At 65.0% G+C, this 55,482-nt stretch carries 53 protein-coding genes (2 of these 53 cut by a window edge); 31 read left to right on the top strand and 22 right to left on the bottom strand.

Translation table 11 applies throughout. The features are described from left to right. From ACNJX9_RS24440 to ACNJX9_RS24390, 11 genes are all read left to right on the top strand, one after another. A protein-coding gene (locus tag ACNJX9_RS24440; protein ID WP_439404573.1) for a carbohydrate ABC transporter permease crosses the window boundary here: on the top strand, positions 1–156 show its end. 720 nt of this gene lie to the left of the window's left edge; the window shows 156 of its 876 coding nt (coding positions 721–876); its start codon lies off the left edge, out of view; it ends in the stop codon at positions 154–156. A 77-nt stretch (positions 157–233) separates the two neighbouring features. After that, a complete protein-coding gene (gene denD, locus ACNJX9_RS24435) occupies positions 234–1,220 on the top strand; it encodes a D-erythronate dehydrogenase (protein ID WP_439404571.1) in 987 nt (328 codons plus the stop codon). Between the two features lie 29 nt (positions 1,221–1,249). After that, complete coding sequence (locus ACNJX9_RS24430; RefSeq protein WP_271603145.1) at positions 1,250–2,215, top strand: sugar kinase; 966 nt, start codon at positions 1,250–1,252, stop codon at positions 2,213–2,215. A 43-nt stretch (positions 2,216–2,258) separates the two neighbouring features. Continuing rightward, on the top strand, positions 2,259–2,909 hold the full coding sequence (eda, locus tag ACNJX9_RS24425; RefSeq protein ID WP_057758195.1) for a bifunctional 4-hydroxy-2-oxoglutarate aldolase/2-dehydro-3-deoxy-phosphogluconate aldolase: 651 nt from the start codon (positions 2,259–2,261) through the stop codon (positions 2,907–2,909). 60 nt (positions 2,910–2,969) lie between these two features. Then, positions 2,970–4,139, top strand: a complete 1,170-nt coding sequence (locus ACNJX9_RS24420; protein ID WP_439404569.1) for an acetyl-CoA acetyltransferase — start codon at positions 2,970–2,972, stop codon at positions 4,137–4,139. Between the two features lie 128 nt (positions 4,140–4,267). Then, the gene (locus ACNJX9_RS24415; protein WP_057758191.1) at positions 4,268–4,474 is read left to right on the top strand and encodes a hypothetical protein; all 207 of its coding nucleotides are present in this window, start codon (positions 4,268–4,270) and stop codon (positions 4,472–4,474) included. Positions 4,475–4,586: 112 nt separating this feature from the next. Further along, entirely contained in the window at positions 4,587–5,786 is a 1,200-nt protein-coding gene (locus ACNJX9_RS24410; RefSeq protein ID WP_439404568.1) for a CaiB/BaiF CoA transferase family protein, read from the top strand. Positions 5,787–5,909: 123 nt separating this feature from the next. Then, the gene (locus ACNJX9_RS24405) at positions 5,910–7,046 is read left to right on the top strand and encodes a thiolase family protein (protein ID WP_439404567.1); all 1,137 of its coding nucleotides are present in this window, start codon (positions 5,910–5,912) and stop codon (positions 7,044–7,046) included. Continuing rightward, positions 7,043–7,402: a Zn-ribbon domain-containing OB-fold protein gene (locus tag ACNJX9_RS24400; RefSeq protein ID WP_439404566.1), complete on the top strand. Its 360-nt coding sequence runs from the start codon at positions 7,043–7,045 to the stop codon at positions 7,400–7,402. The genes ACNJX9_RS24405 and ACNJX9_RS24400 overlap by 4 nt, the downstream gene beginning before the upstream one ends. 654 nt (positions 7,403–8,056) lie before the next feature. Next, positions 8,057–8,584 carry a carboxymuconolactone decarboxylase family protein gene (locus ACNJX9_RS24395; RefSeq protein WP_439404564.1) on the top strand — a complete coding sequence of 176 codons (528 nt, stop codon included), beginning with the start codon at positions 8,057–8,059 and terminating at the stop codon, positions 8,582–8,584. Positions 8,585–8,610: 26 nt separating this feature from the next. Then, entirely contained in the window at positions 8,611–8,913 is a 303-nt protein-coding gene (locus ACNJX9_RS24390) for a nucleoside triphosphate pyrophosphohydrolase family protein (RefSeq protein ID WP_057759035.1), read from the top strand. Between the two features lie 39 nt (positions 8,914–8,952). On the opposite strand, the gene glsA is transcribed toward ACNJX9_RS24390, so the two are convergent. Both glsA and ACNJX9_RS24380 read right to left on the bottom strand, forming a co-directional pair. Next, positions 8,953–10,800, bottom strand: coding sequence for a glutaminase A (glsA, locus tag ACNJX9_RS24385; protein ID WP_057758181.1), 1,848 nt, complete (start codon positions 10,798–10,800; stop codon positions 8,953–8,955). 138 nt (positions 10,801–10,938) lie between these two features. Next, complete coding sequence (locus ACNJX9_RS24380) at positions 10,939–11,160, bottom strand: acetyl-CoA carboxylase biotin carboxyl carrier protein subunit (RefSeq protein WP_439404563.1); 222 nt, start codon at positions 11,158–11,160, stop codon at positions 10,939–10,941. A 95-nt stretch (positions 11,161–11,255) separates the two neighbouring features. Here ACNJX9_RS24380 and ACNJX9_RS24375 point away from each other — a divergent pair, with 95 nt between their 5' ends. The 3 genes from ACNJX9_RS24375 to ACNJX9_RS24365 all read left to right on the top strand — a co-directional run bounded on the left by ACNJX9_RS24375 (position 11,256) and on the right by ACNJX9_RS24365 (position 14,391). Then, the gene (locus tag ACNJX9_RS24375) at positions 11,256–12,230 is read left to right on the top strand and encodes an IclR family transcriptional regulator (protein ID WP_057758177.1); all 975 of its coding nucleotides are present in this window, start codon (positions 11,256–11,258) and stop codon (positions 12,228–12,230) included. After that, positions 12,160–13,719 carry an acyl-CoA carboxylase subunit beta gene (locus ACNJX9_RS24370; protein WP_439404562.1) on the top strand — a complete coding sequence of 520 codons (1,560 nt, stop codon included), beginning with the start codon at positions 12,160–12,162 and terminating at the stop codon, positions 13,717–13,719. The genes ACNJX9_RS24375 and ACNJX9_RS24370 overlap by 71 nt, the downstream gene beginning before the upstream one ends. A gap of 321 nt (positions 13,720–14,040) precedes the next feature. Further along, positions 14,041–14,391 carry a hypothetical protein gene (locus tag ACNJX9_RS24365; RefSeq protein WP_439404561.1) on the top strand — a complete coding sequence of 117 codons (351 nt, stop codon included), beginning with the start codon at positions 14,041–14,043 and terminating at the stop codon, positions 14,389–14,391. Between the two features lie 24 nt (positions 14,392–14,415). On the opposite strand, the gene ACNJX9_RS24360 is transcribed toward ACNJX9_RS24365, so the two are convergent. Both ACNJX9_RS24360 and ACNJX9_RS24355 read right to left on the bottom strand, forming a co-directional pair. After that, positions 14,416–15,891: an FAD-binding oxidoreductase gene (locus tag ACNJX9_RS24360; RefSeq protein WP_439404559.1), complete on the bottom strand. Its 1,476-nt coding sequence runs from the start codon at positions 15,889–15,891 to the stop codon at positions 14,416–14,418. Positions 15,892–16,071: 180 nt separating this feature from the next. After that, complete coding sequence (locus tag ACNJX9_RS24355) at positions 16,072–16,521, bottom strand: c-type cytochrome (RefSeq protein ID WP_439404558.1); 450 nt, start codon at positions 16,519–16,521, stop codon at positions 16,072–16,074. A gap of 348 nt (positions 16,522–16,869) precedes the next feature. On the opposite strand from ACNJX9_RS24355, the gene ACNJX9_RS24350 reads away from it, so the two are divergent. Further along, positions 16,870–17,916 (top strand): alpha/beta hydrolase, encoded by a 1,047-nt coding sequence (locus ACNJX9_RS24350; protein ID WP_439404556.1) that lies wholly within the window; start codon positions 16,870–16,872, stop codon positions 17,914–17,916. A gap of 428 nt (positions 17,917–18,344) precedes the next feature. On the opposite strand, the gene ACNJX9_RS24345 is transcribed toward ACNJX9_RS24350, so the two are convergent. From ACNJX9_RS24345 to ACNJX9_RS24335, 3 genes are all read right to left on the bottom strand, one after another. After that, entirely contained in the window at positions 18,345–19,640 is a 1,296-nt protein-coding gene (locus ACNJX9_RS24345) for an MFS transporter (RefSeq protein WP_439404555.1), read from the bottom strand. Between the two features lie 115 nt (positions 19,641–19,755). After that, the gene (locus ACNJX9_RS24340) at positions 19,756–20,952 is read right to left on the bottom strand and encodes an acetyl-CoA C-acyltransferase (RefSeq protein ID WP_439404554.1); all 1,197 of its coding nucleotides are present in this window, start codon (positions 20,950–20,952) and stop codon (positions 19,756–19,758) included. Between the two features lie 233 nt (positions 20,953–21,185). Continuing rightward, the gene (locus ACNJX9_RS24335) at positions 21,186–21,956 is read right to left on the bottom strand and encodes an enoyl-CoA hydratase (RefSeq protein WP_439404553.1); all 771 of its coding nucleotides are present in this window, start codon (positions 21,954–21,956) and stop codon (positions 21,186–21,188) included. Positions 21,957–22,109: 153 nt separating this feature from the next. On the opposite strand from ACNJX9_RS24335, the gene ACNJX9_RS24330 reads away from it, so the two are divergent. Continuing rightward, on the top strand, positions 22,110–22,649 hold the full coding sequence (locus ACNJX9_RS24330) for a PaaI family thioesterase (protein ID WP_057758158.1): 540 nt from the start codon (positions 22,110–22,112) through the stop codon (positions 22,647–22,649). 59 nt (positions 22,650–22,708) lie between these two features. Next, the gene (locus ACNJX9_RS24325) at positions 22,709–23,329 is read left to right on the top strand and encodes a TetR/AcrR family transcriptional regulator (RefSeq protein WP_439404551.1); all 621 of its coding nucleotides are present in this window, start codon (positions 22,709–22,711) and stop codon (positions 23,327–23,329) included. Positions 23,330–23,442: 113 nt separating this feature from the next. Here ACNJX9_RS24325 and ACNJX9_RS24320 read toward each other — a convergent pair whose 3' ends face one another. Beyond that, a complete protein-coding gene (locus ACNJX9_RS24320) occupies positions 23,443–24,351 on the bottom strand; it encodes a LysR family transcriptional regulator (RefSeq protein WP_057758154.1) in 909 nt (302 codons plus the stop codon). Between the two features lie 102 nt (positions 24,352–24,453). Between ACNJX9_RS24320 and ACNJX9_RS24315 the strand changes: the two genes are divergently transcribed. From ACNJX9_RS24315 to ACNJX9_RS24280, 8 genes are all read left to right on the top strand, one after another. Continuing rightward, positions 24,454–25,950 (top strand): CoA-acylating methylmalonate-semialdehyde dehydrogenase, encoded by a 1,497-nt coding sequence (locus ACNJX9_RS24315; RefSeq protein WP_271603124.1) that lies wholly within the window; start codon positions 24,454–24,456, stop codon positions 25,948–25,950. A gap of 121 nt (positions 25,951–26,071) precedes the next feature. Then, positions 26,072–27,217: an isobutyryl-CoA dehydrogenase gene (locus tag ACNJX9_RS24310; RefSeq protein ID WP_439404549.1), complete on the top strand. Its 1,146-nt coding sequence runs from the start codon at positions 26,072–26,074 to the stop codon at positions 27,215–27,217. Next, positions 27,214–28,284 carry an enoyl-CoA hydratase/isomerase family protein gene (locus tag ACNJX9_RS24305; protein ID WP_439404548.1) on the top strand — a complete coding sequence of 357 codons (1,071 nt, stop codon included), beginning with the start codon at positions 27,214–27,216 and terminating at the stop codon, positions 28,282–28,284. The genes ACNJX9_RS24310 and ACNJX9_RS24305 overlap by 4 nt, the downstream gene beginning before the upstream one ends. A gap of 23 nt (positions 28,285–28,307) precedes the next feature. Next, positions 28,308–29,198, top strand: a complete 891-nt coding sequence (mmsB, locus tag ACNJX9_RS24300; protein WP_439404546.1) for a 3-hydroxyisobutyrate dehydrogenase — start codon at positions 28,308–28,310, stop codon at positions 29,196–29,198. Then, positions 29,198–30,916, top strand: coding sequence for an AMP-binding protein (locus ACNJX9_RS24295; RefSeq protein WP_439404544.1), 1,719 nt, complete (start codon positions 29,198–29,200; stop codon positions 30,914–30,916). The genes mmsB and ACNJX9_RS24295 overlap by 1 nt, the downstream gene beginning before the upstream one ends. 130 nt (positions 30,917–31,046) lie before the next feature. Next, the gene (locus ACNJX9_RS24290) at positions 31,047–31,526 is read left to right on the top strand and encodes a MaoC family dehydratase (RefSeq protein ID WP_057758142.1); all 480 of its coding nucleotides are present in this window, start codon (positions 31,047–31,049) and stop codon (positions 31,524–31,526) included. 119 nt (positions 31,527–31,645) lie between these two features. Beyond that, positions 31,646–32,563, top strand: a complete 918-nt coding sequence (locus ACNJX9_RS24285; protein WP_057758140.1) for an SDR family NAD(P)-dependent oxidoreductase — start codon at positions 31,646–31,648, stop codon at positions 32,561–32,563. Then, positions 32,560–33,798: an NAD(P)/FAD-dependent oxidoreductase gene (locus ACNJX9_RS24280; protein ID WP_439410118.1), complete on the top strand. Its 1,239-nt coding sequence runs from the start codon at positions 32,560–32,562 to the stop codon at positions 33,796–33,798. Before ACNJX9_RS24285 ends, ACNJX9_RS24280 begins: the two co-directional genes overlap by 4 nt. Before the next feature lie 90 nt (positions 33,799–33,888). On the opposite strand, the gene ACNJX9_RS24275 is transcribed toward ACNJX9_RS24280, so the two are convergent. Genes ACNJX9_RS24275 through ACNJX9_RS24265 form a run of 3 tightly spaced genes read right to left on the bottom strand, consistent with a single transcriptional unit; the run spans position 33,889 to position 37,277 of the window. Further along, positions 33,889–34,968 (bottom strand): D-TA family PLP-dependent enzyme, encoded by a 1,080-nt coding sequence (locus ACNJX9_RS24275; RefSeq protein WP_439404541.1) that lies wholly within the window; start codon positions 34,966–34,968, stop codon positions 33,889–33,891. 3 nt (positions 34,969–34,971) lie between these two features. After that, entirely contained in the window at positions 34,972–36,783 is a 1,812-nt protein-coding gene (locus ACNJX9_RS24270; protein ID WP_439404540.1) for an ABC-F family ATP-binding cassette domain-containing protein, read from the bottom strand. Positions 36,784–36,785: 2 nt separating this feature from the next. Then, positions 36,786–37,277 carry a YaiI/YqxD family protein gene (locus ACNJX9_RS24265; protein ID WP_439404538.1) on the bottom strand — a complete coding sequence of 164 codons (492 nt, stop codon included), beginning with the start codon at positions 37,275–37,277 and terminating at the stop codon, positions 36,786–36,788. 107 nt (positions 37,278–37,384) lie between these two features. On the opposite strand from ACNJX9_RS24265, the gene ACNJX9_RS24260 reads away from it, so the two are divergent. Then, positions 37,385–38,185: a hypothetical protein gene (locus ACNJX9_RS24260; protein WP_439404537.1), complete on the top strand. Its 801-nt coding sequence runs from the start codon at positions 37,385–37,387 to the stop codon at positions 38,183–38,185. A 122-nt stretch (positions 38,186–38,307) separates the two neighbouring features. Here ACNJX9_RS24260 and ACNJX9_RS24255 read toward each other — a convergent pair whose 3' ends face one another. Next, positions 38,308–40,680, bottom strand: coding sequence for a xanthine dehydrogenase family protein molybdopterin-binding subunit (locus ACNJX9_RS24255; protein WP_439404536.1), 2,373 nt, complete (start codon positions 40,678–40,680; stop codon positions 38,308–38,310). A gap of 214 nt (positions 40,681–40,894) precedes the next feature. On the opposite strand from ACNJX9_RS24255, the gene ACNJX9_RS24250 reads away from it, so the two are divergent. Beyond that, positions 40,895–41,980, top strand: a complete 1,086-nt coding sequence (locus ACNJX9_RS24250; protein ID WP_439404534.1) for a Ppx/GppA phosphatase family protein — start codon at positions 40,895–40,897, stop codon at positions 41,978–41,980. Position 41,981: 1 nt separating this feature from the next. Next, complete coding sequence (locus ACNJX9_RS24245) at positions 41,982–42,668, top strand: RlmE family RNA methyltransferase (protein ID WP_439404532.1); 687 nt, start codon at positions 41,982–41,984, stop codon at positions 42,666–42,668. A gap of 102 nt (positions 42,669–42,770) precedes the next feature. Here the strand turns inward: ACNJX9_RS24245 and ACNJX9_RS24240 are convergent, their stop codons facing one another. Continuing rightward, a complete protein-coding gene (locus ACNJX9_RS24240) occupies positions 42,771–44,261 on the bottom strand; it encodes an MFS transporter (RefSeq protein ID WP_057758124.1) in 1,491 nt (496 codons plus the stop codon). 369 nt (positions 44,262–44,630) lie between these two features. Between ACNJX9_RS24240 and guaB the strand changes: the two genes are divergently transcribed. From guaB to ACNJX9_RS24225, 3 genes are all read left to right on the top strand, one after another. Beyond that, positions 44,631–46,124 carry an IMP dehydrogenase gene (gene guaB, locus ACNJX9_RS24235; RefSeq protein ID WP_057758122.1) on the top strand — a complete coding sequence of 498 codons (1,494 nt, stop codon included), beginning with the start codon at positions 44,631–44,633 and terminating at the stop codon, positions 46,122–46,124. A gap of 154 nt (positions 46,125–46,278) precedes the next feature. Continuing rightward, complete coding sequence (locus tag ACNJX9_RS24230) at positions 46,279–47,313, top strand: NADP-dependent oxidoreductase (protein ID WP_057759034.1); 1,035 nt, start codon at positions 46,279–46,281, stop codon at positions 47,311–47,313. A gap of 194 nt (positions 47,314–47,507) precedes the next feature. Continuing rightward, on the top strand, positions 47,508–47,807 hold the full coding sequence (locus tag ACNJX9_RS24225; RefSeq protein WP_439404530.1) for a hypothetical protein: 300 nt from the start codon (positions 47,508–47,510) through the stop codon (positions 47,805–47,807). 9 nt (positions 47,808–47,816) lie between these two features. Here ACNJX9_RS24225 and ACNJX9_RS24220 read toward each other — a convergent pair whose 3' ends face one another. The 9 genes from ACNJX9_RS24220 to ACNJX9_RS24180 form a co-directional block, all read right to left on the bottom strand. Next, complete coding sequence (locus ACNJX9_RS24220) at positions 47,817–48,881, bottom strand: LacI family DNA-binding transcriptional regulator (protein WP_439404528.1); 1,065 nt, start codon at positions 48,879–48,881, stop codon at positions 47,817–47,819. Positions 48,882–48,922: 41 nt separating this feature from the next. Next, on the bottom strand, positions 48,923–49,948 hold the full coding sequence (locus ACNJX9_RS24215; RefSeq protein ID WP_439404526.1) for a succinylglutamate desuccinylase/aspartoacylase family protein: 1,026 nt from the start codon (positions 49,946–49,948) through the stop codon (positions 48,923–48,925). A 59-nt stretch (positions 49,949–50,007) separates the two neighbouring features. Further along, positions 50,008–50,352, bottom strand: coding sequence for a RidA family protein (locus ACNJX9_RS24210; RefSeq protein ID WP_057758116.1), 345 nt, complete (start codon positions 50,350–50,352; stop codon positions 50,008–50,010). Between the two features lie 52 nt (positions 50,353–50,404). After that, entirely contained in the window at positions 50,405–51,202 is a 798-nt protein-coding gene (locus tag ACNJX9_RS24205; RefSeq protein ID WP_057758114.1) for a transporter substrate-binding domain-containing protein, read from the bottom strand. Positions 51,203–51,249: 47 nt separating this feature from the next. Next, positions 51,250–51,978, bottom strand: a complete 729-nt coding sequence (locus ACNJX9_RS24200; RefSeq protein ID WP_439404525.1) for an amino acid ABC transporter ATP-binding protein — start codon at positions 51,976–51,978, stop codon at positions 51,250–51,252. Next, positions 51,965–52,615 carry an amino acid ABC transporter permease gene (locus ACNJX9_RS24195; RefSeq protein ID WP_057758109.1) on the bottom strand — a complete coding sequence of 217 codons (651 nt, stop codon included), beginning with the start codon at positions 52,613–52,615 and terminating at the stop codon, positions 51,965–51,967. The genes ACNJX9_RS24200 and ACNJX9_RS24195 overlap by 14 nt, the downstream gene beginning before the upstream one ends. A gap of 10 nt (positions 52,616–52,625) precedes the next feature. Further along, positions 52,626–53,285, bottom strand: coding sequence for an amino acid ABC transporter permease (locus tag ACNJX9_RS24190; RefSeq protein WP_439404523.1), 660 nt, complete (start codon positions 53,283–53,285; stop codon positions 52,626–52,628). A gap of 10 nt (positions 53,286–53,295) precedes the next feature. Then, the gene (locus ACNJX9_RS24185) at positions 53,296–54,591 is read right to left on the bottom strand and encodes an amino acid deaminase (RefSeq protein ID WP_439404522.1); all 1,296 of its coding nucleotides are present in this window, start codon (positions 54,589–54,591) and stop codon (positions 53,296–53,298) included. Between the two features lie 138 nt (positions 54,592–54,729). Further along, positions 54,730–55,482: the 3' portion of a metallophosphoesterase family protein gene (locus ACNJX9_RS24180; protein WP_057758103.1), read on the bottom strand. Its footprint extends 96 nt past the window's final position; 753 of the gene's 849 nt are visible here — the last part of the coding sequence; the start codon falls outside the window, past its right edge; it ends in the stop codon at positions 54,730–54,732.

Genomic DNA, 55,482 nt, shown 5'->3' with positions numbered 1-55,482 from the left:
CCGGTCGGCGCCATCACGGAGCTCGTCAACGGCGACGTCTACCATTGGGGCGCCCTGATGGCGGCGGCCCTGACCGGCTCGGTCCCCGTAGTTATCCTTTATTCCTTCTTCGTAGAGTATTATGTGTCGGCGATGACAGGCGCGGTGAAGGAATGACCAGCGGGGCCTGCCTGGGAACGCGCCAGCATCTTCCAAGAGCGGCGCGTTCCGGCCAATAAGAAGGAGTTAAGCTCTTGCACATTCTGGTTCTGGGCGCTGCCGGCATGGTCGGCCGCAAATTGTGTGAACGTCTCTTGCGCGACGGCCGGCTCGGCAAGAGCGACATCACCAAGATGACCATGCATGACGTGGTCGAGCCCAGGAAGCCGGAGAAGGCGGGTTTTGCCGTCGAGACTGTCTCGGGCGATTTTGCCGTGCCGGGCGCTGCCGAGAAGCTGATCGCCGGCCGTCCCGATGTGATCTTCCATCTTGCGGCCATCGTCTCGGGCGAGGCCGAGCTCGATTTCGACAAGGGCTACCGCATCAATCTCGATGGCACGCGGATGCTGCTCGACGCCATCCGCCTGGTCGGCGGCGGCTACAAGCCGCGCGTGGTGTTCACGTCGTCGATCGCGGTGTTCGGCGCCCCGTTCCCGGATGCGATCGGCGACGAGTTCTTCCAGACCCCGCTGCTCAGCTACGGGACCCAGAAGGCGATCGGCGAGCTCCTCCTCGCGGATTATTCGCGCCGCGGCTTCCTCGACGGCATCGGCATTCGCCTGCCGACCATCTGCATCCGGCCTGGCCTGCCCAACAAAGCGGCATCAGGCTTCTTCTCCAATATCCTCCGTGAGCCGCTCGCCGGCAAGGAAGCGGTGCTCCCGGTGTCGGAGGATGTCCGCCACTGGCACGCGACGCCGCGCTCGGCGGTCGGCTTCCTGCTCCACGCCGGCACCATGGACCTCGCCACGGTCGGCCCGCGCCGCAATCTGACGATGCCGGGCCTGTCGGCCACCGTCGGCGAGCAGATCGCCGCCTTGAAGCGCGTTGCCGGCGAGAAGGTCGTTGCCCGCATCAAGCGGGAGCCCGATCCTTTCATTGTCGGTATCGTCGGGGGCTGGCCGCGCAATTTCAACCCAAAGCGGGCGCTCAAGCTCGGCTTCACCACGGCCGAGAAGACCTTTGACGACATCATCCGCATTCACATCGAAGACGAGCTCGGCGGCAACTTCGTCGCCTGACGTAACTGATGAACAGCGTGGATATGACGATGGCGAGCGTGGCTTGCATCGGTGAATGCATGGTCGAGCTTCGACAGGCTCAGGGTGGGCAGGCAGGGCAGGGCGGTGGCCTGTTCTCGCGCGGCTTCGGCGGCGACACGCTCAACACAGCGGTGTATCTGGCGCGGCTCGACGTCAAGGTCGACTATTTCACCGCGCTCGGCGACGATGCGATGAGCGAGGAGATGATTGCGGCCTGGAACGCCGAGGGCGTCGGCACAAGGCGCGTGGTGCGGCTGCCGGGCAAGCTGCCCGGCCTCTACATGATCCAGCTCGATGCCAAGGGCGAGCGCCAGTTCTACCACTGGCGCGACAGCGCGGCGGCGCGGCAACTCATGAGCCTGCCGGAGACCGACGAGCTGCTCAACTCGCTGATGAGCTACGACATCGTCTATCTCTCCGCGATCACGCTCTCGATCTACGATCAGGCCGGGCGCGACCGCCTGTTTGCGGCGATCAAGCGCGCCCGCCTGCTCGGCACCCGCTTCGTGTTCGACACCAATTTCCGCGCACGCGGCTGGCCCGATCGCGACATTGCCCGCGAGGTGTTTTCTGCGGCCTTTGCCGCGGCCGACATCGTGCTGACGTCGGCCGAGGATCTGCTCGCGCTCTATCCCGGCGAAAGTCCTGAGCAATTGATGGCGCGCATCCCGACGCCGGAGCTGGTGTTCCGGCTCGCGGAGCCCGTCAGCCGGCTGCGCTACCCCGGTGGTACCAGCGAGGTCCGCGCTGAACCCATGACAAAGCCCGTCGTCGACACCACGGCGGCCGGTGACAGTTTTGCCGCAGCCTATATCGCGGCCCGCCTCGGTGGTTCCGATCCGGTCGAGGCGGCCCAATCGGGCCATCGCCTCGCCAGTCTCGTGATCTGCTATCCCGGCGCCATCATTCCGGGCTATGCCATGCCGCCGAAGAAGCGGCACCGGCCTGCGACCACACGCCAAGCCACGAAGTAGAGCCACGAAGTAACGCGACCTAGTCAACGAAAAGACCCAGAAGATGCCCACTGCTGCCCAACAGAACCACCTCGTCGCGCTGTTCAAGGCTGCGACCGTCATTCCCGTCCTCACCATCGACCGGATCCAGGATGCCGTGCCGCTGGCAAAAGCCCTGGTGGCCGGCGGCGTCCGCACGCTGGAGGTGACCATGCGCACCCCTGTCGCGATCGAGGCGGCGCGGGCGATGATGGCCGAGGTCCCCGACGCAGTGGTCGGCATCGGCACCATCCTCAATCCGGCCGACTTCACCCGGGTCGAGAAGCTCGGCGTCGCCTTCGGCATCAGCCCGGGCCTGACCCCCGACCTCCTCAAGGTCGCCGCCGACAGCTCCCTGCCGTTTGCACCGGGCATCGCGACCGCCTCCGAGCTGATGACGGCGCTATCCTACGGCTTCGACGTCGCAAAATTCTTCCCGGCCGAGCAGGCCGGCGGCATCAAGGGCTTGCGCTCGCTTGGCGGGCCCTTCCCTAACGTCCGGTTCTGCCCGACCGGCGGGGTCGGCGAGGCCAATGCGGCGACCTGGCTCGCCGAGCCCAATGTGGTCTGTGTCGGTGGTTCCTGGCTGTGCCCGACGGCGGAGATCAGGGCGGGGAACTGGGCCGGCATAACTGCCATCTGCCAGCGCACCCTCCATGCCCTTAAACCCGCGTGAAGTCTTGCCATCCCTGGGCTAAGACTTAGGTCAGCAAGAGACCGCCAGGGAGAGAAGACCATGACTGCCAGCATCGTCGGATGGGCGCATACGCCGTTCGGCAAGTTCGACACCGAAACCGTCGAAAGCCTCGTCACCCGGGTCGCCAATGAGGCGATGGCCGATGCCGGCATTTCGGCCTCCGATGTCGACGAGATCGTGCTTGGCCATTTCAATGCCGGCTTCTCGGCGCAGGATTTTACTGCCTCGCTGGTGCTGCAGGCCGACCCGAAGCTGCGCTTCAAGCCGGCGACCCGTGTGGAGAACGCCTGTGCGACGGGCTCGGCTGCCGTCCATCAGGGCCTGCGTGCGATCGCCGCAGGCGCAGCCAGAATCGTGCTGGTCGTCGGCGTCGAGCAGATGACCCGCACACCGGGGCCGGAGATCGGCAAGAACCTGCTCAAGGCCTCGTACCTGCCCGAGGACGGCGACACCGTCGGCGGCTTTGCCGGCGTGTTCGGCAAGATCGCCAGCTCCTACTTCCAGAAATACGGCGATCAGTCCGATGCGCTGGCGCTGATCGCGGCCAAGAACCACAAGAACGGCGTCGCCAATCCCTTCGCGCAGATGCGCAAGGATTTCGGCTTCGACTTCTGCCGCGCCGAGAGCGAGAAGAACCCGTACGTCGCCGGTCCCCTGAAGCGCACCGACTGCTCGCTGGTGTCCGACGGCGCCGCCGCGCTGGTGCTGGCCAACACCGAGACCGCCAGGACCATGAGCAAGTCGATCGGCTTCCGCGCCACCGCGCATGCCCAGGACTTCCTGCCGATGAGCAAGCGCGACATCCTCCAGTTCGAGGGCTGCACGGTCGCCTGGCAGCGCGCGCTGGAGAAGGCGGGCGTGACGCTGTCCGATCTCTCCTTCGTCGAGACCCATGACTGCTTCACCGTGGCCGAGCTGATCGAGTACGAAGCGATGGGACTGACGCCGAGGGGGCAGGGCGCCCGCGCCATCAAGGAAGGCTGGACGCTCAAGGACGGCAAGCTGCCGGTCAATCCGTCCGGCGGCCTGAAGGCCAAGGGCCACCCGATCGGTGCCACCGGCGTCTCCATGCATGTGATGACCGCGATGCAGCTCGCCGGGCAGGCGCCCGAGGGCATGCAGTTGAAGAATGCCAAGCTCGGCGGCATCTTCAACATGGGCGGCGCGGCCGTTGCCAACTACGTCTCGGTTCTCGAGCCATTGAAGTAAGGTTCGACTCTTGTAGGGTGGGCAAAGGCGCAAAAGCGCCGTGCCCACCATTTCCTTGCGGTAGATCATGGTGGGCACGCTTCGCTTCGCCCACCCTACGGCTCCTGATTGATTCGCGGAAAAGCATCATGAGTACTAACTACGAAGATTCACTCTCTATCGAAGCCCTCAACGATCGCATCGCGATTCTCGAGGATAATATCCGCCAGCTGATCGAGCAGGCCGCCGCCGCCTCCGGCGAGCAGAACGAGTCGCGCATCGCCGACCGCATCAACCAGCAGAACGACGAGCTCGAGCGTCTCATGAAGATCCGCGAATCCCGCCAGAAGAAATAGCGGCCGCGTCCGCGCGCATGCGGCTATTCGCCGGCCGCCCTTGCGCATGCGCCACCACTCCCCTTAGCTGGACCGAAATCGCGGGAGAGCCCGCGCAATCGGGAGCGAACCAATGGGGCCGCTGAAGGGCATCAAGGTCGTCGACATGACCACCGTGCTGATGGGACCTTATGCGACCCAGATGCTCGGCGACTACGGGGCCGACGTCATCAAGGTGGAATCGCTCGACGGCGACGTCACCCGCCTGATCGGCCCGATGCGGCATGCCGGCATGGGCCCGGTGTTTCTCAACACCAACCGCAGCAAGCGTTCGATCTGCCTCGACCTGAAGAAGCCCGCTGGCCGCGAGGCCGTGCTGCGGTTGCTGAAGGATGCCGACGTTCTCGTCTACAACGTCCGACCGCAGGCAATGGCGCGGCTGCAGCTCGGCTATGACGTCGTCTCCGCGATCAATCCGCGGCTCGTCTATGCCGGTGTGTTCGGCTTCGGCCAGGACGGGCCATACGCGGCAAAACCCGCCTATGACGATCTGATCCAGGGCGCAACCGCGTTGCCGGCCTTGATGGCGCAGACCGGCGACGGCGTGCCGCGCTACGTGCCGAACGCGCTGGTCGATCGCATCGTCGGCCTCACCGCCGTCGGCGCGATCTGTGCGAGCCTCGTGCATCGCGACCGTACCGGCCACGGCCAGCGTCTGGACATCCCGATGTTCGAGACCATGGCCGGCTTCGTCATGGGCGATCACATGGGCGGGCTGACTTACGAGCCGCCGCTCGACAAGGGCGGCTATGCCCGCCACCTCTCGCGCGACCGCAGGCCGTACAAGACCTCGGACGGTTATCTCAGCGTCATCGTCTACAACGACAAGCAGTGGGAGAATTTCTTCAAGGCGACCGGGCGCGATGACCTGCGCACTGATCCCAAATTCGCGACCTTCGCGGGGCGCGCCGCCAATATCGATGTCGTCTATGCCGAGCTCGCCCGCATCTTCGAGACGCGCACCACGGCTGAATGGATCGAGCTGCTGACCACGGCCGATGTGCCCGTCATGCCGATGCACGACCTCGCATCGATCCTGCACGACGAGCATCTCGAAGCGACCGGTTTCTTCCCCGTCGTCAACCATCCGACCGAAGGCCCGATCCGCAGCATGAAGGTGACGGCGAGCTGGTCGGAGACCGCGGCCGAGCCGGTGCGGCTGGCGCCACGCCTCAACGAGCATGGCGCGCAGATCCTGCGCGAGATCGGCTACTCCGAGGGAGAGATCGCCGCCATGGTCCGCGACGGCGTCACACGCGCGGCACCGGAGTAGGGGAGGGGATATGGCGAAAGCTCTCTCCGCCGTCATTCCGGGGCTCGCGAAGCGAGAACCCGGAATCTCGCGATTCCGGGTTCGGCCCTTCGGACCGCCCCGGAATGACGATGGGGGCGCGCCATGAGCTTCATCGCCGGCGTTGGCCTCACGTCTTTCGGCAAGCACGAAGGCTCGTCCTCGCTCGACCTGATGAGCGAGGCGGCGCGAGCCGCGCTCGACGACGCCGGCCTCAAGCGCGCCGAGATCGACGGCATCCTCTGCGGCTATTCCACCGTCTCGCCGCACATCATGCTGGCGACTGTTTTCGCCGAGCATTTTGGCATCCGGCCGTCTTACGCCCATGGCGTGCAGGTCGGCGGCGCGACGGGCCTTGCGATGACCATGCTAGCCCATCACCTCGTCGTATCTGGTGTCTGCCGCAATGTGCTCGTCGTCGCCGGCGAGAACCGCCTGACCGGGCAGAGCCGCGATGCCTCGATCCAGGCGCTGGCGCAGGTCGGCCACCCCGACTACGAGGTGCCGCTCGGTCCGACCATCCCCGCCTATTACGGCCTCGTTGCCAGCAGGTACATGCACGAATACGGCGTGACCGAAGAAGACCTTGCCGAATTCGCCGTGCTGATGCGTGCGCACGCCTGCACCCATCCTGGGGCGCAATTCCGCGATCCCATCACGATGGCCGATGTCATGGCCTCCAAGCCAGTGGCGATGCCGTTAAAGCTGCTGGATTGCTGCCCGGTGTCCGACGGCGGCGCTGCGTTTGTGATCAGCCGGGAGCGAACCGGCGAGGCGGGCGTGCGGATCCGCGGCTGCGCGCAGGCGCATACGCATCAGCACGTCACCGCCGCACCAGGCTTAAGCGAGCTCGGCGCCGAAATCTCCATCGCGCGCGCGAAGGAGGCTACGGGGCTGGCAATATCAGACGTGCGTTACGCCGCGATCTACGACAGTTTCACCATCACGCTGGCCATGCTGCTGGAAGACCTTGGCCTTGCCGGACGAGGCGAGGCGGCTGCGCGCGTGCGATCGGGGCATTTCTGCCGCGACGGCAAGATGCCGCTCAACACTCATGGTGGCCTGCTCAGCTACGGCCATTGCGGCGTCGGCGGCGCCATGGCGCATCTGGTCGAGGCGCATTTGCAGATGACGGGCCGGGCAGCGAATCGCCAGGTGCGTGACGCCTCGATTGCGCTGCTGCACGGCGACGGTGGCGTGCTGTCGTCCCATGTCAGCATGTTTCTGGAGCAAGTGCGATGAGCGAGCGCTTAGCTGATTGGACCGGGGGCGAAGAGGCCATTACCTACCAGGCCTGCGCCGCGTGCGGTCATGTCCAGTATTTCCACCGCGCTTTCTGCGCCGCGTGTGGAGCCGCAGGTCCGCGCGAGGCGCGCGCCAGCGGCAAGGGCAGGGTCTACGCAACCTCTCTGGTCTGCCGCGCCGCCACGCCCGAGACGCGCGCGCACGTACCCTACAACATCCTCCTCGTCGATTGCGCCGAAGGATTTCGGATGATGGCCCATGGCGATAACGGATTGGCCATCGGCGATACGGTCACGGCGAGCTTCAGGCCGTTTGCCGGTCAGCTCGTGCCGTACTTCGCCAAAGAGAAATAGTGGGATTGGGATGCTGTAGCCCGGATGGAGCGCAGCGAAATCCGGGAATCTCACCTCGCGGATAGATTTTCCCGGATTGCGCGGGGCCTGTCATCGGGCGGCGCTTGGCGCCGACCCGTTGGCTCCATCCGGGCTACGGCAGCCAACGAGGGAATTTCGTCATTCGGGGGCGGTCGTGGGACCGAGCCTGGAACGGGAATTCTGGGCCTGGCCTGCCGGGGCCGCGCTTTGCGCGGTCCCGACGGCCACTCCGGAATGACGAAAACTGTAGAACTCGAACTCAGCGCGCGTAGAACAAGATGCTGGCGACGACGAGCATCGCCATCACCGCCAGCATATGCGCGAGCGCTTCCGAGGCTGCCCCCTTGGAGGCTTCCTTCATGCCGTTTTCTCCCTAGACTTGGGCATGACTCATCATTGCGTGGTAAGCGCGCAGACGGCCAATTGCTTTTACTCGGAACACCCCACTCGAGTATTCACCGCGATTAAGTCCCCACGCAGCGAATATCGACTGTGCCAAGGTCGATCAGCAATGCGGCGGCAATTTGACTCGATAATGTTGCTCCTGCGTCGGGCTGCGAATAGAGTTTTTGGGAACTTGTTCCGGTAACGACAATAAGCCTCAAAGGCGTCAGGAAAAACCCAAGGTAAATCATGGCCCGTATCGACTACAGCGATCCGTCCAAGGCGTCCGACCGCACCCGAGAAATCCTCGACAAAAACCGCAACGCCAATATTTTCCGCATGATGGCGCATTCGCCGAGCTATTTTGAGCAGTATTGCCGGCTCGGCGGCGCCATCAGGCACAAGGGCGAACTCGATCCTGTTCTGCGCGAGCTTGCGATCACGCGCACCGGCATTCTGTGCGAGGCGCCGTACGAGATCATCGCGCACAAGCGCATCGGCAAGAATGTCGGCGTCACCGACGCGCAGAACGAGGCGCTGGAGAACTGGCAGGCCGCCGACTGTTTCGATGAGACGCAGCGCGCCGCGCTCGCCTTCACCGACGAGATCGTCAAGCTGAAGAAGCCGACCGATGCGACCTTCAGGGCAATCGCCGCGAAGCTGACGCCGGCCGCACTGGTCGAGTTGCAGCTCTCGGTCGGATTCTACATCATGACGTCAAAGTTTTTGGAGACGTTTGAGATCGATCTCCAGCCCGTCACCGAAGTGGTGGGCTGATCAGAGGCGAGATGCGGGGGATGGTCATGACGATCGATGAATATGCGGCCTGGGCTGCAACCATTGCGAAAGTCGACGAGCATCCCTCGAACGAGCGGCTGTCCTATCTCGGGTTGGGCCTTGCCGGCGAAGCGGGCGAAGTCGCCGAGCACATCAAGAAACTACTGCGTGACGACTGGCTCGACAAGGCGGGTCTCGTCGAAGAGCTCGGCGACGTTATCTACTACTGGGCCTGCCTGTGCGCCGCGACCGGCCAGCAGCCGTCCGAATTGCTCAAGGCCAGCGCCGCCAAGATCAAGCGACGCATCAGCGAGGCAGCGAGCCGCTGAACCCGACCTCTCCCCGACGGGGAGAGGTGAAGACTGTGCTCACGTCGACGTCAGAATATCCACCTTGGTGTTGGCGACGATCAGGCGATCGGCGAGCAGCTGCGCCAGGTTGCGCATGATGCGCTCCGAGGCACGCGGATGCTGCCTGCGAAAGCGCTCAAAGTCCTTCAGCGGCACTTCGAACGCAGTCGCTGCCATATCCGCGAACACGTCGGCGGTGCGGGCGGTCTCGATCAGGGCCATCTCGCCGAAGGCCATGCCGGCGGTCAGCGTCGCCAGGCGCACGCCGTCGGGCAGGGTGACATGCACCGCGCCGCTGCGCAGGAAGAACAGCGCATCGGCCGGATCGCCCGTCGTGACGATCTTTGCGCCGGACTGATAGGTCCTGATGGTGCAGATCGAGGCGAGATCGGTCAGCTCTTCCGCGCTGAGGCCGTCGAGCAGCGGCTGTTCGGACAGCTCGGTGGTCTCGTGAAAATCGATCGAGCCGCCGTAGCGATAGACGATCTGGTCTTCCGCCCATTCGATCGCCGTGTCGAGCAAATAGAAGTCGCGGACGTTCTTCAGCTCCGCGGTCCACTCCCGCAATGTGTCCCATTCCCTGGAGGCGCGACGAACGCCTGAAATCACCACGGTGACATCAAGCGCGGCCAGCTCCTCGAAAGCCTCGGCGATCAGCCGCGCGCCGGCGCGCGTCGTCGAGGTGACGCGGTGCAGGTCGAACACGACGATTTGCGGTCGCGGTCGCCCGGCGAGCCGCCGCGAGACATAGTCGACGGCCGACAGCGACAGCACGCCGACCAGCTCGATCACGCGCACGGCCTGCTCGTGCGCGGCAAGGATGTCGCGCTCCTGCTGGCGGCGGACGCGGCGTGACGGGCTCTTGCCGATATCGTAGTCGGCGATCACGGCGTTGCGGGCGTCATCGCTGCGGTTGAGCATGTGCAGGTCGTAATGCGAGGACAGCGCCTCGCAGACCTTGATGCCGCGCACGCTGTTGCCGTGCTTGTCGAGCTTTGGCGAATAGCTGCCGAGCCCGAGACGGGCCGGGAGCGCGGCCAGAATGCCGCCGCCGACGCCGCTCTTGGCGGGGATGCCGATCCGGTAGATCCACTCGCCGGCATAATCATACATGCCCGACGACGTCATCACCGACAGCGTGCGCGAAATCGCATACGGCGTCAGCACCTGTTCGCCCGTCACCGGATTGACGCCGCGATTGGCGAGCGTCGCCGCCATCACCGCGATGTCGCGCGCGGTGACCAGCACGGCGCATTGGCGGAAATAGACGTCGAGGACTTCAGCGACATTGTCCGAGATCACCGCATTGGTCTTGAGCAGATAGCCGATGGCGCGATTGCGGTCGCCGGTCTGGCTCTCCGAGGAGTAAACCGCCTCGTCGACGGCGAGCTCGCGCCCGGCAAAGCGGCTGAGCGCAAGCCGGATCTGCTCAAAGGCCTCAGATCCCTTACTGTCGTAGATCAGCCCCGTGCAGGCGATCGCGCCGGCATTCACCATCGGATTGAACGGATGGTTTTCCGCGTTGAGCCGGATCGAGTTGAAGGGATCGCCCGAGGGTTCGACGCCGATCGCCCCCTCGACCTTGCCCGCGCCCAAAAGATCCAGCGCCAAAGCGAACACGAACGGCTTGGACATCGACTGGATGGTGAAGGGCACCCGGGAGTCGCCCACCTCGTAGACATGGCCGTCAAGCGTGGCGAGGCTGATGCCAAAATAGGCAGGATCGGCTTTGCTCAGTTCGGGAATATAATCTGCGACATGACCTGCAGTCTCCGCGGAGAATTCATTGAGGCATGTGTCGAGAAACCGCAGCAGCGGCGGCTTCGAGCGGGTCCAGGCGGAGGCGTGCAACGGTTGCGCTATCATCGCTCCCTTGTGCAACGCATTAAGCATAGGCGCAACCCGTCCGGTCTCGTGGTGACGCCCGAACGCAAGACGCCACGCGCCCTTCCGATATCATCTGTTTCAGATTGTCGTGGCCGACAAGCCGCTGATGGCGCGCGCTCAGCTCACGACGATCGCGATCGCCTGTCCCTCGGCAACGAGGTCATCGATCTTAACGAGCAATGATGTCAGCGTGCCCGATGCAGGCGATTGAACCGGTATCTCCATCTTCATGGCTTCGACGACCACAACGTCCTCGCCATCGGCGACAGTTCCTCCAACTTGCACGGGAGTTGCGCAGATGCGGCCGGCGACCTCCGTGACGATCTTAATTTCTGGCATGCCATCGCCTTTTTGTTGTCGTGGCAAAATGCCTGAGGTAGCGTCGTTCACAAAGTGGAATTTAATTCCGCAGAGCGGAACAAACGGTAGGGATCATGGGACGACGTTCGGAGCGGTTAAGCAGGCAAGGTGCGCTCGCTGGCGATGCCGGTGAGGGGGATGTCATCCAGGTGGTGTCGCGCGCGTTCGACGTGTTGCGATGCTTCGAGGGCCACGAGGCGCGGCTCGGCAATCTCGAAATTTCGAATCGCTGCGGCCTGCCGCGCTCGACGGTGTCGCGGCTCACGCACACGCTGACGCGCATGGGGCAGCTCGTCTATCTGCCGCGCGATCAGAAATACCGAATCGGTCCGAGCGCCGTGGCGATGAGCGCCTCGATGATGAAGGGCGCGCAGCTGCGCAGCATGATCCGCCAGCGGCTTCAGGAAGTCGCCGAGCAGCTGCCCGGCACCGTCGGCTTCGTCGTGCCCGATCGCTTCCATCTGGTCTATCTCCAGTTTGCACGCTCGCCTTCTGCGCTCGGCCTGCACGAGGGCACCGGCAGCCGCATCTCGATGGCCTCGACCGCGGCGGGCGCGGCCTACACCGCGGCCCTGGCGCCGCAGGTCGGCGATGCCTTCATCAACGACATGGAGCGCGAAGCGCCGGAGGCTGCAAAGATCCTGCGGCCCCGCATCGAGGCCAACAGGCAGTCGCTGCGCGAGCGCGGCTATGTCACGGCCTGCGGGCTGTGGAGCCCGCACATCAACGGCCTGGCGGTACCGATCTGGTCGCCGCAGTACCAGACCTTCGTGGTCGTCACGATCGGGCTTCTGTCGGCGATGTATGACGAGCAGCGCCTGGATGCCGAGGTCGCGCCGCTGATGCTGGCGCTCGGCCGCTCGCTCGGCAGCCTGATGGAAGGCGCCGAAGGCGATGCCTTCAACAACCGCATCTCGCGCAAGCCGGTCGCAATATCAGTGCATAACAATAACAAGCCGATGAGTTCGGAGGGAGTGAATGAACTGGAAGCCGGAACTCGACGAGCTCGCCCGGCGCGAAGCTTTCGCGCGGGAGATGGGCGGCGTTGACAAGGTCAAGCGACAGCATGACCAGGGCCGGCTGACAGTTCGGGAACGCATCGACAGACTGATCGACAAGGGTAGCTTCCACGAGATCGGTGCCGTCTCCGGCATCGGTGAGTACGATCCCAAAGGCGAGCTGAAGACCGTGACGCCGGCGAACTGCGTGTTCGGCCGCGCGCGTGTCGACGGCCGCACCGTCGTGGTGGTCGGCGACGACTTCACCGTGCGCGGCGGCTCGGCGGATGCGTCGATCTCGGCAAAGCCCTTGATGGCGGAGGAGATGGCGCACGACTTCCGTCTGCCCATCATCCGCATCATCGAGGGCTCCGGCGGCGGCGGCTCGGTCAAGACCATCGAGACCAAGGGCGCGGCGAACTTGCCCGGCGGCATCGGCGGCACGCGCTGGTATCGCTTCACGACCGAGAATTTGTCGCGCGTGCCAGTCGTCGCGCTCGGCCTCGGCTCGGTCGCGGGCTTAGGTGCCGCGCGTCTTGCCGCCAGCCACTATTCGATCATGACCCGGAAGTCCGCGATGTTCGTGGCAGGGCCGCCGGTGGTGAAGGCGCTCGGTCAGAATCTTTCGAAGGAAGAGCTCGGCGGCGCTGATATTCAGACCAAGGCCGGTGCGGTCGATCATGCCGTCGATACCGAGGAGGAGGCCTTTGCCTGCGCCCGGCGCTTCCTGTCCTATCTGCCGTCGTCGGTCTACGAGCTGCCGCCGACCCTGCCTTGCATCGACAATCCGGAGCGCATGGAAGAAGCGCTCATGAAGGCGGTGCCGCGCAACCGCAAGCAGGTCTACAAGGTCAGGCCGATCATCGAGCAGGTCGTCGACAAGGGCTCGTTCTTCGAGGTCGCCAGTAATTTCGGCAAGCCCATCATCGTCGGCCTCGCGCGGCTCGAGGGCAGGGCGGTGATGCTGCTCGCCAGCGACAGTTTTCACTATGGCGGCTCCTGGACGGCCGATGCCTGCCAGAAGGTGGTGCGCTGGGTCGACTTCGCCGAAACCTTCCATCTGCCGATCGTGTATCTCATGGACTGCCCGGGCTTCATGATCGGTCTCGATGCCGAGAAGGCGGGGACCATCCGCCACGGCGTCCGCGCCATGGCCGCGGTCAACCAGACCACCGTGCCCTGGTGCACCGTGATCCTGCGCAACGCCTTCGGGGTCGCCGGCGTGGTGCACCAGCCCGCCGACCGCTTCTCGATCCGCTACGCGTGGCCGTCCGCCTATTGGGGCTCGCTGCCGCTCGAAGGCGGCATCGAAGCTGCCTACCGCGCCGACATCGATGCCGCCGAGGATAAGGCAGCCAAGCTGAAGGAGATCGAGGAGCGACTCAACAGACTTCGCTCGCCGTTCCGCTCGGCCGAGAAATTCTGGGTCGAGGAGATCATCGATCCCCGCAAGACACGCTCGCTGCTCTGCGAGTTCGCACGTCTCGCCGAGCCGCTGCGCAAAGCGGGGCCGCCGGAGAATTTCTCGATCAGGCCGTAGGGTTCGGCCGTCCAGCAGCGAGCAAGTTAACCCAAGTTAATTCCGCAGCGCCTTTCCGCCGCTCTTCAGGCTCATTTCAGCCAAACCAATATTGATCTTTTGCAGCGGGGCAGGACCCTCCAACTCAGAGTCCTGCAAATGATCAAGCCAGTTCTTTCTGCGTGCATTTTTGTTGTCGCCAGTTCTGCCGTTGCCGACGCGCGGCCTTATCGCGCTGTCCAAGCCTCTGAATGCAACGTCACCATGCCCTGTGACTTCTCCTATTCGCCCACGCGACGCGAGCGGGCTCCCAGGCCGTTGCAGGCCTATCGCTCAACGCAAATGACGGTGACCGATGCCGGCGCCACGGCCACCACGATCGGCGTCTCCGGCGAGCGCATCATCGGAGGCCGGCCCGCCGGTTGCCCATCGTCGTTCTGTGGCTGCGGCGCGGCGCTGCGCGTGTTCGGTCATGTCGTGCCGGAATTGAATCTTGCATCCAACTGGCTGCGCTTTCCGCGCGCGGCGCCGGCGCCGGGCATGGTCGCGGCGCGACGGGGGCATGTCTTCGTTCTCGAGCAGTCTCTCGGCGGCGACATGTGGATGGCGTACGACGCCAACTCGGGCGGTCACGCCACACGCATGCACGCGCGTTCGCTGCGGGGCTACACCATCGTCAATCCGCGCGGCTGAGGAAACGGCGAGGTGCTCGGCCCATCACACCCGCAGCACCTTGCCTGGATTCATGATGTTCTGCGGATCGAGCGCGCGCTTGATGGTGCGCATGATGTCGAGCTCGGTCTTCGAGCGGTAGTGGCTGAGCTCGTCGAGCTTTTCGATGCCGATGCCGTGCTCCGCCGAGATCGAGCCGCCCATGGAGGTGATGAGGTCGTTCACGGCCCGCGTGATGGCGGCGGTATACTGGTTCAGCGTCTGCTGATCCATGCCGATGGGCCCCATGAACGAGAAATGCAGATTGCCGTCGCCGATATGCCCGAGCGGATAGGGGCGAATGCTCGGGAGAATGTCGAGCACGGCCTTGAGCCCCTTGTCGATGAACTCGGGTATCCTGGAGATTGCTACCGACACGTCATAGCTGATCCCCGGCCCCTCGGCGCGGGCGGCCTCGGCCATGGCTTCCCGGATGCGCCACATGTTGCGTGACTGACTGACGGTCTGCGCGATCACCGCATCGAGTACGCGACCGGCTTCGAGCTGGTCGGCGAGAAACGCCTCCAGCTTCTCCGACATGCCGTCGGCCCCGTCCTGCCGCGGGCGCGAGGACGACCATTCCAGCAGCAGGTACCACGGCGTGTCCGCCTTCAGCGGATCCTGCACACCGGGAATGTGGCGCATCACGAGGTCGACGGCCGCGCGGCTCAAGAGCTCGCAAGAGCCGACATTGTCCTCGGACGCCGCGTGCGCTTCGGACAGGATCTCCAGCGCCGCGCGCGGATCGCGAACGGCCAGCCACGCCGTGCAGACGTCCTTCGGCGCCGGCCACAGCTTGAGCACGGCCTTGGTGATGATGCCGAGCGTTCCCTCGGCGCCCATGAAGAGGTGCTTGAGGTCGTAGCCGGTGTTGTCCTTCTTCAGCGCGCGCAATCCATTCCAGACGTCGCCATTGGGCAGCACGACCTCGAGCCCGAGCACGAGATTGCGGGCATTGCCATAGCGCAGCACCTGCACGCCGCCGGCATTGGTCGAGAGGTTGCCGCCGATCATGCAGGAGCCCTGGGCACCCAGGCTGAGCGGCAGGAACCTGTCGTGACGGCTAGCTGTCTCCTGAAGCGTTTCCAGCACACAGCCGGCTTCGACCGTCATGGCATAGCCGACGGGGTCGACGTCGAGCACGCGGTTCATCCGGCCCAGCGACAACACGATGCCGGTGTGCGCAGGCCAGGGCGTGGCCCCACCCATCAGCCCGGTGTTGCCGCCCTGGGGCACAATGGCGACGCCATGCGCGTGGCACAGCCGGACGACCTTTGAGACTTCCTCGGTACTTCCGGGACGAACGACGGCACCGGCGCGGCCAAACAGCAGCCCGCGCCAATCGGTGATGAACGGCTGCATGCCGTGTTCGTCCTCGATGAAACCCTTCTCGCCCACGATCGCGCGCATCGCGTCGCGGAGCTGGGCGGTCAGGGGAGTGGTCGGAATGGTGGGGACGGGCGACGGGAAGGCAGTCGGCATCTTGTTTCCTCTGGCGCATCTTGGTGTGCACTGCGCGCGCGAAGCGCTTGAGGTCGCATTGTCCACGTTTGGGCCGTCACGGCAATATGCCCCGAGCCAGGGGTGGGAGGCATTGGGCGGCGGGCCGCTCTGGAGGGCAGCCGAGCGCCGGGGGCCGGTCATCTCGATCCTTGCCGGCTGCTACTTTTGCTGAATCCGGCTGAGATAATCGACAACAGAGAGGATGCGCTTTCGCACGACGACCTCGGGGTTCTTTTCCGGCCCGGCCTTTTCCCAATATGACGGGTCGACATAGTGAGGCAGGTTGACGACGGGATTGAACCGCTCGCCCCAAATCGGCATTTCACGAGAGCCGTGAGCGGGAACTGTTTTCATTCCCTCTATTGTTTCGTAAATGGCGTCCGCGGGAAATACGCCATTGTTGTTCTTGGCCAGCATCGTCAAATCGGCAGGCGATGTCCTCAGCTGGTTGCTGACCGGCCCTTTGCCCCTCGCATCCGCACCATGACAGCTCGCGCAGGACGACTGAAACTCTGACTTGCCGACGTCGACGTCTTCAGCCTGGGCCACGGCGGTGAAACCAGCGGTAAGACCGGCAATTATCAAACACTTGACAGCATGTTTTCCCATGTCGCGCTCCGACGCCGGCGAGTTAGGCCTCACTTCCTAGCCGCTTCGTTCCCCGACCGTTTGATGCACATCAAGGCTGGTTTCCGGCATAGAAGCCTTTGGGCCGGAGTTCTGGCAAGGGATCATCGCGTCGTCGGGAGCCGGCTTGCCGGACCGGAGGGTTGATCTGGATCAATCGGAAGCGCGGGCAGCTGTCTTTCCTTGGCGGATGCGCCCGCTGGCGGCGCTAAAATCGGGGCCGGCGACAAGCGATTGTAAGACTGCTCCGGACCCCATTGTGTGCGCCGGAAGGAGAACCGGATGCATCCTCGGAGCCGTACCGTCGCTTCCCTGCACGTTGCTGCTGTCGTGCTGACCGTGCTGGCCTGCGTTTCCTGCACCATGCGCCCCCTGCAAGGAGTGCTGGTCCCGAGCAGTGAGGCCGTTGAAGCGACCTCCCAAATTCCTATTCTGATCGGAACGACACGGGCGCGTTCAAGCGGCGATCCCGGGGAGATGTTCAGCCGGGAGCCCTCGACCGAGATGGCATTTGCCCAGGTCACCGTGTCGATTCCACCGGATGGATTGCGCAAGGTCGGAGAGATCCAGTGGCCGCTCTCGCCTCCCGGCGATCCGCGCAAGGAGTTCGTCACGGCATCGGCTGCTAATCTGGATCGTGCCGAATTCAATGCTGCCATCACCCAAGCGGTGAAGGCCACGCATCGCAACAAGGCGATGGTCTTCGTGCACGGCTTCAACAACCGTTTTGACGATGCGGTGTATCGCTACGCGCAATTCGTCCATGACGGCCGGCTTCCCGTCATTCCCATCCTGTTTTCATGGCCGTCGCAGGGGGCAGGCAACCTTGGGTCATACGATCACGACCGCAAGGTCGCGGGCCAATCGGGCGCGGCACTGACCGAACTGCTGGTGGCCGTGAACGCCAATCCCGCCATCAAGGAGATCACGTTCGTCTGCCATTCCATGGGCTGCCTGGTCACACTCGATGCGCTGCGGAGCAGGGCCTCGCGGAGTGGATCGGTGTCGAAGCTGAAGAATGTGGCGCTGGTTGCGCCCGACATCGGCTTCGACGAGTTCATCAGCGCGGCCGAAACTCTGGGACCGCGGCGCCCCCGCATCGGCCTGTTCCTGTCGCAGGATGATGTCGCTCTCAAAATATCGACGTCGCTTGCTGGAGGGACGAGCCGCCTCGGCGCTATCGATCCGAAGGAAGAGCCGTACAGAAGTGCGTTGGCGCAGCAGAAGATCCTGGTATTCGACCTCACGCACCTTGGCGGAGACGATTCCCACTCCCGAGCCTTCGACGAAGTGAGCTCCGTCATGGGGATGGTCGAGCGCAGGCTCGCGCAGGGCCAGCAACTTGGCGAGGATGCTTCAAGAACGGCCTCGCGTTAGCCCGGCTTGCTCCCGGCTGCGTCCGGTTGATCAGCCAGTGGAGATCTGGTTCGGGAAAGCCTTCGCTCGCTCCTTGGATGTCCAATGGTAACCTGACGCCGGTATTCGGGGCTTCCGCGACCACTTCTCGATCCGTAACGACGTTCGCCCCGCGATCCCAGGAACGAAATTCGCCTCGCCGCATTCAACGCGTATGAAGAACCTATATTTCGGCATCGGCGCTCTCGCTGGTGCGCTGGTTCTCCTCACGATTTGGCTGGGCCAGCACGAACGGGAGGCGGCAATCGATCGCCTTGAGCAATGGGAAAGCCGGTCCCCGTCCGAGCGCTAGCGGCGATGCCATCACTGGCGAGCATGTCAACAGTTCCGGGTTCGGCGGCGAAGAGGCACATCGCATCCGACCAGCTGATTTCACCGCCGCGATCGCGCTAGGCCATCGCGGGTTTTGCCTGTGGCTTCGGCTGCCGCGACAGTGCCAGCACGATCAGCGAGGCAAATACGCAGAGCGCACCGGCGATGAAGAAGGCAGGCAGATAGCTCTGCAGCAGCGTCCGCGACAGGCCAGCGCCGAAAGCGGCAGCGCCGGCGCCGAGCTGATGGCCGGCGAAAATCCAGCCGAACACCAGATTGGCACGTTCGGGGCCGAACTTTTGCGCGGTGAGCCGCACCGTGGGCGGCACCGTCGCGATCCAGTCGAGGCCGTAGAACATCGCGAAGATCGACAGGCCATAGAACGAGAAATCGCTGAAGGGCAGGAAGATCAGCGACAGGCCGCGCAGGCCGTAATACCAGAACAGCAGGAAGCGATTGTCGTAGCGATCCGACAGCCAGCCCGACATGATGGTGCCGAAGAGGTCGAAGATGCCCATCGCCGCCAAGAGGCTCGCCGCCTGCACCTGCGGGATGCCGAAATCGAGGCACATTGGGATCAAATGCACCTGCACGAGGCCGTTGGTGGAGGCGCCGCAGACGAAGAAGGTCGCAAACAGGATCCAGAACGCGCTCGACTTCGAGGCGTCGCGCAGCGTGCCGAGCGCCACCGCCGTGATCGAGCCGTGGCTCACCGGAGGCGCGGGCAGGGGCTCGCTGCCCTCGTCGCCGAATGGGCGCAGGCCCACATCGCTTGGGCGGTCGCGCATGATGAGCATGACCGCGGTTGCGGAAACGCCAAGCATGATGCAGACGAAGCCGAGCGCGAGGCGCCAACCAAAACGTTCGGTCAGGCTCGCCAGCAGCGGCAGGAATACGAGCTGGCCGGTGGCGACGCTCGCAGTCATGATGCCGATGACAAGGCCGCGGCGCGCTGTGAACCAGCGCGTCGCGATGGTGGCGCCCAGCACCAGCGCGGTCATGCCGGTGCCGATGCCGATCACCACGCCCCACAGCATCACGAGCTGCCAGACCTGCGTCATGCCGAGCGAGAGCACCAGCGCCGAGACGACGATGAGCTGCGCCGTCAGCGTGACGTTGCGCAGGCCATAACGGTTGAGCAGGGCGGCCGCGAACGGCGCCATCAGCCCGAACAGGATGAAGCGGATCGACAGCGCGGAGGAGATCTCGGCCGTGCTCCAGCCGAACTCCTTCTGAAGCGGAACGATGAACACTCCGGGCGCGCCGACCGTGCCGGCGCTGATCAGTGCGGCGAAGAAGGTCACGCCGACCATCACCCAGCCGTAATGGATGTTGCGACGGCCGAGCGCGGCCGAGAGCCAGTTCGAGATCATTGCGCCTCAATCCAGGTTGGCGGGTTTTGGCAGGCCCGCGTCATTGTTGCAGTTCTGACACGAAAACGGGAAGTCTGAAATGACAGACTTCCCTCAATTTCGGACGCTGCGACGGCTAGGGTGTCATGCGCTCCACCGCGATTGCGGTGGCCTCGCCGCCGCCGATGCAGAGCGCCGCGACGCCGCGCTTGAGGTTGTTGGCTTCGAGCGCATGCAGCAACGTCACGATCAGCCGCGCGCCGGTCGCGCCGATCGGATGCCCGAGCGCGCAGGCGCCGCCATTGATGTTGAGTTTTTCGCGCGGGATGCCGAGATCGCGCTGCGCCGCCATCGCGACGACGGCGAAGGCCTCGTTGATCTCGAAGAGGTCGACATCACCCGCGCTCCAGCCGACCTTATCGAGCAGTTTTCTGATCGCCGGGATCGGCGCCGTGGTGAACCATTGCGGCTCCTGGCTGTGGGTGGCGTGGCCCTTGATCTCCGCGATGGCAGGAAGGTTGTTGCGATCGGCGAGCGAGCGCTTCGTCAGCACCAGCGCTGCGGCACCGTCGGCATTGGCGGAGGAGGCCGCCGGCGTGATGGTGCCGTTGGCACGGAACGCCGGCTTCAGTCCGGGGATCTTGTCGGGATCGACCTTCAGCGGATGCTCGTCATTGGCGATCACGCGCGGGCCAGCCTTCTCGGTCAGCGTAACAGGCGCGATCTCGGCCTTGAACGCACCGCCCTCGACCGCCTTGCGTGCGCGGCTCAACGTCTCCATCGCATAGGCGTCCTGGTCCTTGCGGGTGAATTGATAAGCCTCGGCCGTGGCCTCGCCGAAATCGCCCATCGAGCGGCCGGTCTCGTAGGCGTCTTCAAGGCCGTCCATCATCATATGGTCGATGATGCGGTCATGCCCGGCGCGATAGCCGCCACGCGCCTTCGCGAGCAGGTAGGGCGCGTTGCTCATGCTCTCCATGCCACCGGAGACGACGATCTCGGCCGAGCCGGCGCGGATGATGTCGTGTGCCAGCATGGTCGCCTTCATGCCGGAGCCGCAAACCTTGTTCACTGTGGTGGCCCCTGTGGCGTCGGGCAGACCAGCGCCACGCGCCGCCTGCCGCGCCGGCGCCTGGCCCTGGCCGGCCGGCAGCACGCAGCCCATGAAGACCTCGTCCACTTTCTCGGGCGCGAGCCTGGCGCGTTCCAACGCTGCATTGATCACGTGCGATCCGAGCTTGTGCGCGGCAAGCGGCGATAATTCGCCCATGAAGCGGCCGAGCGGGGTGCGGGCGGCGGAGACGATGACGACGGAATCGGCGGCTTCGGCCATGACAGAACTCCCTGGCGACGATCTGTTAAATTATGATCATCATATGATGCGCCGCAAAAAATGCAACCGCGACCGGCATGAGAAAATGTCGTGGTCCAGATGAGATTTGGTCGTGCGAGCGAAGTTGGTTGGCGCGACGAACGAGGGCGTCCCTCCAAAGATAGGGTCATGCCCCGGCTTGACCGGGGCATGACAGCGTCGTCCGGAGAGATCGCTGTGTCTTCGCCCAGAACCTACCGCTTCCTGTTCACGAACGCCTGCATCAGCCGCGTCGGCTCGTCGGTCAGGAACGACTCGCCGAACACCTTGACGCTGAGGTTGACCGACTCCGTGAGCGGCAATTCCTCCCATTGCCGCAGCAGCGCCTTCTGCGAGCGCAATGCCTCGGGACCACATTCGAGCAGCGTGCTCACCAAGTGCTCGATCTCGGCATCCAGCCCGCCCGCCGGCGCGACCTTGTCGATCAGTCCCCAGGACAGCGCCGTCGGCGCATCGATATTTTCTGCGGTCATCACCAGCCAACGCGCACGGGCCCAGCCGATCAGGCGCGGCAGCAGCGCGGCGTGGATCACCGAGGGGATGCCGACGCGCACCTCCGGCATGCCGAAATGCGCATCATACGCCGCGATCCGGAAGTCGCAGGCCGCTGCGACCTCGAGCCCCCCGCCGAGGCACCAGCCCGGCATGCGGGCGATCATCGGGGCAGGGAATTGCCGCACCGCCTCGCAGAGATCGCGCAGGCGGCTGATGAAGGCCTCCCCGGACGTCTGGTCGAGCTTGGCCATCTCCTTGATGTCGGCGCCGCCGATCATGCTCTTCTCGCTCTGGCCGCGCAGCACCACGACCCGGATGCCGCGGTCGGTGGCGAGCTTTTGCAGCCCTTCGCGGACTGCGTCGGTCACGTGCGAGCTCAGAATGTTCAGTGAGCCGGCGTTGCAGATTGCGACATGAACGACGCCGCGTGCATCGCGTGTTACGCCGCAGTGGTCGTTGAGCATTTCCATCTGATGTCTCGAAGCTTTGTGGACGGGCGCGAGGCGCGGCCGTCGGCATTACTTCCGGGCCGAAACGCCGCGCTTGTCAAGCGGATGCGACGGTGTTGCCAGCATGAAGTCCGTCGCATAGTATGATTGTCATAATATTATAAAGAGGGCATCATGACGGAATCCGCTCAAGTCGATTTGTTTTCATCCGCGCAGCGGCGCGAGCGCGTGGTCGACTGGCAGGTGCCTGCGCCGGTCGCGAAAGTGGCCATGGGGCTATCAGGCCTGGACGCCATGCTTGGCATCCGCGATGGTCGGCTGCCACCGCCGCCCTTCGCCAGGCTGATCGGTTTTGTCATGGCCGTGGTCGAGCCTGACAGGATCGTGATGGAACTGGAGCCGCGCGAGGATCTCGAAAATACCATCGGCCTTCTGCATGGGGCGACCGCGGCGGCTCTGCTCGACACCGCCATGGGCTGTGCGATCTCGACGCGCCTGGAGGCCGGCCAGTCGTCGGTGACGCTCGACCTGAAAATCACCTTCCTGCGGCCGCTCTCGGTCCGGTCCGGACTGATCTCGGCCGAAGGCAAGATCATCAAGCTTGGGCGCCAGACCAGCTATACCGAAGGGTTTGTGCGCGATGGTAAAGGGGCGCTCGCAGTCCATGCAACTGCAACTTTTTCCATGGTCGGCAACATCTTTGCCGGGAATTAATGCGGCGCTTGGCCGATATTCGTGTTATGAGATGACCTCCGACATCCAATGAGAGCTGCATGCGCTATTCTCGGGAACACAAGCAGGAAACCCACGACCGCATCGTGAGGAAGGCCTCCGTGCGGCTGCGCGAAAAAGGGGCCCATGGTATCGGCGTTGCCGACCTCATGAAGGAGGCGGGCCTCACTCATGGCGGCTTCTACGCCCATTTCGATTCGCGCGAGGCGCTGGTGATCGAAGCCTTTGCCTACGCCATGGACCGCTCGATGGAGCACTGGCGCAAGCAGTCCGATCAGGTTGCGCCCGAGAAGCAGCTCACCCAGATCGTCGAAACCTATCTCTCCGCGCTGCACCGCGACAATCCCGGCCAGGGCTGCTCGATCCCAGCGCTCGGCGCCGAGATCGCCCGCGAGAGCCCGAAGACGCGAAAAGCCTTTGCTGGCAAGCTCGACGAGATGATCGAGATGATGACCGATTTCATCCCGAACGTTCCGCGCAAGGCCGCGCGCAAGCAGGCGATCGCCACGCTGGCGACCATGGCCGGCACCATGCTGCTGGCGCGCATCGCCGGCTCCAGCGAGCTGTCGGATGAGGTGCTGAAGGCGGGCCGGGACAGCGCGCTCGAGGGCGCGAGGCGGGAGCCGAAGGTGGCGGCTGCGAAGAAGGCGAAGCAAAACTAGGCGAGGTGCCGTAGGGTGGGCAAAGGCGCGTAAGCGCCGTGCCCACCATCTCTCTCGGTCGCAAAAAAAACGCGTGGGCACACTTCGCTTTGCCCACCCTACGAGCCCGTCTTTTATCGCCCCGCAAACAACGCCCGTTCACGCTCCACGATCTCCCCGATATAATCCGCCACCGCCCGGATCCGCGCCAGGTCCTTGCTGTCGGCGTGCATCAGCATCCAGAACGTCCTTGTGATCGAGATCTCCTCGGGCAGCACCGCCACGAGTTGCGGATAGTCGCTCGCCATGAAGTGCGGCAGCACAGCGATGCCGAAGCCTGAGAGCGTAGCGTTGAGCTGCGCGATCAGATTGGCGCTGCGGAAGCGTGCCGAGATCCGCGGCGACACCTGCGGCAAATAGTCGAGCTCCGGCGTGAACAGCAGCTCCTCGATGTAACCGACGAAGCGGTGCTGCGGCAGGTCCTGCCGCGAGACGATTTTCGGGAAACGATCGAGATAGGCAGGAGCGGCGTAGAGCCCGAGGCGGTAGTCGAGCAGCTTGCGGCCGACGATGCGGCCTTCCTTCGGCATGGTCAGGCTGATCGCGATGTCGGCCTCGCGCTTGGAGAGGCTGAACAACCGCGCGGTGGCCACAAGTTGCAGATCGAGGTCGGGATAGCGGTCCGCGAACGGGGCGAGCCTTGGCGCCAGGAAGGCGGTGCCGAAGCCATCGGGCGCGCCGATCCGCACCGTGCCGGTCAATCGCGCCACGGAGCCGCCGACCTGCTCCTGGTTGGCCACGATGGTGGATTCCATCGCCTCGGCGCTGTCGGCCACGCGCTGGCCGGATTCGGTGAGGAGATAGCCGGTCTTTCGCCGGTCAAACAGCTTGGCCGAGAGATGCTTCTCCAGCCGGTCCACACGCCGGATCACGGTGGCATGGTCGACGCCGAGCTGCTTTGCCGCAGCCGACACCGAGCCGCCCCGCACAATGGCCAGCACGAAGCGGAAGTCATCCCAGTCGATAGCGCCTTGATCCAGCATTTTCGCACATCTATGGTGCATTATCTCAGACTTGAATCCTATAAAATGCAGGTCAATAGGATTTGTCAAAGCGTCCAAGCTCGGCCTGAAGGAGATCATTCCATGCGTTCAATCGGACACTTCATCGGCGGCAAGGAGGTCAAGGGTACCTCGGGCCGCACCGCCGACGTCTTCGAGCCGATGACCGGTGACGTCCAGGCCAAGGTCGCGCTGGCGTCCAAGGCCGAGGTCCGCGCCGCCGTCGAGAACGCCCGCGCCGCACAGCCCGAATGGGCCGCCACCAATCCGCAGCGCCGCGCCCGCGTGATGATGAAGTTCGTCGAGCTGGTGCAGCGCGATTACGACAAGCTCGCCGAGCTGCTGGCGCGCGAGCACGGCAAGACCGTGCCCGACGCCAAGGGCGACATCCAGCGCGGCCTCGAAGTCGCCGAGTTCGCCTGCGGCATCCCGCATCTGATGAAGGGCGAGTACACCGAAGGTGCCGGTCCCGGCATCGACATCTATTCGATGCGGCAACCCTTGGGAGTGGTCGCCGGCATCACGCCGTTCAATTTCCCGGCGATGATCCCGATGTGGAAGTTCGCGCCCGCGATCGCCTGCGGTAACGCCTTTATCCTCAAACCATCCGAGCGCGACCCCGGCGTACCGATGCTGCTCGCCCAATTGATGATGGAGGCGGGCCTGCCGGCCGGCATCCTCAATGTCGTCAATGGCGACAAGGAAGCGGTCGACGCCATCCTCGACGACCCTGATATCAAGGCCATCGGCTTCGTCGGCTCCACGCCGATCGCGCAGTACATCTACGAGCGCGCCGCCCAGACCGGCAAGCGCTGCCAGTGCTTCGGCGGTGCCAAGAACCACGCCATCGTCATGCCTGACGCCGATATGGACCAGGCGGTCGACGCGCTGATCGGCGCGGGCTACGGCTCGGCCGGCGAGCGCTGCATGGCGGTCTCGGTCGCGGTGCCCGTCGGCAAGTCCACCGCCGACCGTCTGATGGAAAAGCTGATCCCGCGCGTCGAGTCGCTCAAGATCGGCACCTCGATCGATCCGTCGGCCGATTACGGCCCGCTGGTGACGCGCGAGGCGGTCGAAAAGGTCAAGAGCTACATCGACATCGGCATCAAGGAAGGCGCGACGCTCGCCGTCGACGGCCGCGGCTTCAAGATGCAGGGCTACGAGAACGGCTTCTATCTCGGCGGCTCGCTGTTCGACAACGTCACCAAGGACATGCGGATCTACAAGGAAGAGATCTTCGGGCCCGTGCTCTCGGTCGTGCGCGCGCACGACTACAAGGAGGCGCTGGCGCTGCCGTCCGAGCATGATTACGGCAACGGCGTTGCCATCTTCACCCGCGACGGCGACGCCGCGCGCGACTTCGCGGCCAAGGTGAATGTCGGCATGGTCGGCATCAACGTGCCGATCCCGGTGCCGATCGCCTATTACACCTTCGGCGGCTGGAAGAAGTCGGGCTTCGGCGACCTCAACCAGCACGGTCCGGATTCGGTCCGCTTCTACACCAAGACCAAGACGGTGACCTCGCGCTGGCCGTCCGGCGTCAAGGAAGGTGCGGAGTTCTCGATCCCGCTGATGAAGTAGGGGCTGTTGCCCAGCCCGTCATTGCGAGCGCAGCGAAGCAATCCAGAATCTTTCCGCAGAGTAAGTCTGGATTGCTTCGTCGCTTCGCTCCTCGCAATGACGAGGAGGTGAGGAGCCCAGCATGCAATTCGCTCTGAACGAGGATCAGATCGCGGTGCGCGACATGGCGTTGGCGTTTGCGGCGGAGAAGATCGCGCCGCATGCGCTACGCTGGGACGAAGAGAAGCATTTCCCGGTCGATGTGATGCGCGAGGCCGCAACCCTCGGCATGGGCGGCATCTACATCCGCGACGATGTCGGCGGCTCCGCCATGACGCGGTTCGACGCCGCGTTGATCTTCGAGGCGCTGGCGACCGGCTGCCCGACCACGTCGGCCTTCATCTCCATCCACAACATGGCGTCATGGATGATCGATGCCTTCGGCAGCGACACCCAGCGTCATCAATGGTTGCCAAAGCTCTGCTCGATGGAGCTGATCGCGAGCTACTGCCTGACCGAGCCGGGAGCCGGCTCCGATGCAGCGGCGTTGCGGACGCGTGCGGTGCGCGACGGCGATCACTACGTCCTCAACGGCCAGAAGCAGTTCATCTCCGGTGCCGGCGGCACCGATCTCCTGGTCGCAATGGTGCGCACCGGCGGTGATGGCCCGGGCGGCATCTCGACCCTCGTCATTGACGGCAAGACGCCGGGCGTCTCCTTCGGCGCCAATGAGCGCAAGATGGGCTGGAACGCGCAGCCGACCCGCGCCGTGATGTTCGAGAACGCCCGCGTGCCTGTTGCCAACAGGCTGAGCGAGGAGGGTGTCGGCTTCAAGATCGCGATGGCCGGCCTCGACGGCGGCCGCCTCAATATCACGGCGTGCTCGCTCGGCGGCGCGCAGACCGCGCTGGACAAGGCGCGCGCCTACATGAAGGAGCGCAAGGCGTTCGGAAAACGTCTGGATGAATTCCAGGCCTTGCAGTTCAAGCTCGCCGATATGGCGATCGAGCTCGAGGCCGCGCGCACCTTCCTGTGGCGGGCTGCGGCCGCACTGGATCGCAAGGACCACGACGCCACCATGCTGTGCGCGATGGCAAAACGCTTCGGTACCGATGTCGGTTTCGAGGTCGCCAACCATGCGCTGCAGCTGCACGGCGGCTACGGCTACTTGAGCGAATACGGCATCGAGAAGATCGTGCGCGATCTGCGCGTGCACCAGATCCTCGAAGGCACCAATGAAATCATGCGGCTCATCGTGGCGCGCAAACTGATCGAGGGCGCGCGATGAACGAAGTGGAGGAGGGCGATCTGGTCGCCCGTGTCGAGGGCGCGGCTGGCATCATCCGGCTCAACCGCCCAAAGGCCATCAATGCCGTCACGCTGGAGATGTTTCGCGACATCGAGAAGGCGCTCGACCGCTTCGAGAGCGATCCCACCGTTGCCGTGATCCTGCTGGAAGGCGCCGGTGAGCGCGGCCTGTGCGCCGGCGGCGACATCCGCACGCTCTGGGAAAGCTCGAAGGCTGGCGGCGATCTCGGCAAGATCCTGTGGCGCGAGGAATATATCCTCAACGCCCGGATCAAGAAGTTTCCAAAGCCCTATGTCGCTTTCATGGACGGCATCGTGATGGGCGGCGGCGTCGGCTTGTCCGCGCATGCGAGCCATCGGGTCGTCACGGATCGGACGAAGCTGGCGATGCCGGAGGTCGGGCTCGGCTTCTTTCCCGATGTCGGCGGCACCTATTTGTTGTCGCGCTCGCCCGGCGAGATCGGCACGTTCTTCGGCCTGACCGGCCAGACCATGAACGGGCCGGATGCGATCCACGCGAGATTTGCCGATTGGGTGGTTCCTGCAGCGAAATTGCCGGAGTTGCGTGAGGCGCTGACCAAGGTGCGCGCGGGCGCGACCGCGACTGATATCAGCAGGCTCATCAACGGTTTTGCGACCGGCGAGACCGCGGGGCCGGTCGCGGCAAAGGAGCCGGTGATTGATGCGTTGTTCGGCTTCAACCGCATGGAAGACATCTTTGCCGCGCTCAAGCGCGCCGACTCGGACTTTGCGTTGGCAACGCTCAAGACGCTCAACGAAAAATCGCCGCGCGGCATGGTGGTGACGCTGAAACTGCTGCGGCTGGCGCGCACCGCGTCGAGCCTGGAGGAATGCCTGGTGCGGGAATATCGCGCCGCGAATGAGGTCTTCCGCAGCGATGATTTCCGCGAGGGCGTGCGTGCCGCGGTAATCGACAAGGACCGCAACCCGACCTGGTCGCCGCCGCGCATCGAGGATGTGACGCCGGAGATGCTTGCACCGTATTTTGCCGAGATCGGCGCCGACGAGCTCAAATTCAACCAATAATGATCGAAGTGGAGGAAACGACAATGGCTACGATCGCATTCATCGGTCTCGGCAACATGGGCGGTCCGATGGCGGCCAATCTGGTCAAGGCCGGCCACAAGGTCGTGGCCTTTGACCTCGTCGAGGCCTCCCGCAATCAGGCCAAGGCCGATGGCGCCAGCATCGCCGACAGCGCGGCGAGCGCGGTAAGAGGCGCCGAGGTCGTCGTCACCATGCTGCCGGCCGGCAGGCACGTGCTCGCCGTCTGGAACGAGGTCGTACCTGTCATGACCAAGGGCGCGCTGATCATCGACAGCTCCACCATCGACGTCGAGAGCGCGCGGGCCGCACATGCGCTTGCGGCCCAGCATGGCGTGCTCTCGGTGGACGCGCCGGTCTCCGGTGGCACCGGTGGCGCCAAGGGCGCGTCGCTCACCTTCATGTCCGGCGGTGAGGAGGGTGCGTTCGCGGCAGCCAAGCCCGTGCTCGAAAACATGGGCAAGAAGATCGTGCATTGCGGCGGCGCCGGAGCCGGCCAGGCGGCCAAGATCTGCAACAACATGATCCTGGGCATTTCCATGATCGCGGTGAGCGAAGCCTTTGCGTTGGCTGAGAAGCTCGGCCTCTCGCATCAGGCGCTGTTCGACGTTGCCTCGACCTCGTCGGGCCAGTGCTGGTCGCTGACGAGCTATTGCCCGGTTCCCGGCCCGGTGCCGACCTCGCCGGCCAACAACGACTACAAGCCGGGCTTCGCCTCGGCGCTGATGGTGAAGGACCTGACCCTGGCGCAGGACGCCGCCAAGGCCGCCGGCGCGGCGACGCCGCTCGGCAAGCATGCGCAGGAGATCTACCAGTCTTTCGACGCAGCCGGCCATGGCGGGGTGGATTTTTCCGGAATTATCAAGCACGTTAGGGAGCTGGCCGGGAAATCTTGATGACGACATTTCAGGAAGCGCGCGCGTTTCTGCTTCAGCACCGCACGGATTACGAGACAGCGGTCAGGGATTTCCGCTGGCCCGATCCTGATCCCTTCAACTGGGCGCTCGACTGGTTCGACGCCGAGCTGGCGACGAATGCGGAGAGCAAGGATCGGCCCGCGCTCTGGATTGTCGATGCTGCGCAGGACAAGCAGACGAAACTGTCCTTTGCGGCGCTCTCGCAGCGCTCCAACCAGGTCGCCAACTTCCTCCGTGCGCAGGGCCTGAAGCGCGGTGATCACCTCCTGCTGCTGCTCGGCAATGTGGTTCCGTTGTGGGAGACGATGCTCGCCGCAATGAAGCTCGGCGTCGTCGTGATCCCCGCGACCACGCTGCTCACGGCCGACGAGCTGCGCGACCGGCTCGATCGCGGCAAGGCGAAGGCGGTGGTGGCCGCACAGGATCAGGTCGCGAAGTTTGCCAGCCTTGGCGTCGATGGTGTCGCGCGCATCGTTGTGGGCGAGACGTCCGAGGGCTGGCTCGCTTACGACGAAGCGGCGAAGGCGCCTGTGAGTTTCACGCCCGACGGCCCGACCAACGCTGACGACCCGATGCTGCTCTATTTCACCTCGGGCACGACGGCAAAGCCGAAGCTGGTGCGGCATAGCCAGCGCAGCTATCCGGTCGGGCATCTGTCGACCATGTACTGGATTGGGCTAAAGCCCGGCGACGTCCATCTCAACATCTCCTCGCCCGGCTGGGCCAAGCACGCCTGGAGCTGCTTCTTCGCGCCGTGGAATGCGGGTGCGACCGTGTTTGTGGTCAACCAGCCGCGCTTCGACGCGAAGGGCCTGCTTGCCACCATCGGCCGCTGCGGCGTCACCACGCTGTGCGCGCCGCCGACGGTGTGGCGATTGTTCATCCAGGAGAACCTGTCCTCGTTCAAGGTTGCCTTGCGCGAAGTCTGCGGCGCGGGCGAGCCGCTCAATCCTGAGGTGATCGACCAGGTTCAGGCTGCCTGGGGTCTGACCATCCGCGACGGCTATGGCCAGACCGAGACGACCGCGCTTGCCGGCAACTCGCCTGGGCAAAAGATCAAGGTTGGTTCGATGGGCCGGCCGCTGCCGGGCTACCGTGTGCAAGTCAGCGACGCCGACGGCCATCCAGCCAAGGAAGGTGAGGTGGCGCTGCTGCTGGGCGCTGCTCGTCCCGCCGGCCTGATGCAAGGCTATCAGGGCGACGACGGTAAGCTGTCGGGCGCGGAAGGCGAGCTCTATCGCAGTGGCGATGTCGTCTTCGCAGACGAGGACGGCTATCTCACCTTCGTCGGCCGCTCCGACGACGTGTTCAAATCCTCCGACTATCGCATCAGCCCCTTCGAGCTCGAGAGCGTGCTGCTCGAGCATGAGCTCGTCGCGGAAGCCGCGGTGGTGCCGAGCCCCGATCCCATCAGGCTCGCGATTCCCAAGGCCTTCGTGCTGCTGACCGCGGGCGCCGAGCGGACGCCGGAGACGGCGCTTTCCATCTTCAAGCACCTGCACACCCGGCTTGCGCCGTTCAAGCGCATCCGCCGGCTGGAAATCGTCTCCGAGCTGCCGAAGACGATCTCTGGCAAAATCCGCCGCGTGCAGCTACGACGGCTCGAACGCGACAACGATCGCGACGATCCGCTGCGCGGCCGGGAATTCCGTGAGGAGGATTTTCCGGAGCTGCCAAGAACACGGGGCGATAGTTAAGTGAGATCTCGTCATTCCGGGGCGCGCGAAGCGCGAGCCCGGAATCCATTTCGCAACACGCTCTGCGGCGCGATGGATTCCGGACTCGATGCTCCGCATCGCCCCGGAATGACGGAATGAGGAGTTATCAATGAACCAAATCTGGAAGAAGCCGCCGATCACGCTTCAGGCCTATCAGGCCCTGGTCGGCAAGGAGATCGGCGTGTCGTCCTGGCACCTGATCGACCAGCCCCGCATCGACGCCTATGCCGACGTGATCGAGGATCACCAGTTCATCCACGTCGATCCCCAGAGGGCAAAGCAGGAGACGGCGTACGGCACCACCATCGCGCACGGCTTTCTGACGATGTCGCTGCTGTCAATCATGTCGTATGAGGTGATGCCGGTCATCGCCGGCACCACGATGGGCGTGAACTACGGCTTCGACAAGCTGCGCTTCATCTCGCCGGTGCGTTCCGGAAAGCGCGTCCGCGGCCGATTTGTGCTGGCCGAGGCCAAGCTGCGCAAGCCCAACGAATTTCAGACCCGCACCAACGTGACGGTAGAGATCGAAGGCGAGGAAAAGCCGGCGCTGGTCGCCGAGTGGCTCGGCCTGACCTATTTCGCCTGACTTGAGGCGTCGTTGCCGGGCTTGACCCGGCAACCCATCGCTGCTCAAAAGCCTGTCGATTTTGATGGATGGCCGGGTCAAGCCTGGCCATGACGGTCTAACATCCAGGAAGCGCACTCATGGCAATCAGGTTCGACGGACGCGTAGCCATCGTCACCGGCGCGGGCAATGGTCTCGGCAAGGCGCACGCGCTGGGCCTCGCCAGCCGCGGCGCCAAGGTCGTGGTCAATGATTTCGGTGGCGCGCGTGACGGCAGCGGAGGCTCGCTGTCGCCGGCAGAGGCCGTGGTCGAGGAGATCCGCAAAGCCGGCGGCACCGCCATGGCCGATGGCGCCGACGTCTCGAACTTCGAGCAGGTGACCACCATGGTCGAGCGCGCCACCAAGGAGTGGGGCAGCGTCGACATCATGTGCGCCAATGCCGGCATCCTGCGTGACAAGTCGTTCGGCAAGATGGAAGCAGCCGACTTCCAGAAGGTGCTCGACGTGCATCTGGTCGGTACTTTCTATTGCTGCAAGGCGGTGTGGGCCGGCATGCGCGACCGCAACTACGGCCGCATCGTGCTGACCACGTCCTCCTCCGGCCTCTACGGCAATTTCGGCCAGGCCAATTATGGCGCGGCCAAGTCGGGCATGGTCGGGCTGATGAATGTGCTCGCGGAAGAGGGCCGCAAGAACAACATCCGCGTCAACATCATCTCGCCGACCGCCGCGACCCGCATGACTGAAGAGCTGCTGCCGCCGCAAGCGCTGCAACTGATGAAGCCGAACGCGATCACGCCGGCGGTCGAATACATGCTGAGCGAGGACGCGCCGACCCGCACCATCATGGGTGCCGGCGCCGGCTCCTTCGCCGTGATCAAGATCGTCGAGAGCGAAGGCATCAACCTGCCCGAGTCCGACTGGACCCCGGACGCGATCGCGGCTCATTTCGCCGAGATCAGCGACATGTCCAAGGCCAAGGCGCTCGCCGGTGCGTTCGAGCAGACGCAAAAGTATGTCGCACAGGCAGCAGTGCGGGCGGGGATCAAGCTCTGACCGACGTCGCCGTCATCGGTGCCGGTCCCGCCGGGCTGATGGCGGCAGAGGTGCTGGCGCAAGGCGGCGCCCGCGTCACCGTCTACGATGCCATGCCGTCGGCCGGCCGCAAATTTTTGATGGCGGGTCGGGGCGGGCTCAACCTCACCCACAGCGAGCCGCTGGCGGATTTCCTCCCGCGTTACCGGGAGGCGATGCCGCGCTTGCGCGATGCGATCGAGGCGTTTCCGCCCGACGCGCTGCGCGACTGGAGCGCGGGCCTCGGGCAGCTGACCTTCGTCGGCAGCAGCGGACGGGTGTTTCCAAAGACGTTCAAGGCCTCGCCCTTGCTGCGCGGCTGGCTCCGGCGGCTCGATGCGGCGGGTGTGCAGTTCGCCTTTCGCCATCGCTGGACCGGATGGGACGCGGAGGGACGGCTCAAGTTTCGCGCGCCGGACGGCACGCTTGCCATCGCCGCTGGTGCAACGGTGCTCGCACTCGGCGGTGCGAGCTGGCCGCGGCTGGGCTCGGACGGTGGCTGGGCCGATATCCTCGCTGCAAAGGGCATCGCCATCTCAAAGCTTCGGCCCGCGAATTCCGGCTTCACGGTCGCGTGGTCAGACGTGTTTCGGGATCGGTTCGAAGGTCAGCCGCTCAAAGGCGTGGCGCTGACGGTCGGTCCGCACACTGTGCGCGGCGAAGCCATGATCACGCGCAGCGGCATCGAAGGCGGCGCGATCTACGCACTGTCGGCGGAGCTGCGTGAGGCGGTGCTGGGGATCGGGCAGGCGACGCTGACGATCGCGCTGCGGCCGGATCTCGACACCGCCGCGCTGACCATGCGGCTGTCAGGCACGCGCGGCAAGCAGTCGCTCGCAAACTTCCTGCGCAAGGCGGCGCAATTGTCGCCGGTCGGTATTGGCCTGATGCAGGAGGCGGCGATCGGATCAGGTCGGCAGCTGGCCTCGTTCTCGCCGGCGGAGCTGGCGCATCTGGCGAATGCGATTCCGGTTCAGCTGACCGGCGTCGCGCCGATCGAGCGCGCGATTTCGACTGCGGGCGGGATTGCCCTCGACGAACTCGATGATCACTTCATGCTGCGCAAGCTGCCCGGCGTGTTCGCCGCTGGCGAGATGCTGGATTGGGAAGCGCCGACCGGCGGCTATCTGCTGCAAGCCTCGTTTGCGACAGGTGTGGCGGCGGGCAGGGGTGTGTTGGCGTGGCTCGCTGGCTCAACATGGTCATTGCGAGCGTAGCGAAGCAATCCAGAATCTTTCCGCGCTGACAGTCTGGATTGCTTCGTCGCAAGAGCTCCTCGCAATGACGCTCGAGAGAGCAGGACGCATTTACCGCAGCTTCCCGCGCGCAGCCACCGGCAGCGTGCCGATGATCTCATCGCCGCGCACCATCACCACCTCGTCCATCATGTTGACGACGACGCAGACATGGTTCGGCACGATGCGGACGACGTCGCCGACGTTCGGCCGGGTGTTGCTGCGCGAGAGGTCGAGGAAGCCGTGCTCCTCGGCGAATTTTGCGATTCTAGCTTCGGGGTGCTCGAGGATCAGGCCGTGGCCGTCGAGCCCGCCGGTGTCTGACGTCAGCGTCTTCGAGCCGGCATCGAGGATGCCGCGCTCGGGGGCCGCGCGGCTCACCACGGTCGAATAAATATGCAGCGCGCAATCGTCCCAGCTGGCGACGCCGGCTGCGACCTGCATGCGGTCGTTGTAGATGTAGGTGCCGAAGCGATGCTCGGTGCCGCCCTTGAGCTTGCCGATATTGACGAGGTTGGGCGTGCCGCCGGTCGAGACGATTTTTGCGTCCAGCCCGTGCGCGCGTACGCCGGCCAGCGCCTCGTCGTAGAATTTCTGCGCATCGGCCCAGCCGGTCTCGGTCGGATACAGCATGAAGCCGGCGAACTCGAGCCCCTTAGACGCGGCGATCTCGCGCGCCAGCGCGATCGCTTCCGCCGGCGTCTCAACGCCCGCGCGCTTGCGACCCGTGTCGCATTCGACCACGACCGAAAGCGGATGGCCGGACGCCTCGGCGGCCTTCGGCAAGCCCGCAACGACCGTCGAGTTATCGGCCGCCACGGTCATCCTGGTCTTGGCATTGAGCGCGCCGAGCCGCGCCATCTTCTCTTCGCCCAATAGATTGTAGCTGATCAGGATGTCGTCGATCCCTGCATTGGCCATGATCTCGGCCTCGCCGATCTTCTGGCAGGTGATGCCCTTGGCGCCGGCCGCGACCTGCATCTTCGCAATGGTCGGGTTCTTGTGCGTCTTGATGTGCGGGCGATTGGCGACGCCGGCGTCGTCGCAGGCCTTCTGGATCCGGGCAATGTTGCGCTCGACCTTGTCCATGTCGATGACGGCACAGGGCGTGCCATATTCGCGGGCGATTTTTGCAGCAAGGGTCGTTGTCATGGGTTAAGCCTGTTCTATCTCTTCGCGAAGCATTTCAAGTTCGAGCCAGCGCTCTTCGGCGGCTGACAAATCTTCATGCGCCTTGGCGATGGCGGCGGATGTGTCGTCGAATGTCTTGCGATCCCTGGCGTACAGATTTGGATCGTCGAGCACGCGTTGCAGCCTGGCGATGTCGGCGTGCAACGTCTCCATCTTCTGCGGCAGCGTCTCCAGCGCGTGCTTCTCGTTGAAGCTCAGCTTGCGCTTGGGCGTGGCAGTGCGGGCCGCAGCACGCTCCTCTTTCTTCTCCGCTGGCGCCTGCGTCTTGCTCGTCTCGCGCTTCAGGTCCGCACCGCGCTGCGCCAGCATGTCGCTGTAGCCGCCGGCATATTCGATCCACTTGCCGTCGCCGTCGGGCGCGATCACCGAGGTGACGACGCGGTCGAGGAAGTCGCGATCATGGCTGATCAGGATGACCGTGCCCTCGTAATCGCCGAGCATCTCCTCGAGCACGTCGAGGGTTTCGAGATCGAGATCATTGGTGGGCTCGTCCAGCACCAGCAGGTTGGACGGTTTCGCCAGCGCGCGCGCCAGCATCAGCCGGCCGCGCTCGCCGCCCGAGAGCACCTCCAGCGGGGTGCCGCGTTGCTCCTGCGCGAACAGGAAGTCCTTCATGTAGCCGACGACATGCTTGGGCTTGCCGCCGACCATGACATGGTCGCCGCGGCCGCCGGTCAGCGCTTCCGCGAGTGTCGATTTCGGATCGAGGCTTTCGCGGTGCTGGTCGAGCGTGGCCATCTCCAGATTCGCGCCGAGCCGCACCGTGCCGGTGTCAGGCTGCATGCCCCCGGTGAGCAGATTGACCAGCGTGGTCTTGCCGGCGCCGTTCGGCCCGATGATGCCGAGCCGGTCGCCGCGCTGGATGCGGGTGGAGAAGACGTCGACGATCACGCGATCGCCAAACGCCTTGGTGATGCCCTTGGCCTCGATCACCAGCTTGCCGGATTGCTCTGCCTCCGCCGCGGCGAGACTGGCGGTGCCGGCGGTGCCGCGATAGTTGCGGCGCTGGTCGCGCAGCGCATGCAGATTGGCGAGGCGCTTGACGTTGCGCTTGCGCCGGCCGGAGACGCCGTGGCGCAGCCAGTGCTCCTCGTCGACGATCTTGCGGTCGAGCTTGTGCTGGTCGCGCTCTTCTTCAGCCAGTACCTCATCGCGCCAGGTCTCGAATGCGGCAAAGCCGCGATCGATCTGCTTGATCTTGCCGCGGTCGAGCCAGGCGGTGGAACGCGAGAGATTGGTGAGGAAGCGGCGGTCGTGGCTGATGATCACGAGCGCGCTGCGCCGGGAGTCGAGCTCCTTTTCCAGCCACTCGATGGTGGAGAGATCGAGATGGTTGGTCGGCTCGTCCAGCAGCAGGATGTCGGGCGAGGGCGCCAGCACCCGCGCCAGCGCGGCGCGGCGCGCCTCGCCGCCGGAGGCGTTCGCCGGGTTCTCGCTGCCGGTAAGCCCGAGCTGCTCGATCAGGTAGCGCGCCTGATAGGGGTCGTCGCCGGGCGCGAGACCGGCCTCGACATAGGCGAGCAGGGTCTTGTGCTCGCCGAAGTCAGGCTCCTGCGGCAGATAGCGAATGGTCGCACCCGGCTGCACGAAGCGCGTGCCGTCGTCGGGCTCGACCAGGCCAGCCGCGATCTTCAACAGCGTCGACTTGCCGGAGCCGTTGCGGCCGATCAGGCAGACGCGCTCGGATGGCGCGACATTGAGCTCGACGCCCGACAGCAGCGGGGTGCCGCCGAAGGTCAGCTTGATGTCCTTGAGTTGGATCAGCGGCGGCGCCATCGTCAGCCCTGGCTCGTAGCAGCCTGATCGGCGCGGCGGCGCTGGATCCGGCGCAACGTCTGGTCGAGCGCCGAGAGGAAAGCGGAGCGGTCGCGCGGCGCGAACGAGCGCGGGCCCCCGGTGACCTCGCCGGCCGAGCGCAGATCCGTCATCAGATTGCGCACCGCCAGTGTCATGCCGATCGATTCCTCCGTGAACGGCTTGCCGTTCGGCGCGATCACGTCGGCCCCCGCCTTGACGCAGCGGCTGGCCAGCGGAATGTCAGACGTGATGACGACGTCGCCGGGCCTCGCCCGCTCTGCGATCCAGTCGTCGGCCGCGTCCATGCCGGCGCCGGCAGCGATGCGTTCGATCAGGGGGTCCTGCGGCACGCGGATAAAATTGCCGGCGACCACGCTGACGGGCACGCGGTGCCTGAGCGCGACGCGATAGATCTCGTCCTTCACCGGGCAGGCGTCGGCGTCGACATAGATGCGGGTGGAAGTGTCTGTCATTGGCCGCGTGGTACCGCATTCGGGCCGCAAAGGCGAGGGGATTGACCCCTGTTCCCCGGGGCCTACGATCAGCCCTGAACAACAAGAATATTGGGGAAGCCAAAGCCATGCCGAACCGGCTCGAAACCTGGCGCGTCGAGGCCTACAACACCGCCAAACAGTCCGAAAACAAGATGCACGACGACGCGGTGGCGCGCCGCTTCGGCTTTGCCGGCGGGCTGGTCCCCGGCGTCGATGTCTTCGCCTACATGATGCACGTGCCGGTGGCGCGCTGGGGCCGCGATTTTCTTGCCCGCGGTCTCGTCGAGGCCCGCTTCATCAAGCCGGTATATGACGGCGAGGTCGCGGATGTGGACGCCACCGAGCACAACGGCCTGCTGACGATCGAGGTGTTCAGCCGCACCGAGCTGTGTGCGACGGGCACAGCCTCGCTGCCGGCGACAGCGCCTGCGGTGTCGCTAGGCGACTATGTCGAAGTGCCCGCGATCGCCGAGCGCAAGCCGGTCAGCCCTTCGACCTTCGAAGTCGGCAAGTGGCTGGGCACGGCGCCGCGCCGCTGGGCCGGGCAGGCGGCGAGCGACTATCTCGCCGACATCAGGGAGACGGATCCGATTTTCGTGCGTGAGGGCCTCGGCCATCCCGGCCTGATCCAGCGTGTGATGAACCGCGCGCTGGTCGACAACACCATCCTCGGCCCATGGATCCATGTCGGCAGCCGCATGCAGCTGCTGTCGACCGCACGCATCGGCGACGAGATTGTCGCGCGGGCGAAGGTCACTGCGAATTACGAGAAGAAAGGCCACCGCTTCGTCGAGCTCGACGCGCTGGTCGTCGCCAACGGCACGACGCCGATTGCACGCTGCCAGCACATTGCGATCTACCAGCCGCGCGAGCAGGCCGCGGCGTAGCTAACCACCCCTGTCATTCCGGGGCGATGCGAAGCATCGAACTATGGTGCGCAATTGCGCACCTGAGAACCTCGAGATTCCGGGTTCGGTCCTGCGGACCGCCCCGGAATGACAAACAACCCTTACGCCGCCTTCCGCTTCGCATCCTGGATTGCGCGCCACACCCGCTCCGGGGTTAGCGGCATGTCGATGTGCTTGATGCCGTAGTCGGAAAGCGCATCGAGCACGGCGTTGACCACCGTCGACAAGCTGCCGGCGCAGCCGGCTTCGCCGCAGCCCTTGCTGCCGAGCGGATTGGTCGTGGCCGGCACCGGGTGATCGCCGACCGTCATGTTGGGCACGTCCTCCGCGCGCGGCAGGGCGTAGTCCATCAGCGAGCCCGTGATCGGCTGGCCGCTCTCGTCGTAGCGGACGTGCTCCATCAGCGCCTGGCCAATGCCCTGGACCACACCGCCATGGAGCTGGCCCGCGACCAGCATCGGGTTGATCACCGTGCCGAAATCGTTCACCGCGCTGTAGCGCACGATCTGCACCACGCCGGTGTCCGGATCGATCTCGACTTCGGCGACATGGCAGCCGTTCGGAAAAGCCGAGGGCACCGGCTCGCTGGTGTGATCGACGTCGAGTGAGTCAGGCACGCCATCGGGCACCTTGCCGTCGTGAAGCTTTCTGGCAAGCTCCATGATGTCGATGCTGCGGTCGGTGCCGGCAATGGTGAAGCTGCCCTCTGCGAACTCGATGTCGGCCTCGGAGGCCTCCAGCAGGTGCGCGGCCGCGCGCTTGCCCTTCTCGATGACGAGCTTGGCGGCCTCGACGATCGCCATGCCGGTTGCCGTGATCGAGCGCGAACCGCCCGTGCCGTTGCCGGTGTGAACGATGTCGCTGTCGCCCTGGACGAGCTTCACGCTCTCGAAGGGAACCCCTAACTGCGCGCAAAGCACCTGTGCGAACGGGGTGGCATGGCCCTGGCCGTAGTCGAGCGTACCGGTGATGAGCTGCACAGTGCCATCAGGATCGAACACGATCTTGCCGAGTTCGACGCCGGGCGGCGCCGTGACCTCGAGATAGGAGCCGACCGCGATGCCGCGCAGCTTGCCGGCCTTCTTGCTCTCCTTCTTGCGCTTGGGGAAGTTCTCGTGGTCGGAGATCTCGAGCGCCTTGTTGAACACGGCCTGGAAGTCGCCGCTGTCATAGGTGACGCCTGACGAGGCCGGGAACGGCATCTGGTTCGGCTTGATGAAGTTGCGCTTGCGCAGGGTCAGCCGGTTGATGCCCATCTCGTCGGCGGCGCGGTCGATCAGCCGCTCCATGTAGTAGTTGGCCTCGGGCCGTCCCGCGCCGCGATAGGCCCCCATCAGCGTTGTGTTGGTCAAGACCGTCTTGATGTCGATCGCCATCAGCGGCGTGCGGTAGACGCTGGAGAAGTTCTTGCCGGTGTTGAGCGAGAGCGGGCTGGGCGCAACGCCCGTGATATAGGCGCCGAGATTGCCGTAGCCGGACAGTTTTGCTGCGAGGAAGTGCCCTTCGGCATCGAGCGCCAGCTCGGCATGGATCTTCTGCGCGCGGCCGTGGCTGTCGGAGAGGAAGCTGGTCGAGCGCTCGTCGAGCCACTTCACCGGGCGCCCGAGCGCCTTCGCCGCGTACAGGATGCACATATACTCGGGATAGTTCACGTTCTTCATGCCGAACGAGCCGCCGACATTGGCGGTGAGGATGCGCACCTTCTCGTTCGGCACTTTCAAATTCTTGGCGAGGTTGGCGCGGTTGCCCGCAACGCCCTGCGTCGGCATCTGGATGGTGTAGCGCTCGGTGGCCTTGTCGTACGAGGCAAGCCCGACGCGCGGTTCCATCGACACCACGGCGACACGGGTGTTCTCGATGTCGATCCTTGTGACATGGGCGGCGCTGGCGAAGGCCGCGTTCACCTTCTCGGTGTCGCCATAGTGATAGTCGAGCGCGACGTTGTTGGGGATGTGGTCATAGAGCTGCGGCGCGCCGGGCTTGGCAGCTTCCTCGGGATCCGTGACCGCCGGCAGCGGCTCGATATCGAGCTCGACCGCCTCGGCCGCATCGCGGGCCTGGGCCAGCGTCTCCGCTACCACGAAGGCGACGGGATCGCCGACGAAGCGCACCTTGTCGGTGGCCAGCGGCTGGCGGTTGGTCTGGAGCAGGGGCGAGCCGTCACGGCTTTTCAGCGGCAGGCCGCAGGTGAAGGGGCCGTAGCCCGCGGCATTCAGATCCGTCCCGGTCCAGACGCCGAGCACGCCCGGCATCGCCTTGGCGGCGTCGATGCCGATGCCGCGGATCACGCCATGGGCATGGGTGGAGCGGACGATCACGGCATAGGCCTGGCCCGGCAGGTTGAAATCGTCGGTGTAGCGGCCCTTGCCGCGCACCAGGGTGTCGTCCTCCTTGCGGCGGACGGGTTGCCCGACGCCATATTTTTGCAGTGCAATAGCGTTTTCGAGCGTGGACGATTTGGTGTGTTCTTGCATGGGAATTGACCTGAAAAGCCGGCAATTGCGCGTTTTGGGGGGGCGCCTGGAGGGCCGGACCCTGCAAAAATAGCCCACGGTCCCGTTCACGACAACGCACGAATGGACATGGTCCTATGTGATGCGATGTTGCGCATGTCAGCCGCGCTGCTAATGTTTCAGGCGAAAAATCAATTCCGGATCGGCCCCTTAGGGGCCGTGGAAAGACAGTTTGATGAATGACCACACGCGGCTCCGCGACGGCCATGTAAGCCAACATGGGCCGCACGGCGAGCTGGAGGGGTCGATGGCGGCGGTGGCGTTGGCCATCGAGCCTGCGGTCCCTGCGCGGGCACCGGGAACCGGAGTCTATGCGGCGCTGGACCTCGGAACCAACAATTGCAGGCTCCTGATCGCCTGTCCGACCCACGACGGCTTTCGCGTGGTCGATTCCTTCTCGCGCATCATCCGGCTCGGCGAGGGCGTCTCGGCCACGGGGTGCATCAGCGAGGCCGCGATCGATCGCGCCATCGCCGCGCTCAGCATTTGCCGGGACAAGATCAACCTGCGCAAGGCCAAGCGGCTGCGGCTGATCGCCACCGAAGCCTGCCGCGCCGCCTCGAATGCGGAAGGTTTTCGCAGCCGCGTCGCGGCCGAGACCGGTATCGAACTCGAGGTGATCGACCGCGAGACCGAGGCCTCGCTCGCCATGCTCGGCTGCTCGCCGCTGGTCGATCCCAGGGGCCGCGGCGCCATCCTCTTCGACATCGGCGGCGGCTCGACCGAGCTGGTGCGGATCGAGCGCGATCCCGCCAATCCGGAGCCGCGGATCAAGGCCTGGATGTCGATCCCGCTTGGCGTCGTGACACTGGCCGAGCAGTTTGGTGGTCGTGACGTGACGCCGGAGATCTATGCCGCGATGGAGCAGGAGGTCGCGGGTCACGTTGCGCCGTTCGCCGCGCAGCACGGCCGCGATCTCACCGACATGCATCTGCTCGGCACGTCGGGCACGGTGACGACGCTCGCCGGCATCCATCTCAATCTCGTCCGCTACGACCGTCGCCGCATCGACAGCATCTGGATGAACGATACCGACATCACCGCGACCATCAACAAGCTGCTCGGCATGAGCTACGAGGACCGCGCGGGCAACAGCTGCATCAGCGTCGAGCGCGCCGATCTGGTGCTGGCCGGCTGCGCCATCCTCGATGCCATCAGGCACGCCTTCCCGTTGCCGCGCCTGCGCGTCGCCGACCGGGGCCTGCGCGAGGGCATGCTGGTCGAGATGATGCGCGAGGACGGCGCGCTCAGGAGCTGGTGAGATGGCGAAAGACACCACCGGCCGCTTGCACGTTCAGGTCAAGACCGGTGGCAAGCGCAAGCTGTCGTCGAAGCTGTGGCTGGAGCGGCAGCTCAACGATCCCTATGTCGCCAAGGCGAAGGCCGCGGGCTATCGCTCGCGGGCGGCGTTCAAGCTGCTCGAGATCGACGACAAGTTTCGGCTGCTGAAGCCAGGCATGGCCGTGGTCGATCTCGGCGCGGCGCCCGGCGGCTGGAGCCAGATCGCCGCCAAGCGCGTCGGCTCGGTCGACGGCAAGGGCAAGGTCGTCGCGATCGACCTGCTGGAGATGCCTGAAATCCCCGGCGTCGACTTCGCCCAGCTTGACTTCATGGACAATGCCGCGCCGGAAAAACTCACCGGGATGCTGGGCGGCGGCGCCGATGTCGTGATGTCCGACATGGCCGCCAACACCACCGGCCACCGCAAGACCGACCAGCTCCGCATCGTCGGCCTGGTCGAGACGGCGGCAGCCTTTGCCTGCGATGTGCTCAAGCCCGGCGGGACGTTTTTGGCCAAGACCTTCCAGAGCGGTGCCGACGCCGATCTGCTCGCGCAGCTCAAGCGCGACTTTGCGACGGTGCGGCATGTCAAGCCCGCCGCGAGCCGGCAGGATTCCTCCGAGCGCTATGTGCTGGCGACGGGGTTTCGGGGCGAAGCGAAGGCGTAGCTCCAAACTCCGTCATTCCGGGGCGCCTCGAAGAGGCGAGCCTTTAGCGCTATGGATTCCGGGCTCGATGCTGTGCATCGCCGCGGAATGACGGAGGGATAGTCACCCCAGCCGCTGATCCCGCATGTCCTGCGTGTCTTCCGTCGCCGCCTTGACCGCGGCGCTCGCGGCGCTCTTCGCCGCGCCCTTGCGGCTTGCGACCTCGATCGCCTTGCGGCCGGAGATCTCGTGGCCGGCATCGGCGGGCATCTGCCAGAAGAAAAAGCTCGATGCCGCCGAGGTCAGCGCCACCACGACAAAGGCCGGCATGAACACGGTGGCATTGAGCTCGCTGACGTGGTTCAGCCACATCGTCGTCTCCACCGAGGCGGCTCCGACCGCGACGCCGGCGGAGACGGCGAGTTGCTGGTTGACGCTGACCAGCGTAGTGGCCCGGCTCATCTGTGGGCTCTCGACCTCGGCATAGGCCACGGTGTTGATCGCGGTGAACTCCAGCGAGCGGAAGAAACCGCCGACCACCAGGATGACCATGATGATCAGAAGCGGCGTCGTCACCGTGAACAGCGCGCAGACGCCGAGGAAGAACGCGCTGACGATCGCATTCACCGTCATCAGGTTGCGGAAGCCGAAGGCGCGGATCAGACGTGCCGCCAGCGTCTTCATGCCCATGGCACCGAGCGAGGAGGAGAAGGTGACGAGACCGGAGTGGAATGGCGTGAGCCCGAAGCCGATCTGCATCAACAATGGCAAGAGGAAGGGCAGGGCGCCGATGCCGAGTCGGAACAGGAACCCGCCGATAATCGCCGCGCGCAGCGTCGGCAGCCTGAGCAGCGAGAAATCCAGCACTGGCGAGCCCGTCCGCCGGGCATGAATGACGTAGAGCGTCATCGAGATCGCGCCGCCCGCAACCAGGGCCGCCACCGTGCTCCACGGCAACAAATTGAGGCCAGCGACCGAAAGACCGAAGGCGATGCCTGCAAGTCCGACGCCGGCGAGCACCATGCCGTAGAGATCGAACTTCTCCTGCGTCTCGCTCTTGATCGGATCTATGAACTTCAAGGCCATGAAGATGCCGAGCAGCCCGATCGGGATATTGATCAGGAAGATCCAGTGCCAGGACGCGTAGGTGGTGATGAAGCCGCCGAGCGGCGGGCCGATCACGGGACCGATCAGGGCGGGGACCGTCACCCAGGCCATCGCGTTGACGAGCGCGCTCTTGTCGACCGAGCGCAGCAGCACGAGGCGCCCGACCGGCGTCATCATCGCGCCGCCCATGCCTTGCAGGATGCGCGCGAACACGAAGCCGGTGACCGAACCTGACAGGGCGCAGCCGACCGAGCCGATCATGAACACGCCGACCGCGATCGCGAACACCAGACGCGCGCCAAACCTGTCAGCGGTCCAGCCGCTCGCGGGGATGAACACGGCGAGCGACAGCAGGTACGAGGTGATCGCGAGCTTCAGCGTCAGCGGGCTGGTGCCGATATCGGCCGCGATCGCCGGCAGCGAGGTGGCGATGACGGTGGAATCCATGTTCTCCATGAAGAGAGCCGTGGCCACGATCAGCGGAATGATGCGTTGCTTGTCGATCATGTCGGGTTGGTCATGGAAATGGGGTGGGAGGGCGAGAATTTCGGCTTATCACCGCCACCCCGGCGGGACCATTGCAGATCGACGCATAGCACCTAAATCCTGCGCTCGCTCCTACGTCATTCCGGGCTCGCGACTTCGTCGCACCCCGGAATGACCGGGGGCGCTGGGCAATCGCCGCTAAATTCACGTAAAAAGCCTGTGCATGGCTGGCCAGCGGCCCGATTTGCTTTGATTCGTCACGCGGACATGCTATCGACCCGCGTCAACCCCACCGATGGGCTCCGATTCTCAAGGCGATGCCGCAAGGTACGCCGAGGGCGGCGCTCATCCATTCTCATTTGCGGCAGGGCCGCAGGAAGGAGTTGGCATATGGCCACGGTGCAACTTCAGGGCATCCGCGAAGCCTTTACGTTCGACGACGTGCTGCTCAAGCCGGGCCTGTCCGACGTCATGCCGGGCGAGGTCGACATCCGCTCCCGCGTCACCCGCGCCATCCCGCTCAACATCCCGATCATGGCCTCCGCCATGGACACGGTCACCGAGGCTCGCATGGCGATCGCCATGGCGCAGGCCGGCGGCCTCGGCGTCATCCACCGCAATTTCGATCCGGAAGGGCAGGCCGCCCAGGTGCGGCAGGTCAAGCGGTACGAGTCGGGCATGGTGGTGAACCCGCTCACTATCAGCCCCGAGGCCACGCTCGACGATGCGCTCAAGCTGATGAGCGATCACGGCATCTCCGGCATTCCCGTCGTCACCGGTGCAGGCAAGGCGACGCCCGGCAAGCTGGTCGGCATCCTCACCAACCGCGACGTGCGTTTTGCCACCGACCGCCGGCAAAAAGTCTCCGAGCTGATGACGCACGAGAACCTCGTCACGGTGCGCGAGAATGTCAGCCAGGACGAAGCCAAGCGGATGCTGCATCATCACCGCATCGAGAAGCTGCTGGTGGTCGACGATCAATATCGCTGCGTCGGCCTGATCACCGTCAAGGACATCGAGAAGGCGGTCGCCCATCCGCTCGCCTGCAAGGACGGGCAGGGGCGCCTGCGCGTCGCCGCCGCCACCACCGTCGGAGACACCGGCTTCGAGCGCACCGAGCGCCTGATCGATGCCGGCGTCGACCTCGTCGTCGTCGACACCGCGCACGGCCATTCCCGCCACGTGCTGCATGCGGTGAACCGTATCAAGCGTCTCTCAAATTCGGTGCAGGTCGTTGCCGGCAATGTCGCCACCTCGGACGGCGCGCAGGCGCTGATCGATGCGGGCGCTGATTGCATCAAGGTCGGCATCGGCCCGGGCTCGATCTGCACGACGCGCATCGTCGCCGGCGTCGGCGTGCCGCAACTCACCGCGATCATGGACGCGGTCGAGGCGGCCAAGAAGTCCGACATTCCCGTCATTGCCGACGGCGGCATCAAGTTCTCCGGCGATCTCGCCAAGGCGCTCGCCGCCGGCGCCGACATCGCCATGGTCGGCTCGCTGCTCGCCGGCACCGACGAGACTCCCGGCGAAGTGTTCCTGTGGCAGGGCCGTTCCTACAAGGCCTATCGCGGCATGGGCTCGGTCGGCGCGATGGCGCGGGGATCTGCCGACCGCTACTTCCAGCAGGACATCAAGGACTCGCTCAAGCTCGTGCCTGAAGGCATCGAAGGCCAGGTGCCCTACAAGGGCCCGGTCGGCAACGTCATGCACCAGCTCGCCGGCGGCCTCCGTGCGGCGATGGGCTATGTCGGCGCCAAGGACATGAAGGAGCTGCACGAGAAGGCGCAGTTCGTCCGCATCACCGGCGCGGGCCTGCGCGAAAGCCACGTCCACGACGTCACCATCACGCGCGAGGCGCCGAACTATCCGGGCGGGGTTTAGTCTCTGATTGATGGCTTGTAGCCCGCATGGAGCGAAGCGGAATGCGGGAGGGTCCCGGATTGCGCTTCGCTCCCTCCGGGCTACGCGGCGCTTTTGTGTTGACGCGGCTGGATTGCTTCGCTTCGCTCGCAATGACAGAAAATTGGAGGAAGCCATGTCCCAAGGTCAAGATAGCGCCAAACGCATCGTTCTCGCCGCGCGTCCCGTCGGTGAACCAAAGCCGTCCGATTTCCGCATCGAGGAATTCGCAGTGCCAACGCCCGGCGCTGGCGAGGTTCTGCTGCGCACGATCTGGCTGTCGCTCGATCCCTATATGCGCGGGCGCATGAGCGATGGTCCGTCCTACGCCGCGCCGGTGCCGGTCGGCGGCGTGATGGAAGGCGAGGCGGTGAGCGAAGTCGCAGCCTCCAACAATCCTGATTTTGCGGTAGGCGATATCGTGCGCGCACGCACCGGCTGGCAGTCGCATGCGATCTCGAACGGCAAGGGCCTCATCAAGGTCGATCCCAGGCTCGGCCCGATCTCGACCTCGATCGGTGTGCTCGGCATGCCCGGCATGACCGCATACACCGGCCTGCTCGACATCGGCAAGCCGCAAGCCGGCGAGACCGTCGTCGTCGCCGGAGCGTCAGGCGCAGTCGGCTCCGCCGTCGGCCAGATCGCGAAGATCAAGGGCGCGCGTGCGGTCGGCATCGCCGGCGGCAAGGACAAGTGCGATTACGTGGTGAAGGAGCTCGGCTTCGATGCCTGCATCGATCACCGCGATCCCGATCTGGCGGCGAAGCTGAAGGACGCGTGCCCTGATGGCATCGACGTCTATTTCGAGAATGTCGGCGGCGCCGTGTTCGAGGCGGTGTTCCCGCTGCTCAATCCGTTCGCGCGGGTGCCGGTCTGCGGCCTGATCGCGCATTACAACGACACCGAAGCCAAGCCGCCGAAATGGGCCGCATCGCTGATGCGCGCGACGCTGACCAAGCGGCTGACCTTCCGTGGCTTCATCGTCTCCGATTTCGCCTCGCGCCATGGCGACTTCCTGCGCGACATGTCCGGGTGGGTCCGTGATGGCAAGGTGAAGTACAAGGAATTCGTCACCGAGGGCCTGGAGAGCGCTCCCGGCGCCTTCATCGGGCTCCTGAAGGGTGCCAATTTCGGCAAGCAGCTGGTCCGGGTCGGGCCGGACAAGGCCTAAAGCCTGGGCTTTTGGCGTCTCCAGGAGGCTTGGAGCGTCCTGGAGTTGCGCTGCCGCCACACGTCAGACGTTGATGGTTAACGAATAGTTACCGATCGGCCACACCTGCCCGTAAAAGTCGCAAGCTGTGACCGAGGGTTCATTGACGCCGGGGTGAAGCCCATTGAATCATCGCGCATATTTAGGGTGTTGCGATGTTAGAGATCGGTATTTTCTGCGTAATCCTGCTGGCTGCCGGGTATTGGGCGGCCATGTATGTCATGGGCCGCCATGACGACGTCATCCACGGCAAGTTCGTGCACAGCGAGGACGAGGGCGACTTCGCCGCTCCCGTCATGCCGATACCTCCGCCGCGCTTTCCCGGCCCGCCAGTCAAGGCAGCCCAGCCAAACAAAATCGTGCAGGCCAATGATCCGACGGCCAAGCCAGTGAGCAGCGATGCGCTGCAGTCGTTGCTGGCTGCGATCCAGCAGGATCTCAAGAGCGTCGCCTGAGCTGCCCGCTCAGACGCTGCCGCGTTCAATCAGGAACAGATCGACGGCCAGCTGCTGCGCGCCGCGCGGCGTGCCTGATAGCCGTGCCAGTAGCAGTTCGCCCGCGATACGACCCACTGCCCCGGCATCGAACGAGATGGTGGTGAGTCCCGGCGTAGTCTGATCGGCAACGTCGTTGTCGCCGAAGCCGAGCACGGCGAGATCGCGCGGCACCGACAGCCCGCGGGCGCGGGCCTCGATCAGCGCGCCGGTTGCGAGCAGATCGTTGGCGCAGAACACGGCATCGACACGGTCGCCGCGCTCGAGCAGGGCGGTGAACGCGGCGCGGCCGTCGACGAGCCCGGTGATTTCACCGACGCTGATCTCGTGCACAACAGTGAGCCCCAGCTGCGCCGCCGCTGCGCGAAATCCGTCGCGGCGCAGCGCGCCACGGCCGCTGCTGCGTCCGATGAAGGCGACGCGGCGGTGCCCGGCGGTCGCCAGCCTGCGCGCCGCCATCGCGCCGGCATCGGCATTGGGCAGGCCGACCAGCATGTCGATGGGATCGCGCGGATAGGCCCAGGTCTCGATCACGGGAATGCCGAGTTCGGCAAGTGCGGCACGATTCTCCTCGAGCTCGATCACGCCCGTGAACATCACCGCCGCGGGCCTGATGCCGCGCAGCGACTGGATCATCGCAACCTCCTTGGCATAGGAGTAGGAGGTCTGGCCGACCAGCACTTCAAAACCCTCGGGCTCGAGCGTTGCGGCGAAGCTGCGCACCGCAAGGCCGAATTGCTGGCTGAGGATGTTGGAGACAAAGGCGACGACCACGTTGGAGCGACCCGAGCGCAGCGCGCGCGCATGCGGGTTGGAGGCATAGCCGGTCGCTTCGATCACTTCGAGGATGCGCTCGCGCGTTTCGCGATTGACCTTTTCGGGGTGGCGCAGCACGCGCGACACCGTGATCGGCGACACGCCTGCGCGCTCCGCGACCTCCTCGATGCGCGGCGGCCGTCCGGTCGCATTGCTGCGGCCGGGCGGCGCCGGAATGCGCACCACATCGTCATAGCTCGGCTTGGCCGGATCGGTCATCGGTTCCAAAGGTTAGTCGAAGTCGGTGGTCTCTCCAAAGCTCAGCGCGTTACCTCGTCGCGAGAGAGCCCGCGGCCGACCTGGACCAGGCAGTCGCCGCTCTGGCTGTCGGTGTGCAGGCGTTGCGAGATCACGATGCCGTCGGCGGGGAAGCGCAGCACCTCTTCCGCCAGCTCCGGCCGCTCGAAATCATGGTACCAGCCGGCGATGTCGCCGGCCTTGACCCGCGCGCCGACGGTGACGGCCGGCTCGAACCAGCCGCGGCGTGTCGCGAACACCGCCTGGGCATGGCTTTGCAGCGCCAGCAATTCGGTGTCGCGCTCGACCGGCGCGTGCGGTCCGAGCACAGGTGCCTGAACCAGGCCAAGCGCGAGCAGGAGGCGGTCGACGGCGCGCGCGGTCAGCGCCATCGTCTGCGGCGTGACGGTGCCGCCGCCGCCGAATTCACCCGAGAGGCCGATCGCGCCGGCACGCGCCGCAGCGGCCATCGAGGTCGGTGCAGCGGCGCCGTTCTCGGCGACGAAGGCGAAGGGCATGCCAAGCCCTTCCATCAGGCGCAGCGCATGGCCGAACATCTCGGGCGGCCCCTGCCGCTCGATCAGTGCGCAGGGCACATGCGCCATCGACGTGCCGCCGGAATGGATGTCGAAGACGACATCATGGCGCGGAAACAGCTCGTGCTCGAGGAAATGCGCGAGGCGAAACGTGGGGGTGCCCCCGGCATCGCCGGGAAAGGCGCGGTTGAGATTGCCCTCGTCGAGCGGCGAGCGGCGGCGCGCCGCCATCACCGCCGGCAGATTGGCGAACGGAAGAATGGTGATCTCGCCCTTGACGGCCGTAACATCGAGCCGGCGATACAGCCGCGTCAGCGTGATCTCGCCCTCATACTCGTCACCATGATTGCCGGCCATCAGCAGCAGCTTTGGGCCGGCACCGTTCTTGATCCGGAAGATCGGAATCTTGAGCTGGAAGTAGGGCGAGCGATCGATCGAGAAGGGAATGCCGAGATGGCCCGACCATTTCTGGTCCTTCTCGAAATCGATCTCGTGGAAAAGTCCGGTATGCATGGGAGGCCTCATGGCCGCGTTGTCGCCGACGCCGGCCGAAGGGTGGAAAGGGGCAGCCGTTACAGCAACGCGACCGCAGTCATCTCGACGCGCAGATCGGGATCGGCCAAGCGCGCTTCGACGCAGGCACGCGCCGGCGGATTGGCCGGATCGATCCAGGCGTCGTAGACCGAGTTCATGGTCTCGAAGTCGGTGATGTGAGGCAGGAACACGTTGACCGCGATCAGCCTGGAGCGGTTGGAGCCGGCTTCCTTCAGCAACGCGTCGATCTTGGCGAGCACCTGCTGCGTCTGCGACACGATGCCCGCCTTGCGGTCGTCGGCGACTTGACCTGCGATGTGCACCATGCCGCCCGCCGCGACGGCCTGACTCATGCGCGAGCCGACGACATAACGTTTGATCATCTCGAATTCTCCTACGGGCGGCTCCCGCAGAATCGCGGGAGCCGGTCTGAACTTACAGCGTCGGCAGCGTCTGCTCTTCCTTGAACCATTTCAGTTGCAGCGCGCCGAGCTTGCCATTGAGCTTGTTGGTGAAGATATCGGTGTTGATCCAGTTGAGCAGATTTTGCTCGCCCTGGCGCACGCCGACATGGGCGGGCGACTGGCGGATCAGGAATTTGAGCTCGATCTCCTTGGTCGGGTTCTGCTCCTGCGCCTTGATCGCGATGGCGCTGTTCTCGGCGAAGGTGTCGGCCTGTCCCGCCAGGAACGCGGCGAGTGCGGCCGGCGTATCCTCGAAGCGCACCAGCTTCACCTTCGGCGCATTGTCGGTCAGCCAGACGTCGAGCGTCGTGCCCTTGGCGACCGCGACGGTGCGCCCCTCCAGATTGTCGGGTTTCTTTCCGGTGGCAGCGGGAATCGATTTCGCACCGTAGACGCCGAGATTCACCACCGCGTAGGGCTGCGAGAACATCACCTGCTGGGCGCGCTCCGGCGTGGCGCCGAGGCCCGCGATGAGGATGTCGATCTTGTCGGACAACAGGCTCGGAATGCGCGCCGGGCCCGTCACCGGGACGAGTTCCAGCTTCACGCCCATGTCGGTCGCGATCAGCTTGGCGAGATCGGCATCGAGACCTGCGATCTCGCCCTTGTCGTCCTTGAAGCCCCAGGGAGCGGCATCGGTGAGGATACCGACGCGAAGCTTGCCCGCGCCGAGCACGTCCTGGAGCTTGTCGGCCTTGGCAAGGCTTGTCGCAGCGAGGACGGCAAGTGCCGCTGCAGCGACCGTGAGGAGGGACTTCCGCTTTCTCATGACTTTCTCCTGGTGACGGCACGATGGCCGGATGGGTGGGACGACGTTCATTTCGCCGAAGCGATGAAGCTTGCGAGCTCCGGTGTTTCAGGGTTGGCGAACAGCTTGGCCGGCGGGCCCTGCTCCCAGACGCGGCCCTGATGCATGAAGACGATGCGGTTGGCGACGTTGCGGGCAAAGCCCATCTCATGGGTGACGAGGATCATGGTCATGCCTTGCTTGGCCATCGCCTCCATCACCTTCAGCACTTCGCCGACGAGCTCGGGATCGAGCGCGGAGGTCACCTCGTCGAACAGCATGAGGTGAGGGGCCATGGCCAGGCACCGCGCAATCGCGACGCGCTGCTGCTGGCCGCCGGAGAGCTGCTCCGGCCAGGCGTCGATCTTGTCGGCGAGGCCGACGCGGGTCAGCACGTCCTCGGCGAGTGCGCGGGCCTTCGACTTGTCGATACGGCCGGTGAGCAGCGGGGCGAGCGTAATGTTGCGCTCGACCTTCAGATGCGGAAACAAATTGAAGGCCTGGAATACGATGCCGACGCGCTGACGGAATTTCTTAAGGTCCGGCATCTTGGCGTGGACCTGTTGGCCCTCGACGCGGATCTCGCCAGAATCGACGCTCTCCAGCGCGTTGATGCAGCGGAGCAGTGTCGACTTGCCCGAGCCCGAGCGGCCGATAATGGTGACGATCTCGCCTTCCTCGACGTCGAGCGAGACGCCCTTGAGCACCTCGGTCTTGCCGAATGTCTTGCGCACGTCGCGAATTTCAACGAGAGCCATCGAGGCGGGCCTCCAGGGAGCGGGACCAGAGCGTGAGCGGCAGGCACAGCGCGAAATAGATCGCAGCGACCAGCGCATAGGTGAGCAGCGGTTGGAACGTCGCCGCGCTCACCACTTGCCCGGCGCGGGCGAGCTCGACGAAGCCGAGGATCGAGGCGAGCGAGGTGCCTTTGATCAGCTGCACCAGGAAGCCGACGGTCGGCGGCAGCGACAGGCGCAGCGCCTGCGGCGCGACGATGTGGCGGAACTGCTGCCAGGCGGAGAGGCCGAGGCAGGCACCGGCCTCCCACTGCGCCTGCTTCACGGCCTCGAGCCCGCCGCGCCAGATCTCGCCGAGGAAGGCGGCGGTGTAGAGCGTGTAGGCGACGGTGACCGCGATGATGGCGGGCACCTGGATGCCGAGGAAGACGGGCATGCCGAAATAGAAGAAGAACAACAGCCCGAGCAGCGGCACGCTCTGGATGGTCTGGATCAGCGCCGCCATCGCCCAGCGCAGGCCCTTGAAGCGGCTGATGCGACCCATTGCGAGGCCGAGCGCCACCGGCGCGCCGAAGGTGAGCGCGAGCACGACCAGCGCGACGGTCCAGCGCAGGGCCGAAAACAGCGAGACGAAGTCGATGAGGGTGAAGGATCGCATCGCCTGTCCCTCAGCGCCGTCGCGGCCAGCGGAAGGCGGCCGCCGCGATGATCGCGAACAGCGCCTTGAATGCCATGGCCATCCCGAAATAGACCACGCAGATCACCGCGTAGACCTCGAAACTGCGATAGGTGCGGCTCTCGATGAAGCCGGCGACATGAAACAGCTCGTCGGCCGCGACCTGTGAGGCGAGCGAGGTGCCGAGCAGCAGCAGCACGACCTGGCTGGTCACGGCCGGATAGGCATTGCGCAGCGCCGGCGGCAGCACGATGTGACGGAACACCTGCCAGCCTGACAACCCCAAGCATTGCCCGGCCTCAACCTGGCTGGGCGGAATGGAATCGAGCCCCGCGCGGATGATCTCGACCGAATAGGCGCCGAAATACAGCGACAGCGCGACCGCAGCGGATTCGAACGCCGGCAGCTTCAGGCCGAAACTCGGCAGCACGAAAAAGATGATGAAGATCTGGATCAGCGAGGGCGTGTTGCGGAACAATTCGATGTAGCCTCGCACCATCAAACGCAGCGGCGTAAGGCGCCCCTTCAGCGCGACCGCGCCGGCAACGCCGATCAGGAGCCCGCACAACGCCGAGATCACCGTCAGCTCGAGCGTGACGATGGCCCCGTCGATGAGCTGGTTCTGATAGCGCCAGAGCGGCAGGAAATTCATCGTAGCGCTCTCAGCCGAACTGGGTGGGAAGGGCGCGCCTCACGACGCCGTCGGCATCGAGGCCGAAGATCACGCGCCAGCGGTCGAGACAGGTGCAGGGATGCGAGATGCCGAAGGCGATGATATCGCCCACTGCGAGCGGGGTGTCGGGCGCAACGTTCAGGAAGGCGTGCTGGTCGTTGAGACGCGTGACCGACAGGCGCCCGGCGAGCCCATCCTGTTCGACACCGTCGCAAAAGACGCGCAGGGGAACCGGCAATCCCTGGTCGAAGGAGGCATCGCGCATGCCGAAGCCTGCGATCGCCAGTCCGGCTTCGGGGCGCGACAGCACTTCGGCCCACAGCGTCAGCGCCGGGCGAAAGCTTTGCGCCGCCGAGTGATGCGTACCGTCGATGAGGAGACCACCGCGCCGGTCGAGCGCGGTGAAGGCGCGGGCATAGATGCCGTGATCGGCAAAGAACAGCGCGCCGGAGCGCAGCACGATGGTGGCGTTGCCATCGGCCTGCGCGCCAGGTGCGAGCGCGCGGGCCACGATATCGAAATAGGCGGAGCCTCCGGCACTGAGGATCAGCGGCAGGCGAGGCGCAGCGGCGCGCACCATGGTGAAGGCCTCGACGGTGCGCTCCATCAGCGCTGCAATCGCGCGCAGGGTCTCGTCGGCGTCGGCCGTTGCGACCGCACCTTCGTAAGCGGCAACCCCGCCAAGTGTGAGGCGATCGGCGGCCAGCACCGCGGCCATCGTCGCCTCGATTGCGGCACGATCGCGCGCGCCGGCGCGGCCTGCACCGAGCTCGATCAGCACGGACAGCTCGCGCCTATCGGCAACACGCGCCGCCTCGGCCAGCGTTGCGACCGCCTCAGGTGAATCCGCAAAGGCATGAATCTCGACATCGGGATAGGCGCTCAGCAGCGCGCCGAGCCGCCGGCCGGCCGCGAGCCCGCCGATCTCGTTGGCGAGCAAGAGGCGCCGCTCGCCATGGCTGAGCAGCACAGCGGCCTGCTGGATGTTCGCAACAGTCGTGCCCCAGGCGCCGGCCTCGCGCAGCGAGCGCGCAAGCTCTGGGGACATCGGCGTCTTGGCGTGCGGGGCAACGACAACGCCGCTGCTCCTGCACCAACGCAGGAAGAGGTCGCGATTGGCGGCGAATGCGGTCTCATCGAGGGTGAGGGCGGGCAGCGCGAGATCTCCGCGTGAAGGTCGCCAGCCCCGGGTGCCGATGTCGTCGGCGGCAATGCCATCAACAAGCGGAATGCCCCGCGTCGTCGCGGACAGGCGCTCGTTATCCCACCGGGCCAAGAACTGCATCGGTCGCTCCCTCGCGCGGCTCGAGGCCGCGGACAGGACGATATGAGGGAATGACAACGTTGTCATCTGACAAAAATGAGCATTCCGAGGTCAAATTTGGTGCGATATGGTATTGAGGTAAGGAAAAGTGCCTGCCGGCTAAGCGAGGTCCTCGCCGCCCATCTGGGCGAGGACCTCGTCAATATCGATATCGACCTGGTCCGGCGCGCGGATGTGGCGGACTTCAAAACCGTCTGACGCGAAGCGGTACTCGACGAGGCCGGTCTCCTTGATCGCGATCCGGTCCTGGCGTGAATCGTTGATCTTGAAGCCGACCGATGGCGCCCAGACGTGCCTGATATGGCGGAATGTGAAGTCGCGGCGCTGGTGCACATGACCGCTGGCGATCAAGCGGAGATCGACGCGCGCGAACATGTCGATCAGCTGCGCGCGCGCCGGCTGCGGCACGTAGCGGATCGAGGTGTCCGGAAGCTCAGGATCTTCGGGCAGGCTGAGAAACAGCGGCTTGTGGATGAACAGCGCGGCCGGCCTGCCGTTGACACCAGCGATCTCCGAAGCGAGCCAGTCGAACTGCTCGGCCTCGAACGCGAGCCCTGAATTCATCACCAGCGAGTTGAGGCCAATGAAGCGCCAGCCGGCGGCTTCGAACGACCAATGGTCCTCGCCGATGATGTCGCGGAATTGCTGGCGCTGCGCCTCGCTGACCGGCGGCTTCGGCGCCGGCCCGAGCGCGGTCGGGTTGTCGCCGATATCGTGATTGCCGGGGATGTAGCGACAGTCGACGGGCAGGGCGGCGTGCAGGCTCTTCGCGAATTCGACATCGTCGCGGCTGCTCGGCCCGTCGAACGATACATCGCCGGTGTTGATGACGAGATCGGGCCGGCTTGCATC

Origin of the sequence: Bradyrhizobium sp. BLXBL-03 (genome assembly GCF_051853015.1) — a bacterium.
GTDB lineage: Bacteria > Pseudomonadota > Alphaproteobacteria > Rhizobiales > Xanthobacteraceae > Bradyrhizobium > Bradyrhizobium manausense.
This window is presented reverse-complemented; position numbering and strand designations above follow the sequence as displayed.

What these genes read in the sequence shown, in the direction of transcription:
- ACNJX9_RS24270 (WP_439404540.1), bottom strand. Translation starts at nt 36,783, where the DNA reads ATGGCGCCGCCGCTGATCCAACTCAAGGACATCAAGCTGACCTTCGGC.
- ACNJX9_RS24420 (WP_439404569.1), top strand. Translation starts at nt 2,970, where the DNA reads ATGACTGCCAGCATCGTCGGATGGGCGCATACGCCGTTCGGCAAGTTC.
- ACNJX9_RS24285 (WP_057758140.1), top strand. Translation starts at nt 31,646, where the DNA reads ATGGCAATCAGGTTCGACGGACGCGTAGCCATCGTCACCGGCGCGGGC.
- ACNJX9_RS24255 (WP_439404536.1), bottom strand. Translation starts at nt 40,680, where the DNA reads ATGCAAGAACACACCAAATCGTCCACGCTCGAAAACGCTATTGCACTG.
- ACNJX9_RS24400 (WP_439404566.1), top strand. Translation starts at nt 7,043, where the DNA reads ATGAGCGAGCGCTTAGCTGATTGGACCGGGGGCGAAGAGGCCATTACC.
- ACNJX9_RS24405 (WP_439404567.1), top strand. Translation starts at nt 5,910, where the DNA reads ATGAGCTTCATCGCCGGCGTTGGCCTCACGTCTTTCGGCAAGCACGAA.
- glsA (WP_057758181.1), bottom strand. Translation starts at nt 10,800, where the DNA reads ATGATAGCGCAACCGTTGCACGCCTCCGCCTGGACCCGCTCGAAGCCG.
- eda (WP_057758195.1), top strand. Translation starts at nt 2,259, where the DNA reads ATGCCCACTGCTGCCCAACAGAACCACCTCGTCGCGCTGTTCAAGGCT.
- mmsB (WP_439404546.1), top strand. Translation starts at nt 28,308, where the DNA reads ATGGCTACGATCGCATTCATCGGTCTCGGCAACATGGGCGGTCCGATG.
- ACNJX9_RS24415 (WP_057758191.1), top strand. Translation starts at nt 4,268, where the DNA reads ATGAGTACTAACTACGAAGATTCACTCTCTATCGAAGCCCTCAACGAT.
- ACNJX9_RS24340 (WP_439404554.1), bottom strand. Translation starts at nt 20,952, where the DNA reads ATGGCCGAAGCCGCCGATTCCGTCGTCATCGTCTCCGCCGCCCGCACC.
- ACNJX9_RS24315 (WP_271603124.1), top strand. Translation starts at nt 24,454, where the DNA reads ATGCGTTCAATCGGACACTTCATCGGCGGCAAGGAGGTCAAGGGTACC.
- ACNJX9_RS24225 (WP_439404530.1), top strand. Translation starts at nt 47,508, where the DNA reads ATGTTAGAGATCGGTATTTTCTGCGTAATCCTGCTGGCTGCCGGGTAT.
- guaB (WP_057758122.1), top strand. Translation starts at nt 44,631, where the DNA reads ATGGCCACGGTGCAACTTCAGGGCATCCGCGAAGCCTTTACGTTCGAC.
- ACNJX9_RS24345 (WP_439404555.1), bottom strand. Translation starts at nt 19,640, where the DNA reads ATGATCTCGAACTGGCTCTCGGCCGCGCTCGGCCGTCGCAACATCCAT.
- ACNJX9_RS24305 (WP_439404548.1), top strand. Translation starts at nt 27,214, where the DNA reads ATGAACGAAGTGGAGGAGGGCGATCTGGTCGCCCGTGTCGAGGGCGCG.
- ACNJX9_RS24265 (WP_439404538.1), bottom strand. Translation starts at nt 37,277, where the DNA reads ATGACAGACACTTCCACCCGCATCTATGTCGACGCCGACGCCTGCCCG.
- ACNJX9_RS24260 (WP_439404537.1), top strand. Translation starts at nt 37,385, where the DNA reads ATGCCGAACCGGCTCGAAACCTGGCGCGTCGAGGCCTACAACACCGCC.
- ACNJX9_RS24310 (WP_439404549.1), top strand. Translation starts at nt 26,072, where the DNA reads ATGCAATTCGCTCTGAACGAGGATCAGATCGCGGTGCGCGACATGGCG.
- ACNJX9_RS24200 (WP_439404525.1), bottom strand. Translation starts at nt 51,978, where the DNA reads ATGGCTCTCGTTGAAATTCGCGACGTGCGCAAGACATTCGGCAAGACC.
- ACNJX9_RS24240 (WP_057758124.1), bottom strand. Translation starts at nt 44,261, where the DNA reads ATGATCGACAAGCAACGCATCATTCCGCTGATCGTGGCCACGGCTCTC.
- ACNJX9_RS24395 (WP_439404564.1), top strand. Translation starts at nt 8,057, where the DNA reads ATGGCCCGTATCGACTACAGCGATCCGTCCAAGGCGTCCGACCGCACC.
- ACNJX9_RS24430 (WP_271603145.1), top strand. Translation starts at nt 1,250, where the DNA reads ATGGCGAGCGTGGCTTGCATCGGTGAATGCATGGTCGAGCTTCGACAG.
- ACNJX9_RS24195 (WP_057758109.1), bottom strand. Translation starts at nt 52,615, where the DNA reads ATGCGATCCTTCACCCTCATCGACTTCGTCTCGCTGTTTTCGGCCCTG.
- ACNJX9_RS24210 (WP_057758116.1), bottom strand. Translation starts at nt 50,352, where the DNA reads ATGATCAAACGTTATGTCGTCGGCTCGCGCATGAGTCAGGCCGTCGCG.
- ACNJX9_RS24230 (WP_057759034.1), top strand. Translation starts at nt 46,279, where the DNA reads ATGTCCCAAGGTCAAGATAGCGCCAAACGCATCGTTCTCGCCGCGCGT.
- ACNJX9_RS24370 (WP_439404562.1), top strand. Translation starts at nt 12,160, where the DNA reads ATGAACTGGAAGCCGGAACTCGACGAGCTCGCCCGGCGCGAAGCTTTC.
- ACNJX9_RS24185 (WP_439404522.1), bottom strand. Translation starts at nt 54,591, where the DNA reads ATGCAGTTCTTGGCCCGGTGGGATAACGAGCGCCTGTCCGCGACGACG.
- ACNJX9_RS24375 (WP_057758177.1), top strand. Translation starts at nt 11,256, where the DNA reads ATGGGACGACGTTCGGAGCGGTTAAGCAGGCAAGGTGCGCTCGCTGGC.
- ACNJX9_RS24365 (WP_439404561.1), top strand. Translation starts at nt 14,041, where the DNA reads ATGACGGTGACCGATGCCGGCGCCACGGCCACCACGATCGGCGTCTCC.
- ACNJX9_RS24275 (WP_439404541.1), bottom strand. Translation starts at nt 34,968, where the DNA reads ATGACAACGACCCTTGCTGCAAAAATCGCCCGCGAATATGGCACGCCC.
- ACNJX9_RS24330 (WP_057758158.1), top strand. Translation starts at nt 22,110, where the DNA reads ATGACGGAATCCGCTCAAGTCGATTTGTTTTCATCCGCGCAGCGGCGC.
- ACNJX9_RS24380 (WP_439404563.1), bottom strand. Translation starts at nt 11,160, where the DNA reads ATGCCAGAAATTAAGATCGTCACGGAGGTCGCCGGCCGCATCTGCGCA.
- ACNJX9_RS24220 (WP_439404528.1), bottom strand. Translation starts at nt 48,881, where the DNA reads ATGACCGATCCGGCCAAGCCGAGCTATGACGATGTGGTGCGCATTCCG.
- ACNJX9_RS24335 (WP_439404553.1), bottom strand. Translation starts at nt 21,956, where the DNA reads ATGGAAATGCTCAACGACCACTGCGGCGTAACACGCGATGCACGCGGC.
- ACNJX9_RS24325 (WP_439404551.1), top strand. Translation starts at nt 22,709, where the DNA reads ATGCGCTATTCTCGGGAACACAAGCAGGAAACCCACGACCGCATCGTG.
- ACNJX9_RS24250 (WP_439404534.1), top strand. Translation starts at nt 40,895, where the DNA reads ATGAATGACCACACGCGGCTCCGCGACGGCCATGTAAGCCAACATGGG.
- ACNJX9_RS24205 (WP_057758114.1), bottom strand. Translation starts at nt 51,202, where the DNA reads ATGAGAAAGCGGAAGTCCCTCCTCACGGTCGCTGCAGCGGCACTTGCC.
- ACNJX9_RS24290 (WP_057758142.1), top strand. Translation starts at nt 31,047, where the DNA reads ATGAACCAAATCTGGAAGAAGCCGCCGATCACGCTTCAGGCCTATCAG.
- ACNJX9_RS24245 (WP_439404532.1), top strand. Translation starts at nt 41,982, where the DNA reads ATGGCGAAAGACACCACCGGCCGCTTGCACGTTCAGGTCAAGACCGGT.
- ACNJX9_RS24320 (WP_057758154.1), bottom strand. Translation starts at nt 24,351, where the DNA reads ATGCTGGATCAAGGCGCTATCGACTGGGATGACTTCCGCTTCGTGCTG.
- ACNJX9_RS24190 (WP_439404523.1), bottom strand. Translation starts at nt 53,285, where the DNA reads ATGAATTTCCTGCCGCTCTGGCGCTATCAGAACCAGCTCATCGACGGG.
- ACNJX9_RS24410 (WP_439404568.1), top strand. Translation starts at nt 4,587, where the DNA reads ATGGGGCCGCTGAAGGGCATCAAGGTCGTCGACATGACCACCGTGCTG.
- ACNJX9_RS24295 (WP_439404544.1), top strand. Translation starts at nt 29,198, where the DNA reads ATGACGACATTTCAGGAAGCGCGCGCGTTTCTGCTTCAGCACCGCACG.
- ACNJX9_RS24390 (WP_057759035.1), top strand. Translation starts at nt 8,611, where the DNA reads ATGACGATCGATGAATATGCGGCCTGGGCTGCAACCATTGCGAAAGTC.
- ACNJX9_RS24215 (WP_439404526.1), bottom strand. Translation starts at nt 49,948, where the DNA reads ATGCATACCGGACTTTTCCACGAGATCGATTTCGAGAAGGACCAGAAA.
- ACNJX9_RS24355 (WP_439404558.1), bottom strand. Translation starts at nt 16,521, where the DNA reads ATGGGAAAACATGCTGTCAAGTGTTTGATAATTGCCGGTCTTACCGCT.
- ACNJX9_RS24360 (WP_439404559.1), bottom strand. Translation starts at nt 15,891, where the DNA reads ATGCCGACTGCCTTCCCGTCGCCCGTCCCCACCATTCCGACCACTCCC.